Consider the following 57,671-nt stretch of genomic DNA (forward strand, 5'->3'; position numbering starts at 1 on the left):
TAGAATCGCCCTGGAAAAGGATGATGTCATTTTTATCAATACTGATCTTTTTAATGCCGTTTTCGGCAACTGCAGCAGAAACAATTTGCGGCAATGATAATGCCATAGAAGCAAGGGTGCCAACTGATGCTGTTTTTATAAAATTACGACGTGAATTGGACGATTTCATAGATGATGATTCATAAGAAGTTCATAGTTGATGGTTCATAGTTCATGGCCGGAAACATCATTGTTAGTGGTTGCTAATATAAATAATCATTTAATATTCACAGAAATATGTGCGATATGTTACATGGGAAGTCCGAAAGAGGGAGTTTTGTTCCACCTGTTCCGCTTGTTCCACCTGTTCCACTTTGTTCCATCGGCCAATTTTTGTTCCGGATGTTTCCCGCGTTCACACCGTTCCGCGGAACAGCACGCAGCTATATTCCGGACTTTACTGACTTTGCTGACTTTCGGACTTCCCGACTTCCCCCAAAAATCTTACCTTCGCACTCATGTATTTTCTACTCAAACCCATCCTTTTTAAGTTCGATCCGGAGAAGATCCATTACTTTGTAACGGCTAATTTAAAGCGCTTAAACCGTTTTCCGGGTGGCGCGGCATTGAGCCGTGCTATATGGAATGTTAAAAGCCCTAAGCTGGAGCGGGAAGTGTTTGGCCTTAAATTTACAAACCCGGTTGGCCTTGCCGCCGGTTTTGATAAGAATGGCGAACTGATGGGCGAAATGGCTAACCTTGGCTTCGGCTTTGTTGAAGTAGGTACGGTAACGCCCTTACCGCAACCCGGTAACCCCAAACCAAGGATGTTTCGCTTGCCGAAAGATGGCGGTCTGATAAACCGCATGGGCTTTAATAACCTTGGAGTTGATGTGGTTGCCGAGCGGTTAGCTGCTTTCCGTAAAACTAAAGCAGGGCAAAAAGGACTGATCATTGGTGGGAACATCGGCAAAAATAAAGTTACGCCCAACGAAGATGCTGTAAGTGATTATATTAAATGTTTCGACCGTCTGTTTGACGTGGTTGATTATTTTGTGGTGAATGTAAGTTCGCCTAATACGCCCGGCTTACGCGCCCTGCAGGAAAAAGAGCCCTTAATGGAATTGCTAAACACCCTGCAAAAACGAAATTTTAAAAATGACATTAGCAGGCCAATCCTGTTAAAAATAGCTCCCGATCTTACCAATGAGCAATTGGACGATATTGTTGAAATAGTGCAGCATACTGGTATTGCAGGCATTATAGCCACCAATACCACCATCAGCAGGGAAGGGTTGATATCAAAAGATGAATTGAAAAGTGAAACCGGCGGATTAAGCGGTGTGCCATTAACCAAACGTTCAACGGTGGTGATCAGTTATCTGCATAAAAAATCGAATGGAACATTCCCGATAATAGGGGTGGGGGGCATTCATTCGGCAGATGATGCTATTGAAAAATTGAATGCCGGTGCTGCATTAGTGCAATTGTATACCGGCTTTATTTACGAAGGGCCAGGATTGATTGGGCGGATAAATAAGAGGATCTTATCTGTTTGATTTTTTGAACTATGATTTTTCACAGGTTGTTTGTTTTTAAAGGTGTTCAAGAGGGCTTCGCCGTTTGCTTGATTAAAGGATTTCTTGATCCTTTACGGCGGAAGGTCTGCAATATGGCTGTTTTGAACCATGCTTTACTTGATTAAGGGGTTTTCTGATTCTTTTCTTTCGCCCTACCTGCATCATGGTCATTCTTAAATCCTAAAAATCATGGTTCAAAAAAATTTCCCCACAAAAAAATCCCATCGGTATATACCAACAGGATCTTAAATATCATTCAAAGTAAATCTATTCTCCCTTAAGAAGAGAAATTATTTACCTGCTGCAATTAATAAAGCTGCATTGTTTTTTGCTATCTGGCTGTCTTTTTTCTCAGCGCTGCGGCTTCCTGGTTCAAGGTTTGTAGCCAGCTTTAAAAATTGTACTTCTAAACGTGAAGTAGTTTTGTTTTTTCTATCTTTTCTTTTTAAACGAGTAACGCCCATGATGGTATTATTTTAATGTTTTTAAATCCTTCGAGGTCGGGAGCGGATTCGAACCGCTGTAAAAGGTTTTGCAGACCTCTGCCTAGCCACTCGGCCACCCGACCAAAATTTCAAGGTTGCAAAAATAGTAATTATTTATTGGCTGCCAAGTTTATTTCTGCTTATTTCTGCACAAAATAACGCGGTAGCTATCCCAACGTTCAATGATTCTGCTTTTCCAAGCCTCGGTATGGTTATCGCTTTGTTAATTAAACGCTCAACTTCGGGTCGTAAGCCATTGCCTTCGTTGCCCATAACTATCAATCCCTCAACGCCAAATTGGGTATTGTAAATGTTTTCTCCATTAAGCATCGCTCCAAAAACAGGTAAGCCTATCTGTGGTAAAACTTCGTTTATATTTACGTAATGCACATTTACACGGGATAGCGAACCCATGCTGGCCTGCACCACTTTTGGGTTATAAGCATCCACTGTGTCGTCTGAACAGATAATATTATCAATGCCAAACCAGTCTGCCGTGCGGATAATGGTGCCCATATTTCCCGGATCCTGGATGCCGTCTAAAACTAATGAGAACTTTTGTTTAAGCTTTTGGTTATTAAGCGTTGGGTGTACAGGTATTTTAACAAGAGCAATAACCAGTTGCGGGGTTTTTAAACTGCTTATTTTTTCAATGTCTGTAACAGAAATATTATATAAGTTTATTTTTTGGGATAAATTGAGCACTTTTGGGTCGAACGAAGCTGTATGGTAAATTGCTTCAATTTTGTAGGGAGAATTAATGAATTCAACAACCGATTTGTATCCTTCAACTAAAAACAGGCCGTGCTCTTTACGCTCTTTTTTGTTTTGTAAGGACTTTAATAAACTGATTTGAGACTTTGAAAGCATATATTAAACCTAATGGTTACCGCTTTGCAATATTAAGTATTTTGCTGCTCTTTATCGGGAGTGGATGCAGTTTAACGCGCAGGCTTAAAGGCAATGAGTCGCTTGTGCGCAAAATTACAATAAAGGGTGTTGACAACAAGGAGTTTGCAGAGGCCGCCGTTTTGTATGTTGATAAAGAGCAGCAGCCCAATAACGTTATAAACCTGCAATTTTATTACCTGTTCAGTAAAAATGGCAAGCGCGATATTGGCGAGCCGCCCGCTATACTTGATAGCAACCTGGTTGAATTCTCCCGCGTACAGATCGAGCGTTTTTTACAGAATAAAGGGTATTTAAAGGCCAAAGTCACTGATACCATCAAGATAAAAAAGAAAAAGGCCGAGCTGATATTTTCGGCAGTTGAGGGCCCTCTGTTCCGGATCAGGAAGCTTCAGGACAGCATAGCCGATAAAAGAGTGCAGGACCTCTACCGTGTTAACCGTCCCCGTTTTTCGCATGTACAGCCAGGCGGCAGGTTTGATACCGATAGCCTTGCGTTTGACAGAGATGAGTTTTACCTGATAATGAAACGCAATGGCTATTACGATTTTTACCGCCAATACATTAATTTTCAATACGATTCTACTTTCCGCAGTAGCGTGGTTGATATTAAAATGACAATTGATAACCCTGCCGGAAGGGCTTCGCACCCAATTTATACTATTAATAATACCCTGGTTACGGTTTCAAAAAGTAATGGACGCACAACTGGCAAGGCTGACACCATCCAGGTAGATTCTCAATTCAGGTATGTTGATTTTTCGGGTAAGTTTAAGCCGCATTCGGTTACTGATTACGTATATCAGAAAAAAGGACGTATCTTCAATATTGATGAGCAAACATTAACCACTTCACGCTTATCCGAGCTTAACGTGTTCCGCAATGTGCCCAACCCAACTTATACCAAGCTACCGGATAGTACCAACAGGCTTAACACCCAAATTGATATCACGCCGCTTAAACAGTTTAGCGACAGGGTAGAGGGTGAGTTCCTGTTTGCAGGCGGACGCTTCGGCTATAACCTGGGCAATACCTTTACCGACCGTAACCTGTTTAAAAATGCAGCCATATTGCAAATAAAAACCAACTGGAGCATATTATTTGATAATAACAGCAGTACAACTAACCAGGCGGCTATTCAAAATCAAGACCTGCGGATTGGGGCAAGCCTTATCTATCCGCGCATAATATCACCATTTAATCTTCCAATATTAGGCAAATACGGTGTGCCGCATACCACGTTTTCAACCAACTACCAGCTGTTTTATCAAAAAGGACTGGTTTCGCGCGAGAGTTTTATCAACTCCATTACCTACGATTTTTTTGAGACCGGCCGCAAGCTGCATACCTTTACACCTATTGATATAGAGTTTTCAAAGGGTACTATTGACCCTGTTGCACTGGTGCTGCTGCAAAAGAATAATTTATATGCTTATAGCAAGCTTATAGGGCGCACCATATTTTCGGCGGGGAGCCAATACACGTATCAGTATAACGCCATTGAATTAAATTCCTATAAAAACTTCGTTTACTTTAGGGGGAGTCTTGATGTTGGCGGCAATACCTTAAGCTTACTTAGCAATGTGCTTAATACCAAAAGAGACGCGGATAATAGAAGAACGATACTGGGTTACCCGTTTGCCCAATATGCAAAAACTGAGGTTGACCTTCGAATTTATAAAAGTCTTGGCGGCGAGCGACAGTTCATATTTCGCCTAAACCCGGGTATAGGGGTGCCTTATGGTAACAGCAACGATATAAACTGGGTGTTTGAAAAAGAGTTTTATGCTGGTGGCGCTAATGATATGCGTGCCTGGCTACCGCGTACGCTTGGTCCGGGACAATTTAACCGTGCAACGGTTTATGGTACTCCAACCCCGGGTAATGATAGTTTGCGCACACGTTTAAAATACCTTGATCAATACGGAGAAATAAAGATAATTGCTAACGCTGAATACCGCTACAAGCTTGCTGATGATTTTTTTGGCGCTAAGTTAAAAGGTGCCGTATTTATGGATGCCGGCAATGTTTGGCGCCTGCACAAACAACCCGATCAACCTAATTCTGAATTCAGGCTTGATAATATTTTGCAATCAACAGCTATCGGGATTGGCACCGGTTTACGGTTTGACCTGGCCTTCTTTGTGTTCAGGCTTGATGCTGCATTCAAATTTAAAGATCCCCAATTCTCAGGGTCTAACTCATGGGTATTGATTAATCACTTTGACGAACTCTTTAAATCCGGCGCGTTTAAAGCCAACTATAAAGCAACCAACAGCGGTGATACTTATAACTTTATGCAGCTTAACTTTGGCGTTGGGATGCCGTTTTAATCATTAGGCCGTTCACTAATTTATTTAAAGGACGATTCTATGCTTCTTTTAGTTCTTCGCCTTCATCCTGTACCCTTTTAAACTCATCAACCAGTACTTCCCGTTCTTTTTTCATGTTCTCAATTTTAATTGAAAGTTCTTTTATTGCTATAACTATTTCATGCAGGCGGGCTAGCTTGGGTGTATCCTCTTTCATTGTACGTATCAGCTAAAAACTAAATATAACATTTTTGTTACACTAATTATCATGTCTGACCAAATACTTGAACATCAGTTGGTTAATTTTGTTTGAAGGTATATGGCGATAAGGTAGATTCTGACATAAGACAGGTGGTACGGACTATGTGTACAGAGTCAGATATTTGTTAGAATGATTTCCCTAAAATATACGATCCTTATATCGGATTCAAAAAAAAGATCTGTCTTGTTCTCTTCGCAGTACTCTTATCTTAAACCACCCAATAAAAATTATTCCCGGGTTAGCCGGGCGACAAACAAATAATCACCAAATCACTAATTAATTTCTACATTTATAACAATGAAAAACAAATACCCCAATCTGCTTTTTAAAGTTATTTGTATAATGCTGGTAGCCTTATTTATGGCTGCCTGTAAGCGTGAGCTTATACCTAACCAGGTAACACGCGATACTACTACAACTATTATTGATACTACAGGCCATGGCGGCACAACTGTTAAGGATACTTTACCATCGTTTTACAGCCCAGTTGGTTTAGCTGTTGATGCTGCGGGGAATATTTATGTGGCCGATTACGGCAATAACCTGATCCGCAAGATAAGCCCTACGGGGTTGGTAAGCACTCTTGCCGGCAACGGATCGCAGGGATTAATAAATGCCACGGGGCTTTTAGCATCATTTAACCAGCCAACGGGTATAGCTGTTGATGCAGCCGGCAATGTTTATGTTGGCGATGCGGGTAATAACCGGATTCGTAAAATCACCTCCGCAGGTGCAGTAAGTACCCTGGCCGGCAGCGATAGTACAGGCTATGCCGATGGAGCAGATACTACAGCATCGTTTTTTCACCCTGAGGGCATTACGCTTGATGCAGCCGGCAATGTGTATGTAGCTGATGCCGGTAATAACCTGATCCGCAAAGTTGCACCTAACGGGACGGTTAGTACGCTTGCCGGCAACGGTACCAATGTTGGGGAGACAAATATATTCAGCAATCCTACAGGTGTGGCGGCAGATGCAGCCGGAAATATTTATGTAGCCAATTATATCAATAACAACATATTAAAAGTAAGTGCAGCCGGGGTAATAAGCATCGTGGCAGGTAGTGGCGCCGCAGGTGCCTCAAATGGTTCGGGCGGCTCAGCTACTTTTTATTTCCCCAATAGCGTAGCCGTTGATGCAGCTAATAATGTTTATGTAGCTGATGGCATAAATAACCTGATCCGCAAAATTACACCTGATGGAACGGTGAGCACCCTTGCGGGAAGTGGTATTGCCGGAGCTGCCGACAATACCGGAACAGCCGCCTCATTTGATGGCCCGGCAGGGTTAGCAGTTGATGCAGCAGGTAATGTATATGTTGCCGATTCAAACAATAACCGTATCCGTAAAATAACCCCGGTGGGTGTGGTAACCACTGTGGCGGGTAATGGCCTGGCAGGTGCTAAGAACGGACAGGCAGTGGCAAGGCGGAATACGAAGAGTATAAAAGCCGCTACAAATAAAAAGTTGCCTGTTTTTTACAGGAAGAAGTAGATGGATGTGCAAATGTGCGGATATGCAGATGTGCGAATGTTTTGATTTTTTTCAAGACAATTCAATAGCAAATATGAAGGCTGTTCTGTTTTTTGTCTGAACCATGATTCTCATGATTAAAGGATTTCCTGATATCTTAGAAATCTTTTAAATCCTTTGATCCTGGTTCCGGTTCACCCCTAAAATATCCCCTTCAGTCCGTCAATTATACTTTGGAAAAATGTTGGGATACTAAGGTTATTGTGATAATTAAAGTACATAAAAATGCAGAAGATGATAATGGCTATAATGATGAACCTTTTAAACATGTAGGCCAGCAAAACAAGTCCGCAGGGAATAGCCAGTAATAGGATCCAGCTAATGTGTAGCGGGCTTAGCTTATCATCTTGCTTATAAATGTAATAAAGTATGCTATGCGTGCCTTTATCGTTCTGGTGCCTGGCATATAAAAAGGTAGACTTATCAATTTTGTGCCTGTAAAATGCGGTGCCTTTATCAAAGGTAAGCTGTTCTTCAAAACCATTCATAGTAAAGGTAAACACGCCATTTATATTTTCCTGTATAACGTTTGCCGTATCTGTTGCTACAACTGCCACCTCGCTTTTAGCAAAAGGATTTTCTTTAATTACAAAATGATTAATAGCAATTGTATCGGCAAAAGTAAAGCTTGCCGAAATTGTTAACAGGCAAAAGACAAGTAATAGCTTCTTCATTATCATATAGCAATTGTGTGCTATAAAAATAGCATTTTTTTAAGCTGCCGGTTTAATAAATGCATACTTAAATTGACGGGAGCTGGATATAAACGCTGTTCGCCTTACTCTGCCTACTCCAAAGGTTACAGTGTGTACACATCTTTTGTCTTAGTTATTAATGTGTTCATGCTCCTTTAGGAGCAAAATATTGGTAGAAAAATAAAATGACTTTTTGCGCTCCATAGGTGCGAAACTTATTGGACTATTTAACGAAGATTCCTTAGCAGCGGGGTTGTGTACCTGTGGCACACGAATTATTGGGTTGTTGTTTTTCTACCAATATTGAACCCCGATGGGGGTTAGGAAAAGATATGTACACAGCTTAGTCCCTTTGGGAGGGCTAGTCCCGTAATGATTCCGTTTATAAGGCATTTATGAATGCTACGCAGTTTAGGTGAGGCCAAATCGCGGAGCATGAAGCCGATAATATACCAACACCAGTCTGTTTTTATTAAATAATATATGATTAAACTATTTCATAATTATATATCTAAATATAGCAAACAATGTTTAGCATTGAATGTAATTAGCTTAGCCAAATAAGCCGCCGGTATTTAGTTATATATGAACAATTTGAGTATTATTTTGGGTGATAATCGCCCGGACCTTATAAAAGAAGAAACACTACCATCATTATTTAGTAAAGCGGCAAGTGAATTTGCAGATAAAACCGCACTTATCTTTCATGATGAAACTTTAACCTATGCCGGCCTAAACCGCTGGAGTGATGAAGTTGCCCTGCAGCTTTCAAAAAAAGGAATAAAACGCGGCGATAAGGTCGGCGTTTGGTGGCAGCGGGGTCTGCCGCTGCATGTAATTATAGTAGGAATAGTTAAAGCTGGTGCAGCCTATGTGCCCGTCGACAGGGAAATTCCGGCCGAGCGGGTTGAAGTGATCATGCAGGAGGTAGGTGCTGCAGCATGTTATAGCTCGCAGCAGCTTAATGTTAATTGTTTAATGTTGACCCCGCCCGAAAACCCGGGAACCAGCAAGGCTTTAACTTCAGCTGAAATTAATTTGCTGCCCACCGATCTAAGCGGATCTGATTGTGCTTATGTGCTTTATACGTCTGGCAGTACCGGTAAGCCAAAAGGGATCCCCATTAGTCATGGCCAGATCTGTCATTTAATAAGATCGGAGCAAAGCGTTATTCAAATTAAATCCGCCGATAAGGTGTACCAGGGCTTTTCGGTATCTTTTGACATGTGGTGCGAGGAAACCTGGATAAGTTATTTTGCCGGGGCTACTTTGTGGGTTGCCGATAATACAACATCAAAAGCTATTGATGAATTAAGCGACATTTTAAGAAAAGAAAATATAACCATACTGCACGCGGTACCCAGCCTGCTGGCAGTTATGGAAGATAGTTTGCCAAGCTTGCGATTGGTAAATGCAGGCGGTGAAGCGTGTACCCCGCAGGTACTGGCCAAATGGTCAAAAGAAGGGATGAAGTTTTTTAACAGCTATGGCCCAACTGAAACTACGGTAACGGCAACCATTGCACAGCTTGGCCCCAATGATCATATTGTAATAGGACAGCCCCTGCCTAACTATAACCTTGCTGTTGTTGATGATGCTTTAAACCTGTTGCCATTTGGCGAAGCAGGGGAGTTGGTGATAACCGGCCCCGGAGTTGCTACCGGGTATGTTAAATTGCCCCAGCTTACAAAAGAAAAATTTGTTGCAAAACCCGCATCATTAAGCGCTTTGCCAGGTAATACGGTATACCGCACCGGGGATATTGCCATAATCAATAAAAATGGAAGCGTTGATATGCAAGGCCGTATTGACGACCAGATAAAATTGCGTGGTTACCGGATAGAGTTGGGCGAGATTGAAACCAAATTGAACGAAATTGCAGGAGTAAGATCGGCTGCTGTGGCTGTAAAAAAAGATTTCAGCGATCAGGAACATTTGGTGGGTTATGTAGTGACGGAAGGGCTGACCTGTATTGATGAAGGTGCTTTTAGGATGGAGCTTTCAAAGGGATTGCCATCCTACATGATCCCGTCAACTATAATGGTGCTGCCAGAAATGCCACGCATGCCAAGTGGAAAAATAAACCGCAAGGCACTGCCTGTTCCGCCAGTTTTATCGGCTGATACAGAAGCCAGCGGAACACTGGATCTTAATGCCCCGATAGAAGACAGGATATTAGCTGTGCTGCATAAAATATTCCCGAATAGGGCTATTGATCCGTCAATGGATTTCTTTACTGACCTTGGCGGTCATTCCTTGCTGGCTGCCGGTTTTGTATCCCAGCTAAGGCGCGATGCTGGTTTGCCTAATTCATCACTAAAAGATGTTTACATAAACAGGCCTATCAGTAATTTAATACAGGAGTGGAGCACACGCGCAGAAACTGTGGCAAAGCCTAAACGGGTGTTTAACAAAATACCGTTGATGAGGCATATTACCTGCTGGACTGCACAAACTGTTGCCCTGCTTATAATATATGGCTTGTTTGCCTTCCAGATCTTTATCCCTTACCTGGGGTATTATTATGTTGACCAGGAAACCAACAATGTGCTTTATGCTATCATAACATCGCTACTTTTATTTTCTTTGATCCCACCCATATTTACGGTTGTGTGTATTACAACCAAATGGCTTGTTATAGGCAAAATGAAAGCCGGCGATTACCCGCTTTGGGGCACCTATTATTTTAGATGGTGGTTTGTAAAAACCATGCAGCGCCTGTTACCTGCGCAGTTTTTAAACGGCACTCCCTTATATCCTGTATACCTGCGCTTGCTGGGCGTAAAAATAGCTCCTGATGCACAGGTAAGCGATTTTGCCTTTGGCGCCGAAGACCTGATAACTATAGGCAGCGATGTAAGCATAAGCTCGCAAACTAATTTAAATAATGCTTTTGTTGAAGACGGTTGGCTAAAGTTACGCACCATAACCCTTGGCGATCATGCCTATATTGGCAGCAGCGCTATTATATCGGGCGGTAGCACTATGGAGGCATGGAGCGAGTTGCAGGACCTTAGCTTTCTGCAGCCCGGAAAAACAATTGGCCAGGGCGAAGTATGGCGGGGTAGCCCGGCGCAGCTTAAAGAAAAAAAGAACATTGAAGATCTTCCGCAACCGCTGGTTGTTTCGGCATTTACAAGGCGTAAGTATAAGCTGATATTTATGCTGTTTATTATGATCTTCCCATTCATTATCCTGTTACCGCTGCTGCCAACAATAATTACCATAAATAAACTGGATAATGCAGCCGGTGATTATGATTTTACCTACCTGATAGGTGCACCTTTATTGGCCCTGTTATATATTTTGTTGTTTGCCGCCGAAACCATTATACTTACCCGTTTGCTACAACACGATGTTAAACCCGGCAAATATTCCATTTACAGTATGTTTTATGTGCGCAAATGGTTTGTTGATCAGCTAATGTCATTAAGTCTTATTGTTTTACACCCTATTTATGCCACGGTTTATGTTGCAGGCTTTTTCAGAGCATTGGGTGCAAAAATAGGTAAGGATACGGAGATCTCTACCGCAAGCAGTGTAACACACCCGTTGCTGGAGATTGGGGATGGCGCCTTTGTTGCAGATGCAGTAACACTTGGCGAAGCTGATATCCGCGCCCAGCAGCTGATTCTTGAAAAAACTACTATCGAAAGCAATAGTTTTGTTGGCAACAGCGCGCTAATTCCGCAGGGGTATCACCTTAATGGCAATATGCTGATAGGGGTATTGTCTACCCCGCCTGATAAACAGCAAATGGCTGATAACGATGCACGGGATTGGTTTGGTTCGCCGGCAATTCCGTTGCCACGCAGGCAGGAAAGTAATCCTTTTCCAGCTGAGTTAACTATCCATCCTAAAACCAGCAGGAAAATTGCAAGGGGACTGGTTGAGTTTATAAGGATCATCCTTCCTGAAAGCGCTATTATTTGTTGCTCAATTTTATTTATTGCCTACGGTCATGACCTGGTAGTTGATGAGCCTTTGTGGAAGATAATCCTATACTTTCCCTTTTATTATTTGTTTTATATGGGCATTCCTGCATTCCTGATCACTGTTTTACTAAAATGGGTGTTTATTGGAAAATATAAGCCTAAACAAAGGCCAATGTGGAGCTGGAATGTATGGAGAAGTGAAGCTATCACATCAACCTACGAAGCATTATCTATCCCTTTTTTGTTAGAATATTTGCAGGGTACACCCTGGTTGCCTATTATGATGCGGCTGCTGGGCGTGAAAACAGGAAAAAGGATCTTCATGAACACCACTGATATTACCGAGTTTGATATGGTTACCATTTGTGATGATGCAGCCCTCAATGCCGATTGCGGTCCGCAGACGCATTTATTCGAAGACAGGGTAATGAAGGTAGGATCGGTAAAAATAGGGGCAAGGAGCAGTATTGGCTCAGGCACCATTATTTTGTATGATAGCGAGCTGGGAGATGATACCAATATTGAGGCCTTATCATTAGTAATGAAAGGTGAGCGCCTTTCTCCGGGTACAGACTGGACGGGAAGCCCGGTTAAACCGGCTTAAGTAATTTTAATTTTGCCCGGCTTTAATGATCTTATTTTAGCCGGGTAAAATTCTCAATCTTTCCGTCCTGGTAAATAAAGTTTAATGCGGTAATTTTTCCGTTATCCGCTTTCTTAAATTCTAATTGACGATCATTATTTGTGAAAGTAAAAGCAGTTGCTGATATCGGGATTAAACCAATACTGTAACCATTTGTATCTGTGAAATATAATTGCTCTTTTTTTAAAGTGATCAGTCGCCCGTCATAATTCCCTGCGTACGCTTTTAATGTAGCTGTGTTGGTTTTAAAGGGGTGAAGCTTTGAATTGAGAATAACCCTGAACCATTTTATTGATTTAATTATGGCCGAATCTTTTGATGTGCTGATCTGGCAATCATAAGCAATGGCCAATGCAGTGTCCAATGCATTTTTTTTATCGCTGTTAACGTTTGGCCTCACACCTGTTTTTTCCCAATTCTTACCTGTAACCGGATTAATTGCTTTTCTGAACGGGATGTTACCAATAAAGCCGTTACTGATACTGCTTGATGACACCCAATGTGCGGCACCTCCTGTGGTTTGACCGATAATTGTTGCACGGTGCAAGCTTTGTAAATCATAAGCAAATTCTTCTGCAGCCGAATAAGTGTGGTTGTTAACTAAAATATATACAGGCATTAAAGCAAATGTAGCCGAAGGTGCTATTGGATTTGTCCAATATTGGTTGGTGCTGGTATGGCGGTCATAATAATCATTAAGATGCGTTTTTTCCTTAAAGAAATAGTTGCAAATATATTTCACCATATCCGGTTCGCCGCCAGGGTTTTCACGAATATCAATGATCAGGGCGTTAGCGTTTTTTAAAAAATTAAATGCATTTTTTACCACTTCTATTGATTGTTCATTAGGATCATAAAATTGAGTTATTGAAATATATCCAATATTCCCATCCAGGATCCTGACATTTGGAAAACCATAGTTTTTTTGTTTTGCTAATTGTAAAAAACTCATCCGCCGGGTAACAGATTCCATGTACGATTTTGTCTGTAAAGCTTTTTCAAAACCGGCATCGTAATAGATGCGCATATGCAGGTCATTGTAAACGGTTTGCAAATCCGCATTAAGTATCCCTGCAAAATCATTTGGATTGGCAATGGTACCATATCCCCCGCTTTTTAGCCGCCCCTTAATGCGGGTGCTCATTTTAACGGCAGTATCTAAATAAATATATTTCTTAATTAAAATTGATGAAAGGCTGTCAACAACTTCAGCCTTAATAGCCGGTGTTAATTCCATAACATGTTTTTGAGCAATTGCAGTTCTGTATCCTATGAAATAGAGCATAAATGTAAAAAGCCATTTTATATGTTTCATAATTTAATTTATTAGTAGGATACAGCGAACGGGTTAATTTTTAATCCTGGTAAACAGGTCATTTCCGTTTAGCAGCATTTGGATTATATTTTTGTTTTGATCTCTTTTAAACTTTAACGGCATGTTTAAAGCTCTGATCATAAAATCATCGCCTGACCTATAGTCAAGTACACTGCGTGCTCCATCCCATAATTGAGTAGCCCATAGTTGGCCGTCCTTTAAAGAGATCTCAATAATTGCAGTTTGCCCATTCATAATTATCTGGTACTTGCCTAAATAATCTGCAGGAACGGCAGGTTTAACATTGCCCGTATTTTGAGCTGCCGGATTACTTTTTATTCATTCAATATTTCCATTCACAGCAATTTTTACAACTTTATCTGTGGGATCCCTTATAAATTTAATGGCTAAATTTTGTTCGGGAACAACAAAGTTGTCTCCGGATAGCTGTTTAAGTATTAATGTTTGCTCGTTGGACAGCCGGGCCGTCAGCTTCCCATTCTCTATAATTAATTCGGCATAGGTGATTGGGGTTCCCTGTATGGTTTGAAATTTGCCGGTGTAAGCGGACAGTGAATCCTGCTGTTTTTGAGTTAAGCTGAAGGGGGCGGCATTGCAAAATACTATTTGCACCAGCATAAATAATGTGAGTAAAATTAAATTCCTTTTCATTTTTTGAATCATAATTATTTACCAAAGCAGCGTTGATTTGTGGTTTGGTTAAGCAAAGAAGCCGCTAGTTGCAGGTTACTGCTACTCAAATCGGGATTTGAGTAATATTTTGTTTGGAGCGGCATTGATACTCAGTAAATAATTTGAAGCCAAATATTAATAAGATTAAAGTTTTATGTTCCTATTGGTGATTTTATTTTACTGATTTACAGATAATTGTATTTTTTATTAATTAATTCTATTAAATCTATAGTATTTATAGAATTAATGCGTATGTTTGCATCAACAAATCGTTCTTTATTTTCGCTTATCCAGAAAGACTGAGGGAAAAGGCCCTGTGAAGTCTTAGCAACCTGTACTATAGTTAAGTCTAAAGTCATGAGTCCGGAGTCAAAAAAGATTAAAGCCGCAACTTTATTTACGACTTACGATTACATACTCAAGACTATAGACTCAATACAAGGTGCTAACTCCTGCTCCGTTTACGGAGAAAGATAGGTTATCCCGCCCCTCCGGTCCTCTGATAAGTGATTAAGTAGTTTTTATTATAAAGTCGCGTGACCGAGAGGATAGGCTGGAGTCTGCAAAACCCCACACGGCAGTTCGAATCTGCCCGCGACGTCTATTTTAGTCATTTGTCAATAGTCCATTGACCTGGTCGTTAAATAAGTTTAATTTATAGATATGACACACCCTTTAGCTGCGATGGCTCGTAGTAAAAAGGAGTGAAGTTATCTTCGGCAAGCTCGCAGCTTACCAGCATGGATGTGAAGGTAACATTGCCAAAAATGTTTGCTATTGCTGTATCAGCCGCATCACGGCCTGATGCTATTTTGATCAGGCCATTAAGTGGCACAAGTCCGGTAGCATCAAACAAGATCCATTCATTACCAAGATAAGCTTCGAAACAGGCATGAAAGTCGGCAGGCTTTAACTTATAGGCATAACCTGTAAAATACCTGGCAGGTATAGTAAGTGCCCGGCATAAGGCAATACCTAAATGGGCAAAATCACGACATACCCCCTGTTGTTGCGTAACCGTATCATAGGCTGATGTTTGCGTATTAGTAAAGCCACTTATATATTGTACGTTTTTATTGATCCACCCGGTAAGGGTTAAAACCTTTTCAAATGGGTTTTCAATATAACCAAATAAGTTATTTGCCAATCGGTAAAGCTTATCGCTCTGACAATACCTGCTGGGGTACAGGTAAGGTAAAACAGCATTATCCATTTCCGCAATCGGGATCTCAACCAGGCTGGTGTAATTTTTTACCTCGCAATAATTATCAATAGTGGCTTTATAGGTAAGCTTAATAGCGCTTGCTTCTTCCATTTCAAACCGCACCACCCGGTTCTCATTTTGGGCAGATACCAGCTCTTCAACCTTTATATATGGATCAATAACAAACGATTCACTGATAATTGTTTGACGCGGCGTACGCAACGCATGGATATTCAATATCAAAGTACCCGCTGATGCAGCTGTATATTCCATTTCAGTGAGTACGTTGAATTTCATTTGTTTTGGTTGTAAAGGGTTGTAGTTGTTGTAAGGGTTAGAAAAGTTGTAAGGGTTGTAAATGTTGTAAGAGTTGTAAAATTCATGAAGATTTATTGGCTTAACATTTTTAACCTCTACAACGTTTACAACAACTACAACCTTTCCTCAATCTAACTTATTAAAAGCATCATCCATCCAGCCTTCAGATATATTTTCGAGGGCTGTTTTTAGTTCTTCGGCCCATTGCGTTGAAATATATTCAAGGTCCTTTTTTTCATATCGTTTTTCAATAATATGAAAACTGTCTTTTTTGTAAAGTGCAACGTCAATTGGGAAATCAACATTATTTGAACTTACCCTTGTTGAATCAAATGAAAGGAAGCCGGTTTTAAGCGACAGTTTCAAACTTGAGTTTTCGTCTAGGATGCGGTTCAGTATGGCTTTTCCGTGCCCTGAATTGCCAATAATTACATAAGGCGCACCCTGGCCCAACTCCACCCAATTACCTTCGGGGTATAAAAGGAACAGCTTATGCTCGTCATCGCCTGAAAGCTGACCGCCAATTATGGTATTCAAATCAAACTTGAAACCTGCTTTTTCGAGTGCAGCTTTATCTTCATCGGCCACCCTTTTTACCTGTTCTCCAAAAGCGTTAACGGCTTTGTATAATTTATTGTATTCAGTAGTTTCAAGCAATTCGTTAAAATACACAAGCGCTTTATCCCGTACTGACCGTAAGCCGCTGGTCATGATAAAGAGCGAGAATTTATCTTTTTGTTCTATCGTTATCTTCTTTTTTATAGTAGTGTCAGTTCCTGAAGTTATGCGGGTATCAGCAATAGCAAGCAGGCCTTCTTTAACTTTAATTCCTAAGCAATAAGTCATTTTATTATAATGTGGATGAATAGCAAATTTTAAAGCGGCAAATTAATTAAATAAGAAGGATATGGGCACAAGGCTATTTAAAATAATTAACAGCAGTGCCAATTACTTCTTTCGTATAAAATTCCCAGCGGTATAACGGCTCGGTACTTGGGATAAATTCAGTTAGTGAAAAATCACCAGGTGACACCAGGTAATTACACGGGTAAGGAATAACTTCGGTTTTTTGTTTTTTAAAAATGCCCAGCGATCTGCGCATATGAAAAGCAGATGTAACCAATAAATAAGGCGGGGCTAAATGCTTTTGAGTTAGCAGCACCTTCGAAAAAGCGGCGTTTTCAATGGTATTGCGGCTATGTTCTTCAACTATTATACAGCTATCAGGAACTTGTAATTGTTGTAGTTGAGTTTTTACCCATGCGCTTTCTCTAAAAACGCCTGGCATTAAAAGACCATTACCACCCGAAATAAGGAGGTGTGATACTTTGCCCGTTTTAAGTAATTTGAGCCCCTGGATAAACCTATCGGCCGAACCATTAAAAAAGCCATTTCCTTTTGAATCTCCGCCAGAAAATCCTCCTAAAACTATGGCGCAGCTATATACAGGTTTTGTTAGTGGTACAGGTTTTATATCCCAACTGTTGGCAAACCGGTTAAATAAAAACGGGTCCGAAAACAGGAGTAATACTACACCTGATATAATAAAAAAGCGGCGTTTAAGATGTGGTTTCTTTACTATTAAAGCCGCAAGGAAAAAAGCGATGACCCATGAAAATGGTAAAATAAAGATCAACAGCACCTTTGAGAGGATAAAAAACATATCACGATTAATTTGTGATAAAAATAGAGTTTTTAATGAGTTATAATAGGTGTCATGATCCCTAAATAAAAAAGCAAACCAGGAAAACCCAATTTGCTTTAGATGTATAATTGATTTGAAATTATTAAAAACCAGTATCCTTTAATTTTATGTAATCATCAAGCGTTTTTATATCACCTAAATTTTTGCTTTTAACCTTTTGCATGTAAGCAACTGTAACGCCATGATCTCTCAACTCCTGGGCTTTGTCAAGCGTGAGATCTTTAAATCCTAATTTTTGAACCCCGCTGATAAATTCAGAGTTAACACCATGGTCTTTCAGCTCTTGTGCTTTATCAAGGGTTATATTTTTATACCCCATATCCTGGATGCTACTGATGAATTTTGGGCTTACGCCATGGTCCCTCAGTTCCTGTGCTTTATCAAGGGTTAAGGTTCCATAGCCCATTTTTTGAATGCTGTTGATAAAGTCGGGGCTTACGCCATGATCTCTTAGATCAAGTGCCTTATCAAGTGTTATATCCTTATATCCCATTTTTGTAAATTCGGTAATATATTTAGCACTCACGCCATGGTCACGCAGCTCAAGCGCTTTATCAAGCGGAAAGTTTTTAAAGCCAATCTGGTGAAAATCGCTTACAAAACGGGCGCTTACCCCATGCTCACGCAGCTCCACTATTTTATCTATTGATTGATGGCCATACCCTTCAGTTTTAAACAAGTCGAAATATTCGGCTAATTTTTTACGGTTAAGGTTCTGCTCAGCAAGGTCTTTAAACTGATCATTTGTGATGTTTGCATAACCATTAGCTTTCATGTAATCAAAATAGGCTTTGTTAATGTCAGTGAAAAATACATCAAGCATTAATTGATCATCAAGGTTCTTATAGCCACGTTGTTCCAGGTATGCCTTAAATTGGGTATTTTCAACAAATTGGTAAGAGCCATGGCCAAATTGGCTTTCAAAAACACCCTTAAAAGTCATTTTCCCTGCCTCGCGGTTAAGGTTGAATTCACCTATTTTTCCATTAGGCAAAGTTCCAAATTCCGGTAGCGGGAAATCTCTGCCCGAGCTCCAGTGTGCACCGTAAAATTGAATATTTATCTGGTCGTCTTTTACAACCGCATCCCATGTGCCGGGTGCACGATTGTTATTAAAGTTCCAATTGTCCTCATCGTCATTTTTCTCCTTCTTTTCGGTCTTAGCTTTTTGCTGCGCAAACAAATTGTTTGAAAATGCTGTCACTAAAACCATGACAGATAAACAGGTTATAATAATTTTTTTCATGATAGTTTAAGTTTTAGTTGCTGAAGGATGTTTTCAACTGCATGTATTTTCTCAGGTTGTCTGATTTAAACCCTTTTTCCTGCATTGATGCTACATATTCAGGTGTAACCCCTGTTGATTTTAAAGCTGGCAACTCATTTAAAGGAATATCAGTAAATCCAAGTTTTTTAAAGCCGTTGATATATTCGGGAGTAATATGTAATGATTTTAAGGGAACAAGGCTATGTGCAGGAATATCTTTATAACCTGCGTCCTCAAAGCCCTTTACAAACTCAGGGGTAATACCTACCGATTTAAAAGTAATCAAATCATTAACCGGGATATTTTTATAGCCAATATCATTGAAACCTTTTAGGTAATCACCATCAATTCTTAATGATTTGAGTGCAATTAACCTGTTTACCGGGATATCCTTATAACCTAATTGCTCAAAGCCTTTTACAAATTCAGGCGTAAGGTGCATTGATTTCATGGCGATGAGCTGATGGCAAGGTAAGTCGGTATAGCCAATAGCTTTGAATGAGTTGATAAATGCCTCATCAACCTTAAGGGCCGACATGGCTATCAGGTTGCCTGCTGAAATATCGCTGTATCCAGTTTTCTGAAGCATTTCAATATAGCTCTTTTTCAGATCAACCATATAGAATGAAAACGAATTGCTTTCCTTAACATTAGTAAAACCATGGCTTTTTACATACGCATTAAACGTATCATCAGGCGTAAATTTATAACGGCCCGAACCCATATCGCCATCAAACGTGCCGGTAAATACAACATTTCCGGCTTCTCTTCTTAAGCTAAATTCACCCTTTTGGCCTTTTGGCAGGTTAGGGAAATCGCTTAGATTAAAATCTGAATCGCTCGACCAGTTGTTTTCATCATCGCCGCTTCTGAATTCAATTCTTATTTTATCACCCTTGATGGTAGCAAACCAGCTGCCTTCATTCCGGTCGGGGCCAACTACATCAACATTTACGTCGGGGTTAACGTCAACATCCACATCAGGGTTAACATTTTCAACTACAACAGGATTAACGTTTACTACCGGATTAACCACTGGGTTAACATTTGTGTTTACCAATGGATTAACATTCGTATTTACAACGGGGTTAGCAGTAACAACAGGGTTAACCTTTATAACAGGGGTAACAACCGGAGTTGTGGTTGTTACCACAACTGTTTGCGCCATAGCCGCATGATTGTAAATAAAGCACGCCATGCAGCCAAGTAAAGGCAACATGCGGATAATATTTAATTTTTTTGAGTGGTTCATAATTATATGGTCATTAGTCATTGTGTCATTAGTCATTTGTTGATAATCATGTTTAAATACTCCGGGTAAATGGAAAGGTTACAGAGATTCAGCGTTTTTTAACTAACCTCTGACCTCTATTCACTAATTGAAAGCATTCTTCAATTGAATGTACTTATGCAGCTCCTTTGAATTAAAGCCTTTGCCTCTCATCTCAGTTATATAAGCGGGCGTTACCCCGGTTGCTTTTAATGACGACAATTCATTTACTGATACATCCTCAAAGCCCAGGTCTTTAAATCCTTTTATAAAATCAGGGGTTATGCCAAGCGCTTTTAATGAGCTCAGGTTATTAACCGGGATGTTTTTGTAGCCAACGGCTTCAAAGCTTTTTATATACTCCTCAGTTATGCCTAATGCTTTTAATGAGCTCAGGTTATTAACGGTGAGGCTTTTATAACCCAACGATTGAAAACCCCTGATATATTCAGGCGTTATATCCAATGATTTTAGGGTAGATAAATTATTAACTGATAATGGTCCAAAACCAAATGGTTCATAGCTTTTTATAAACTCGGGCGTTATGCCTAGTGATTTTAATGTCGACAGGTTGCTGATGCTTAAGTTTTTATAACCAACAGCTTCAAAAGTTTTTATATACCCGGCGTCTATCCCAAGCGCTTTTAAATTGGTAAGGTTATTAACGGACAGATCCTTAAATCCCAATGCCTGGTAACCCCTTATAAACTCGGGTGTAATATTCAATGATTTTAACGATGATAGATTATTTACCGTAAGGTTATTGTATCCCATAGCCTTAAAGCTTTTTACATATTCGGGGGTAATATTTAATGCCTTTAAGGTAGTTAACTGGTTGTAGGGTATGTTTTTGTAGCCAATAGCTGCAAAAGATCGAACAAAACTGGAGTCGATGTTCATTGCTTTATAGCTGGAGATCTCGTTGGCAGTAGGTAAGCTATCCTCACCGGTTTTACCTTCTTTCAGCTTTGCTTTCTTTAGGCCATTTATATAATCACCGGTAATATGCTGAGCTTTAAAGCTAATGAGCTGGTTAAAAGTAAGGTCGTTATACCCGGCTTTACGGATCTCACTTACATAGGCATTATCAATATGCATTGCCTTGCCGGATACCAGCTGGTTAGGGCTTAGATCGTCAAAGCCGTTCTCTTTCCACATTTTGATGTAAGGCTCATCAACCTTGAGCGCCGCCATGGAGATCAGGTTGTTTTTCGACAAATCTTTAAATCCATTTCTTTTCAGCATGGCCACATAATCCTTTTTTACATTCACAATAAAATAAGCAAATGAATCATCGTCTTCTACTTCTGTAATGCCCTGTGAACTTAAGTAATCATTAAAGCTTTTATCGGCAGTAAATTTATAATGCCCGTAACCTTCGTTTCCTTCAAACTTTCCATTAAACAAAACCGAACCAGCCTCTCGCTTTAAAGTAAAATCACCTTTTTGATCTTTTGGCAGCGATGGAAATTCGCTCAATAAAAAGCTGGAACTGTTTGACCAGTTATGATCGTCATCATCGCTTTTAAACTCAATATGCACCTTATCGTTCTTAATGGTTGCAAACCATACGCCAACAGAACGATCACCCTCATAATGGTGCTGATGGGACTCATTTTTTGTTTTGATTTTGGTAGCCTGGCTGTAAGCCATTGGATCATTAAGCGCACATGCCAGCACGCCCAGCAGCGGCACCAGGAAAAAGTATTTCCACATAATGTGGAGGTTTGATTTCTTTGAGTTCATCATAACTATGCGTTTTTTAAGTAATGATTGATTGTAATTTGTAGTGATGCCCAATGATAAATGCGGGGCCGAAACCTTTAAAAGGCTCATTTGATAACTTTCTCTTTCAACCTCTTTATGACCAAGCACGGCATCGTCGGTTAAAAACTCCAGGTTATTTTCAAGCTCGGTGCGGTAAAGCCAGGCAAAAGGGTTAAACCATTGCAGCACCAAAACAAGCTCGGCCATTAAAATATCAAAGCTATGGCCCTGCTGAATGTGGACTTTTTCGTGCAGTAAGATCTGGCTGTAAGTTTCCCAATCATACTTTTCAGGATTGATAAAAATATTGTTCCCGAACGAGCAGGGTGCTTTATCACCCGTTAGCTCAATAATGCGGAATTTGCCATCGCGGATAACCGGTTTTGTATAGGCCTGGTAAAGCAGTACAACCAATTGTAATAAGAGGTTGAGCCCGAAAGCGGCAACACCTATCCAATATAAATAGAACAGCCATTTAATAGCTTTTTGCATAAAAGGCATTTCCAACCCGGCAGGAGAGGAGGATACAGTTTTAACCAGGGACTGCGGCACAGGCACTGTTTTTACTACCGGTGTAGCAACTGTTTTAATAGGTTCCTGCTTTTGTACGGTTGCTGTTTGAGGCTTTGTAAATGTTGGCTCAGTTGTTTTAGCCGGCTCGATATTTATTGCGACAGGTTTTTCAGTATTTCTTAACGACCATTGCTGAGGGATAGATATAAACGGCAACCCAAATGATAAGGCCAAACAAAAAACCAGCACAATGCGGTTTAAGCGGTAAAAGGTTTCCCTTTGTAATAACACTTTATAAAACAACAGGCAAACCGATATGAGCAATGCTACGTGCAGTATATATGGTATCATTTTTTTTGTGATTTTATGAGGTTTACAATTTCATTTAATTCTTCTTCCGAGATCTTTTGTTCTTTAGCAAAAAACGCAAGCATGCTGGGGTATGAATTATCGAAATACTGGCTAACTATATCCTTCATAGCGTGCTTTTGATAAGTGTCTTTTGATATGACTGGGTAATAGCGGAAAATGTTGCCAATTATTTCATGCCCTAAAAAACCTTTATCCTCCAAAATCTTCACCATAGTGGCAATTGTATTATAATGCGGCTTCGGATCAGGCATTTCCTGGATGATCTCTTTTATGAAAGCATTTTCCAATTGCCATACGGCCTGCATTATTTGTTCTTCTCTTTTAGCCAGTTTTTGCATAACGATATTAATTTTTTATAAAGGTGATACTAATTTATTAGTATTGCAACTAATTAATTAGTATAAGTCCTAATTTTGTAGGAGTTATCATTTAAGTTGTTGATTTACAGTGAGAAAATATAAACCGGGATTAAATGATTTGAATGATTAGCAGGGATTGAGGGTTTCTGATTAAAATCAGCAGAATTTGAGCAACCTTTTTATTTGGGTGGAGTCTTATACAATATTGATGGTATTTAACCTGGTAATCACGTAAAATTGGCATATCCGACTAAATCTATCAAATCTATTAATCCTGGTCTGCTGTACGCCTCCGAACAATAACTATATTATAATCGAACGTACGTTACAAATGAATATGCAATAACTAATTGATAATTAACTATTTATAAAACAGGCATAATTTTAGCTGAAAACCTTCCAATAAAACCCTGATCATGATCAAAAACTATTTACTCATCGCATTCAGAAACCTTAAAAAGAACAAGGCTTTCTCATTCATCAACATTGTGGGGCTTGCCATTGGGATGGCCGCCGGACTGCTGATAATTCAATATGTAGTATTTGAATTAAGTTATGATAACTTTCATGTTAAAAAAGAACGGGTGTTCCGTGTTGCGCAAGACAGGTTTAACAATGGCAAACTAAGCACCCAATGGGCAGCCGGTGCTTTTGCAGCAGGCAGCAAGTTTAAAACAAACTTCCCCGAGATTGATGATTTTGTAAAAATAGTGGGTGCCGGGCCGGTTTTGGCTATTTACCAGGATCAGCGGCTTAGCCTGCAAAAGGTTTATTTTTGCGGAAATTCGTTTTTCAATATTTTCAGCTATCCGCTTATCAGCGGCGACCCAAAGACGGCTTTGCAGGAACCATTCTCGATCGTAATAACCGAAACCAATGCCAAAAAGCTTTTTGGCAACACCAATCCGATAGGCAAACTATTAAACTTTGGGTACGACCAGCCGGTAAAAGTAACTGGCGTTATAAAGGATTTTCCGGTTAATACACACTTTAAAACGGATATATTATTATCGTACGCCACGCTTCTAAAATTTGCAGGCCCTAAAAGCGACCTGGATAATCGATGGCGTAATGATGGTTGTTTAACTTATCTGTTATTAAAACCGGGTACAGATCCTAAAGCCCTGGAAGCAAAATTCGTACCCTTTGTAAACAAAGAATACAGTCAGTTCAAAGGATCAGGCGATGGGGCTAAATACTATCTTCAGCCATTGGAAAGCATTCACCTTAAATCGCATTTGATGATTGAAGCTGAGCCAAACGGCGATGGCACATCGGTATATTTGCTGGCTGGCATAGCTATATTTGTGATAATTATTGCATGGATAAACTACATAAACCTTGCCACCGCGCGTGGTATTGGCCGTGCAAAGGAAGTTGGCGTTCGCAAAACACTTGGATCTAACAAAGGACAGCTAATTGCGCAGTTTATGATGGAGGCAATGCTGCTTAACGGCCTGGCAATTGTACTGGCTATAGCTTTGATCATCGTTTTTTTACCGATTTTTTCATCCATATCCGGCCAGTATATCAGCCTTACCTTGCTGGTTAAACCTGCCTTTTGGGCCGGGGTAATCGGGCTGTTTTTGCTGGGTTCATTCTTTTCGGGCTTTTACCCGGCCATGGTGCTGTCAAACTTTAAACCAGTTGAGGTAATGAAGGGCAAGCTCTCTGCATCGCCCCGCGGTATATTATTGCGTAAAGTGATGGTGGTATTCCAGTTTGCAGCATCCATATTTTTGTTGATTGGCTCGCTCACAGTATTTAAGCAGATCCAGTTTATGGAGAAACAGAGCCTTGGCATTAACATTAACCAAACGCTGGTTATAAAACCGCCCCTGGGTAAGGTTGATTCATTTTACCGCAGTATGAGCGCATTTAAAAACGAGAGTTTGCGCAATTCGGTAGTTAAGAGTATAACTGTATCAACATCCATACCCGGAGAACCGGTGCAATGGAACGCAGGGGGCATTAAGCTGGTGGGTACTCCTGAAAGCGAGGGTAAGCAATACCGTATAATAGGCGGCGATTTTGATTACCTTAGTGCATATGGCGCAAAGCTCGTAGGCGGCAGGCTGTTTTCAAAAGAGTTTACTACAACCGACCCGCACACCGTAGTGCTTAATGTAAAAGCAGCGGCACAAATGGGTTTTGATAAGCCCCTGCAGTCCCTTGGTAAGCGAATTGATTTTTGGGGTGAGGTTTATACTATTATTGGGGTTGTTGATAATTACCACCAGCAATCATTGCATGATGCTTACGATGCGCTTATTTTCCGTTGTATCCCCGATGTAAGGGGACAGGTTTCAGTAAAAATAAGCACCACCAACCTGCCGCTAACAATAGATGCTTTAAAAGCCAATTGGAAACAATTTTTCCCCGGCGAACAGTTTGATTATTTCTTCCTCGATCAGCATTTTAATGAGCAGTATCACGCCGACAGGCAATTCGGGCAGGTGTTTGCTGCCTTTACCGGTATTGGCATTTTTGTAGCCTGTTTAGGTTTATTCGGCCTGGTATCATATACTATTGTGCAGCGTACCAAGGAGATAGGGATCCGGAAGGTGCTTGGTTCGTCTGTAAATGGCATTTTGCAATTGCTTTATAAAGATTTTGCCAAGCTGGTTTTAGTGGCATTCGTAGTATCAGCACCGCTTGGCTGGTATGCCAGCCACAAATGGTTACAAACCTATGCGTTCAGGATAGATATCAGCTGGACCCTTTTTGCAATCCCTTTTATTATAGTATTGGTGGTTGCTTTTGCAACAGTATCGTATCTCAGCTTTAAGGCAGCTTTAATGAACCCTGTTAAGAGTTTGAAAACGGAGTAGGGGTTAGTGATTAGAGGCTGGAGGTTAGAGATTTGGGAAGTTCGAAAGTCGGAAAAGTCAGTAAAGTCCGGAAGATAAACATAGGTTTTTACAGGTTTCCTGCAAGGGAATTGCTTTTTGTTTTAGTAAAAAACTTGTAACCTTTTACCTCTCCCGAAGTATTTAAAGCATAACATCCTATCCATCATTCACCAATGAACTAATGAGCAATTGAACTAATAAACTAAAGAATATGCTAAAAAACTATATCAAAACCGCCTGGCGCAATTTGCTAAAGAATAAATTTTACTCCGTTATAAACATTGCCGGTTTAACTGCTGGCTTAGCTATCGGCATCCTTATATTGTTATGGGTTCAGGACGAATTGAGCTTTGACAGTTTTCATAAACAAACTTCCAATATTTACAGGCTTGAACTTTTCGGAGGTACCGGCGCCAGCAAGCAGATCTGGAGCATTGACGTTGCCCCGATAGGGCCGCTGGTAAAGCAACAGCTTCCTGAAGTGAAAGATGCGGTACGCCTTACAGGGAATTATAATTTTTCGCTCTATAAGTTTAAAGATAAGGTTTTTGGCGATGAAAATGCAACTTTTGCCGACCCTTCGTTTTTCTCTGTTTTTGATTTTCCCGTTGTTCAGGGCGATGTATCAAAGCCATTTACAAATGATAATTCGGTTGTAATTACCAGGAAAACGGCTGAGAGATTCTTCGGAAACGAGAATCCGATAGGGAAGGTTATAGTTGCTGATGAAAAGGAGAACTTTACGGTAAGTGCTGTAATTAATGATTTTCCTAAAAACTCCAGGTTTAACTTTGATATGATAATGCCAATGAGCTATCATGTAAAAAGTATGCTGACTAATAAAATTGATATAAATACTAATTTTTCAAACTTTGGTTATGAAACCTATTTGCTGCTTAAGCCAGGTGTTTCATTAAGCAGCCTTGCCGTAAGGATCAGGCAGATCCATCTTAACCATAAGCCTGATGATACAGATGCAGAATATTTACTGCTGCCCTTATCAAAAATGCATTTATACAATGCAGACCTTACCGACAAAGGTATGAGCACTGTCAGGATCTTTATAGTGGTTGCTTTATTGATATTGGTTATTGCGTGTATCAATTACGTAAACCTGTCAACCGCCCGTTCCATGCTGCGTTCAAAAGAGATCAGTATGCGTAAAATTGTAGGGGCTGCAAAAATTCAGCTTTTTATGCAGTTTATAGTCGAAACAGCATTGCTGTATTCACTGGCGGTTGTTTTGGCGCTGTTCCTTATATCAGCGCTAATACCTGCTTTTAACCAATTAGCCGGTAAACAGCTGTCGCTTAATTTGTCTGATTACCATGTGTGGACAATTATACTTTTAGCCATTGCAGGTACTTTAGTAGCCTCAAGTATTTATCCGGCATTGTTACTATCTTCATTTGAGCCATTGAAAGCATTAAAGGGCAAAATATCTGCAGGAATAGGGGATGTTATGTTCCGGAAAATTTTAGTGGTTACGCAGTTCGTGTTCTCTGTGGTGTTGATAATAGGCACGATAGTTATCACCAGTCAGTTAAATTACATCCGCTCAAAAAAACTAGGATATGATAAAACCAACGTCTTTTCGTTCTGGATGCGTGATGCAGCCAAACATTACGATGCGATAAAAGGTGAATTATTAAAACATCCGGGCGTACTGGCCGTAACCCGGTCAAATCAAAATATAGTAAGGTTTGGGGGGATGTCCGGTGATAACGACTGGGATGGTAAGGCACCAAACTCAACCTTTATACTGCACCCTATAGTGATTGATAAGGACTTTATTTCATTCTTTAAAATGCAGTTAATAGAGGGCGCATCTTTTACGGGAGCAGCAAGCGATACGGCGAATTATATTTTAAATGAAGCCGCAATTAAAGAGATGGGGCTAAAAAATCCCATCGGTAAACGTTTCCGGATGAATACTATTACGGGTAAGATAATTGGAGTGGTGAAAGACTTTCATTACGCATCAATGAAAGAAAAAATTGCACCCGCACTTTTCTGGTACGCACCTAAAAATTTCAGCACTATTTATGTGAAAACCACAACCAATAATGCAAAACAGGCACTAGCAGCGGCACAGGCACAGTTTAAACAATACAACGGTGAATATCCTTTTGGGTATGTTTTTTTGGATGATGTGTTTAACGGTCTGTATCAATCGGAACAACGCGAAGGAACATTGTTTAACTGTTTTGCAGCAATAGCCATCATGATCTCGTGCTTAGGCTTGTTGGGGCTTGCGGCATTCACCGCACAGGTGCGCACCCGCGAAATTGGTGTGCGTAAAGTATTAGGCGCAAGTGTAGGCCGCATTGTAGGTTTGCTTGCGCATGATTTTATAAAACTGGTATTCATTGCCATAATAATTGCAACGCCGGTAGCCTGGTTTGCCATGAACAACTGGCTGCAAGGTTTTGCGTACCGCGTAAATTTAAGCTGGTGGGTATTTGTAGCAGCCGGTGCTATAGCGGTGGTTATTGCGTTTGCCACCATAAGCTTTCAATCTGTTAAAGCAGCGCTGGCCAACCCGGTTAAAAGTTTACGAAGCGAATAAGTTATCAAAAGAAAAGCCTTATTAAAATCCCTTCTCCAAAAGAGGATTCTAATAAGGTTTTTTTTCGTCTCTCACCTGGAAAGAACAATTGTTAACAATCAGTATTTCCTTTGGTTAATTTTTCTTTCCTTCAATATTTGGCAAAAAGCCGGTAATGATGCCTATCAACGGGAGAAAAGCACATACTTTAAAAACGTAGAAGATGCTGGTGCTGTCTGCCAGTTTACCTAACAGTGCCGAACCCAGGCCGCCCATGCCAAATGCAAGTCCAAAAAACAGGCCCGACACCATGCCAACTTTTCCGGGTACAAGCTCATGCGCGTATACAACGATTGCTGAAAATGCAGATGAAAGGATAATACCTATAATAACAGCTAAAGTTATGGTCCAGAATAGGTCGGTATAGGGGAGCAGCAATGTGAATGGCGCAACCCCCAGTATAGAGAACCAGATAACATATTTACGGCCAAAACGATCGCCCATAAAGCCCCCTATGAGTGTGCCTGCCGCTATCGCAGCTAAAAATATAAACAGGTAAAATTGCGATTGCTGTATGGAAATGTGAAACTTGCCGATGAGGAAAAATGTAAAATAATTGGTCATGCTGGCCAGGTAAAAGAACTTGGAGAAGATCAGCAATAACAATACGATCAGTGAAGTAATAACCTTTTTTCTCGACAAGTTATTACTGACATCTGCTTTAACTGTGGGCTTGCCGGCACGTAAACTTAAATGTGCTTTGTACCATTGTCCGACTTTTGATAGTATTACAATCCCCAAAAGGGCCGCTGCGGTAAACCATATAATATAATGCTGCCCGTATGGTGCTACAATCAAAGCAACCAGTAGTGGACCGATAGCGCTGCCTGCGTTACCGCCTAACTGGAAAATTGATTGAGCTACACCTTTTTTTCCTCCAGACGCCACATGGGCAAGTCTTGATGATTCGGGATGAAAAATGGAAGAGCCTATCCCCATCATTGCAACTGCGCCCAAAATTGCTATAAAGTTAGGCGCCCGGGATAACATGAGTACACCTGCCAGTGTTATACTCATCCCTATAGCCAATGAATAGGGCCGGGGTTTACGGTCGGTAAAAAAGCCAACTATGGGCTGCAGCAATGATGCGGTTACCTGGAAAGTGAAGGTTATTAAGCCTATCTGAGTAAAATTCAGGGAAAAATGCTGCTTTAATAAAGGATAAACTGAAGTGATGATGGATTGGATCATATCATTCAGTAAATGACTAAAGCTGATGGCAAAAAGAATACCGAAAACGGTTTTTTGAACTACTAGTTTTTGATCCTGGGTTATGGCTTGTTCCATTTAATGGTTTGTGAAAATATTCTTCTCTAAGTGTTTCAGGGGTATTGCAAAAATGCAAATTCTAAGCTATCAACAAATGTTTATTTGTCATTTACGCGTTAGATTTTATCAATAATGAGATTTACCTGTGTAAGCGGCAGGCTTTTTTAAAAATGTTGGTTTTGTTTTGTAATGGAATGATTACTTTCGACCCAAATTATAAACCGGTTGATTAGTACGTCAAAGCAGGACCTTGAATTTCAATCAGCACGGTTATCTTACAGGGTTGCATGAAGTTTTTTTTCTCGCTAAGTACTTTTATAGTTTCGATATTGTTTGCAGCACAGCTTTTTGCTCAGCAAACCAATCCGGTACCCCTAAAAACTATCCCCGTTAAACGTAAGGGCGTTGTTATTGTAAAGGATACCATCTCTGAAGATAGTGTAGCCAGGAATGGCAGTAGGCAGGAGGATATTTCAGATTTTATTGCCCATTTGCGCCATCGTAAACCCAGCATTACGGTTGATTCAATTACTACTAAGCCGGAAATTTCAATTGCCCCGGCAATAGGATATACGCTGCTGTCGAAGTTTGCATTGGTGCTATCGGGTAATGCGGTTTTTAAAACCGGGCCGCAATCCCGTATCTCAACCATAATTGCCAGCACTTCATACACCCAAAATAAGCAGTTTACATTGCCTGTTCAAACCAGCATCTGGAGTAAGGACAATACCTATAATTTTGTAGGTGAATACCAGTATTATAAATACCCGCAAAGTTCATACGGACTTGGCAGCAATTCAAATATTAAGAATAAAGACCCGATGGATTATTCTTATTTCAAATTTTACCAAACTGCTTTAAGACATATTACAGGTAATTTATATGCAGGCCTGGGTTTTATTTTTGATACGCACTGGAATATATCTGATGAAGGCAATATAGACGGAACGCTGCCAGACTATGCCTTGTATGGAAAAGCATCCCGCACAATAGCCTCGGGTTTAACATTTAATATCCTGCTCGATTCGAGGGATAATGCAATTAATCCGCTAAAGGGAGGCTATGCAGCTTTGCAATACCGCGATAACTATGAATTTTTGGGGAGCAGCACTCCATGGCGTTCGCTGATCATTGACCTGCGTAAATACTTTAGGTTTCCGGAAAATTCCGATAATGTACTTGCATTTTGGAGCTATAACTGGTTAATTTTAAGCGGAAAGCCCGGTTATCTTGATCTGCCGAGTACACAATGGGACAGTAACTCAGCCACCGGCAGGGGATATATTCAGGGCAGGTTTCGTGGGGCACAAATGGTGTATCTTGAGGGAGAGTACAGGTTTAAAATTAGCAGGAATGGCTTGCTTGGCGGCGTAGTATTTTTAAACGGCGAATCATTTTCGGCAGCCCCCGGCACAGGCCTGCAACGCATTCAACCAGGTTACGGCCCGGGTTTGCGTTTAAAGCTTAATAAAACATCAAACACCAACATAACCATTGATTATGGCTTTGGGCGACAAGGTTCAAACGGGTTGTTTATTGATGTTGGGGAGGCATTTTAGCCTCACCCAAAACTTACGAAGTTTCAAAAACTTCGTAAGTTTGACTCTCACTAATCACCAACTGTTAATTCCTGTTAAAAGGTGTTAAATAACTGTTAACCAGGTTTTAGATTGATCTATTGGTAGAATGTATCAAGTACATTTGTTTACCAACAATCTAATCTCATGATAAAAAGCTATTTGAAAATCGCCTGGCGTAACCAGCTCCGTCATAAAAGTTTTTCCTTCATCAACATCGGCGGATTATCAATCGGTATTTCGGCATGCCTGCTCATTTCCTTGTATGTGCATTACCAGTTAAGCTATGATGCTTATCATACCAAAAAAGACAGGATATTCCGTATCACGAATTTGATGCATACGCCCGAGAACGATAATGTTAACATGGCATTAACCCCCGTGCTTTTGGCAACTACTTTAAACCGTAACTATCCTGAAGTAGAAGCTGCTGTTCGCTTTGAACCTAACGGAGGTATAATGAAAGTTAACAACCAATTGTTCAGGGAAGACAATGTTTACAAAGCCCAGTCTGATATATTCAATGTATTCACTTATAAATTTGCAGAAGGTAATCCTTCGCAGGCGCTTAGCGATCCGCATAGCATTGTTATAACTCAAACATTGGCTAAAAAATATTTTGGCAGCGGCAGCGCTATGGGTAAAAACATCATTTGTAATAGCCAGACTTATCGTGTATCCGCCGTATTGGAGGATTTGCCTGAAAACTCAGACATGAAAATCAGCGCACTGCTGCCGGGAGATTATTCAAAAACAACAACCTGGTTGGCTGATAATTTTTCTGTTTACACCTTCGTGCTTTTTAAACAACGGCCCGATATAACGGCTTTTGAAAATAAGCTTGCGAAGATCTCAAAAGAAGATATCCAGCCCGAGTTAAATAAAATGGGTGCTGTAAAATATTCTATGAAATTTAATACTGAACCTTTAGCCAGTGTGCATTTTAGTACCGGTAAGTTAGGCGACCTGGTTAAAGGGGACAAACAACTGGTTTATATTTTCTCCATATTATCTATAGTAATATTAATTATTGCCCTGTTAAATTATATCAACCTTTCAACCGCCCGGGCTACCGAAAGAGCTAAAGAAGTAGGGGTACGTAAAGTAAACGGAGCTATTCAATCCAGCCTTGTAGGCCAATTTTTGTTCGAATCGTTTTTTGTCACCTTTATAGCGCTGGTTATTTCAATTGCATTAACGGTGATCATGCTGCCGTTTTTAAACAGCTTACTGCAAATAAGGATCTCTTTTTGGAGTTCATCGCTTAGCTTTTTAATTATTTGCGGATTGGTTTTAGCGTCTTCATTACTAACCGGCTTATATCCTTCGTTTGTATTGTCGGCGTTTTCACCAATTACTGCTTTAAAAGGAAACTTTAAACATGCTGCAAAAGGTTTAACCCTGCGCAAGGTTATCACCGTTACCCAGTTTGTAATTGCAACAGTAATGATAGCCGGGGCATTTATTATGAACAGGCAAATCAATTTTGTACAGCACCGCTCTTTAGGTTATGATAAAAGCCAGGTATTAAGTGTATCGCTGCCGGATGATTCAGTAGCCCTGCTGCGGGTTGCCCCATTTAACAATACGCTTAAACAAATGAGCCAGGTGAAAGGAACATCCGTTCAAAACGGACTTTCCATAATTAATAGCGTGCAGGCCAAAGCAACTACTTTGGTAAAGTCGAACGGGGTGAAAAGGGAATTAATGTCGAATTACTTTTCTATTGACGACAAATTTATCCCGCTGTTGAACGTGAACCTTGCTGCCGGCAGGAATTTCTCTGAGAAGATGGCAACTGATAAAAAAGAGGGTTTTATAGTGAACGAAGCCTTTGTAAGCCAGGTAGGATGGAAGAACCCTATTGGCCAGGCCATTGAAGGGTTTGATCATAAAGGCCACGTGGTAGGTGTAGTTAAAAATTTTCATTACGAATCAATGCATAGCCCTGTTGCACCATTAGTAATGGTTTATACTACATTCAGGCCATCATCTATTTTGGTAAAGATCAGTCCCAACAATCTGCAGCTTATAAAAAATGCATGGCAAACCTATTTTCCTGATGTCCCTTTTAATTTTGAATTTATGGACAGCGCTTTTAATACCCTGTATCAAAAGGATGTTACCAGCATTAAGCTGTTTAATTATTTTACCCTGCTATCAATTCTCTTAGCCAGCCTTGGTTTGTATGGCCTGGCACACCTTATTGCTACCCAGCGCACCAAAGAGATAGGTATCCGCAAAGTGCTGGGCGCCGCTTTAAGCCAATTATTGGTACTGTTAGCAAAAGATTTTGTTAAGCTGATAGCCCTTGCAGCAGTGCTGGCAATTCCGATAACCTGGTTGATTATGAATAAATGGCTTTCATCCTATGCTTATCACATCAATATTAACTGGTGGCTGCTGGTGTCGCCAGTATTTGTTATCCTGCTTATTTCAATCCTGGTTATTAGTTATCAAACCATAAAAGTGGCGGTAACTAATCCGGTTAAAAGTTTGAAGAGTGAGTAAAATTACCAGCCGCTTTTAATCTCAGTGTCCACTGTGCCTTCTCTGCTTTCTCTGTGGCTAATTTTAACGCGGAGTTCACAGAGATATGCACAAAGTTCGCAGAGATTTAAAAGTAAGATGAGCCTTACACCAAAGCAAACTTGAGCCTTACAGCAAACCTTGCCCTTTATTTTAACTCCATCTTTGTTTTGTAATTAAAACATAGAGAAAAAATGAAAAAGGTAATATTAGTAACAGGCGCTTCGGCAGGAATAGGTAAAGATTTTGCTAAACACCTGTTACAGGATGGACACATAGTTTATGGCGCTGCCCGCAGGGTTGATAAAATGGAAGACATCCGCAAGCTTGGCGTAAAAGTTTTGGAGATGGATGTAACTGATGATGCAGCAATGGTTAACGGTGTTGATACCATTATTAAAGCAGAGGGCAGGATAGATGTGCTGATAAACAACGCAGGTTTTGGCTCATATGGCGCTATTGAAGAAGTATCCATCAGTGATGCAAAATACCAGCTTGATGTAAACTTGTTTGGCGCTGCACGCTTAGCACAGCTTGTGATCCCCCATATGCGGAAAGAGCATTTCGGGCGTATTATAAATATATCATCCATTGGTGGTAAATTGGCAAGCATGCTTGGCGGCTGGTACCACGCAAGTAAATTTGCGCTGGAAGGTTTAAGCGATAGCTTGCGTAATGAAGTTGAACAATTTGGGATTGATGTGGTGGTAATTGAGCCGGGCGGTGTAAAATCTGAATGGAGCGGGATTGCGGCTGATAATTTGTATAAAGTTTCTGGTAATACCAATTACAAACCATTAGTTGATAGTTTTGCCGTGATCATGCGAAAAACCGAAACTAAAAATGCTGACCCTATTGTAATTGTAGACCTGGTACGCAAGGCTATTGAGGCAAAAAAACCAAAAACGCGTTATTCAGGTGGTTACATGGCAAAATTAGGACTGTTTATGAGATGGCTGTTACCCGACCGCTTATTTGATAAAATGCTGATGAGTCAATTAAAATAGTTGATTAAGTTTATACCGAATTATTATAATAAAGATCATTAAAATGGAAGACAAAAGTCACATCCAGCTTAATAATATGCTTTATTCATGCGTTGATGAGAAACAGCGCGGGAATGAGCAGTTTGTACCCGAACATGCTTTAGGGTACATTATATCAGGTGAGGCCCACCTACAAACAAACCATGGATTAATGGTTTTGAAAGCAGGAACAATTGGGCTTATCCGGCGGAATCAACTCGTTAAATCTGTTAAAGTACCATCTCCGGGCGGTGAGTTTAAATCTATTAATATCTTTCTCGACCAGGATTTTTTACGGCGTTATAGCGCAGAAAATAAGCTGCCAAAGGCCGAAAAATATACCGGGGACCCAATGCGGCTATTACCGGATGATCCATTTATAGAAGGATATTTTAATTCACTGATACCTTATTTTGACCAGGCGCGGCTGCTTCAAAGTACAATGGCCGAATTAAAAACCAGGGAAGCTGTTGAACTAATCCTTAAGCTTGATCCTGATTTTCATGATTTTTTGTTTGACTTTAGCGAGCCTTACAAAATTGATCTGGAGGCTTACATGAACCAAAATTACATGTATAATGTGCCGGTTATTCAATTTGCCAAACTTACCGGCAGAAGCCTGGCGAGCTTTAAACGAGATTTTGAAAAAGTGTTCCAGGCGCCTCCTGGTCAGTGGCTGCAGCAAAAACGGCTTTCTGAAGCCTATTACCTGATCAGGGAGAAAGGCCGTAAACCTTCAGACGTTTATCTTGACGTTGGTTTTGAGAACCTTTCTCATTTTTCATACACCTTTAAAAAGTCATTTGGGGTGGCGCCATCTATGTTGTAGCCATTACCTTGCTATTAATTTCTCTGTATCGGCGTTATCCTAAACTCCTTTTTCAGGTTACTTCTAATAATTCCGATAAAATGAAACTGACCGATTTTGTCGGCTGTAAGCTGTTTAAAAAGGTTGTCGGAGGTTTCAATCATCATATTATTAAAGGAATGTATGATGTCGCCGCTAAGAATACCGGCTTTTTCTGCAGGACTGCCGGCAGATACTTCCGAAATAAACAAAGCCTGCTTATTTGGAAGCTCGTGCATAGCCCTCAGCTTAGGTACCAATTCTATCTGTTGCATCACAATACCAAGGTAGGCTCTTTTTACCTTCCCAAATCGGATGAGCTGGCTTGCAATTTCTTTTGCAGTGTTGATGCTAATTGCAAAACAGAGGCCCTGTGCTCCGCGAATGGTAGCAGTGTTTACTCCAATTACTTCTCCGTCTGAATTAATAAGCGGTCCCCCTGAATTACCGGGATTTAAGGCAGCATCAGTTTGAATCATGCTATCCATCATTCTTCCATTCTGATTTTCAAGCGTTCTTCCCAAAGCACTTACAACACCGGCTGTTACCGTGTGATGAAAGCCCAAAGGATTACCAATGGCTATTACCAGTTGTCCGATTCTAAGCAGGTCTGCATCCCCGAGCTTTGCCGGGGTAAAATCTGCGTCGGATATTTTTAGAATGGCCAGATCTGTGTCCGGGTCTTCACCAATTAATGTAGCCTGCCTTGAAGTGCCGTCATGTAATTTAACTTTGATGTTTGTGGAATTATGTACCACATGGCTGTTAGTGAATAAATAGCCATCTGAGGAAAACAGGAAGCCTGAACCCGTACCTGACAGTTGTTCTTTTTTATTGGTGTTATTGAATATTTCGATTTTAACTACTGCCGTTTTAACCTTTTCGACAGCATCGATAATTGTAGCTGAATAGCTATCCATAAAAATCCTTTCAACATAGGTTCACAAATCACGTTCCCATTAACTAATCATACCATTTTACACCACAAAGCAGGATAAAATGGCTGATTATGCAAGTAAATGATGTTAAAGTGTCAGGTTAAGGCTTGATATACAGGTTTACCTGTTCATCATTATGCACAGAAATATCCCATTCCTATTCGTATCGCAATTGTCAAAACAATAAACTGAATGTTCATGCCGCGTTAAAATATTTTCAATGTGGTAAACTTGAACTTATATTAATCAAGAAATAAATTATCTTTGCCGATATTGCTCCCGTAGTTCAACGGATAGAATTATGGTTTCCGGTACCATCGATATGAGTTCGAATCTCGTCGGGAGCACTTTTTTACCACTGTTTCATTATAGTGTGAAAATATTCAAGAAGTTTTTGTAGAAACCTTCGGACTAATTTCCAAGGTTTTTTCTGGAGCCATCACGCCCACCGTCATTTTAGACCAATCTAACGACCCTCTGCCTGTGCTGTACATATTACCATTGATCAAGCGGGAGCGGGACTAAAATCAAACTAATTTGAAGGAGATTTGCGGTGTTAGTAATCAATAATTGACTTGTAAATAATTTGTTGTGTTTTTTTAAAGGATGGATTTTAATTTTTTTACATTTTTTGGGGACAGCTGACTAAATAATAATCATGAGCAATAATAGGGTAGTGAAAGTATTTCATCGCAAATTGAGTCAGGGAAAATCGCAAGTCGTTTTTTAGCAGGGATAAAGGTCAAGATGAATTCTTAGCTATACTTAAACGTTGTTTATCGTCTGTAAATAGTTCGTATCTAAAATATGCTATGGTATTGTGCCAATTCAAAGCTTTTCTGCACGGTATAGAGCCCTTTCAAGCTTTTCGTCCCGGTGGTCAATGTCTTTATAGCTAATTAGCACGCCATCCTGCATTTCGCAGGTATAATATGTTACATAAACGGCCAACGGCTTTGTCAATTGAAAATGCCTCGCTCCTCTGTTGCCAACCTGGCGGCCGTATAATAGCGAAGCTAATTTACCGGCATTTTGCACGGTGATAAAATTATTAGCTATCAATTGCTTCCCTTCAGCCGGGATTGTCAGCGGATTTTTTTTCTGGCCTAACACCATTGTGCCGTTATCGGCAACGAATTCATTGAACGAGGAAGGTAAATTGCCAAAGACTCCACTTTTTATTTTAAACCTGTAAACAGTGTCGTTGATATAATAGCTTAATATTTTCGACGGTACATTGATTGCTATGAAATTATTAACGTTACCATCCACCCAGCGCATCCTTTCAAGGTTAACCGCCATCAGCCTTATTTCGCTTTCAGGCGTTTCATAACAGTCGCCGGTATAGAGCCCGGTAACCAGGTGCATTTTATACTGCAGAGATTTGTAAGATGCCGATGTTGGCTGGGCGCTGATAATTGCGCTGTAAAAATCCTTTTGAGCAAGGGCATTTGCCAGGATAACTTCAGCCCGGAAACCAGTTCCTGTTTTCTTGTCTATTTTAGCTGGCGGCCACTCCAGGTTCAGCCGGCCATAGTGCAGGTTGTTTGCAAAAGCAATTACCGCATCTGTTAACATAATATCATAAAGCGCTGTTTGCCGGTTATTTGATTTGCCGGAATTTTCAATAAGCTCATGAAGCTTGGGGTAGAGCAATTGAGAGGGATGATAATCAGAATGATTCAATCCATATTGTATTACGCAGTCCAGCAAAAGCATAGCATCCCAGGCATGGGTTTTTACTGTATCCGGCGCTATCCAGGCAAGCCGGAATCCAGCCGCTTTATAAAACCTTTCTACAGAATTAGGATAATATAATTCATTTCGGTGTGCTGCTAATTGTGCACGGATAGCGGTTGTATCTGCTGCCTTCAAATTTGAGGCTGCGAGTAGCAGCAATAGTGAAACATAACATCTGGTTAACCGCTTGACTTTTCGCATCGTTTTATAATTTATGCTGTAAAGTTCATTAATAGTTATTGGCTGTTCGATGATCTGGATCATTCTAAAACCTGATGTTCAGCACTATTTGAAAAATTACCGGCTTAATTTCCTATAAAAAAGCAATTAAGATGGGAAGATAAGCAAAGGAATAGTGATGTGCGCAGGAAGCGTCGCAGCTAAATACCTCCCTATAATTTCCTCGAAATGAAACCTGTGGTTAACCAGTACCAGCAGGTCATTATGCATACCATTGATAATCACGTCTACAGCAGTTAACAGATTATCCTCCTTGATATTGTTAAAAAATAACTGCTCATACTTAACATTGCAAGCAACCTGGTCATTAAACAATTGCAAGGCATATTTTTGTTCGATGCCCGGCAATCCCTTTGCTGATAAATGTGCAATTAAAAGATCTGCCTGGTATGGTTTTGCGAAAAGAGCCAGGTATTGAACTATTTTAATCCTACAGTAACGCAAGTCGGCGATATAAACCAGGCGCTCAACTTGTTTTATCGGCCAACCGACTGGGACCAACATCAGCGGGCAAAGTACCTTATTGAGTATGGTATGAACGTTCAACCTGCTGCCGGTAGCAGGAAGGTGACCGCCCATCCCTTTAATCATCATCCATACCTGGTTGTTGTTTACAACACAGGCCATTTGATTTTCATCCATAGCCGAAACATCGAGTTCCTCTGTGCCCGGATGTAATGTTTCTGCCTGTTGTCCGGTATGTTTATCACTTTGAATAGTATCGGCCATTGTCTTTTCAGTAACCCTGGTGCTTATTTTACAAGTGCTTGCCAGTAAAATATTTGCCCCTATATGTTCAGCAATATTCAATGCGAATTCCAAAGCGTGTTTGGCTTCGGGCGAGTTATCATTAAAAACAAGAATGGTTTTCATTTTACCGGGATTAAAGGACTATCAGCCCGGTTGTAAAGCTCAGCAATAGTGTATAAACATTATATGACGCCCATCATAAAACCAACTGTTTGTTGTCAAATTTTCGCGGAATATCATACTCTATTTTTATAACATTGAACTTTGCATAACTGAAGTCGCCTTTTGGTAATTTCCATATGGCTTCAATGCTTGTTGGTACCATTATGCCGTTCATTTCTTTGTAATTACCCAATTTACCTACCCATGTTTCCAGGCTTTCTTCGCCCATGTACCGTTTAGTTTCAAATTGAGTTATCTCCCCTTTGTTGTTAAAAGTTACGATATAACAGCAGGACAGTTCGTTGTGGTTAAAGGTTAGTTTTGCTGTATGGGTATCAATTGCAGTCCAACCTAAGTTTTTGCCGGGCAATAAATTTGTAGGGAACCAAACATTTTCGGCGAGCCATCTCAACAGTTCTCCCTGGCTAATTTTTTCGCCTTCTGCGTTTACAATATTGTAAAGAGAAAACAGTGAAACTATCAGCCTTCCCTTACCCCTTATATACATATCACGTGCAGTAAACATCCAGGTTTTGCCTTTCCATATAAAACCGGGCTTTTCCATAGTGAAATATTGTTCCCCTTTTATGCTTGCCCATTTTTTATCCGGGCCAGCTTTAAATTGCCCTGTATGTATTAGCCTGGCGTAATTAATATACGGCTGACCTTCGGTTAATATGTGCTTAAAATACCGCTGAACAGGCTCAGGCAAACCGACTAGTTGCCGGTAAGAAAATTTTTTATGTGAAACCGAATTCGATAGGGCGAACAGTTCTTTTACCTCGTTATTAAATTGATGAGATAGCCTTACTCTCTTCAAAAAAATGATGACGAGTATTCCGGTTATTATAAATAATATTACCATAGGTTTTATATATTGCAAGTACATGGCCGCTAATCAATAATTTTAATGCTGCGTTCGTCATTTGCGTTTCCTTTAAAATGTAAATGGCTGGCTCGCTTTTGCATCGCCAATCCGTTTATCAGCAAAACTACCTGTAGCTGCTTCCGTTAAAAATGACTGCTATGCTTGCAAAAAGTGACGGGCATCACTTTTTTACTTGAAACTAATCACCTATTATTCCGTTTGCTATATTAATCTTTGCAACTACATATCTTTTGCCATACCAATACCCTCCAATGGAAAATGCCGCACTTTTAATTGCTATTATTCAAAATGCCATAGATGGGATTATTACCATTGATGAGCGCGGGCTTGTTGAGCTTATTAATCCATCTGCCTGTAAATTATTTGGTTACCAGCCTGATGAAGTTATCGGCAAAAATATATCCATCCTGATGCCGTCGCCGGATAAGGACCAGCACGATGAATACCTGGCGCGTTACCAGCGCACGGGGCAAGCGCGTATGATAGGCATAGGTCGCGAGGTACAAGGCTGCCGTAAAGACGGGACCATTTTCCCGTTTCGTTTAGGATTGAGCGAAGTACAATATTCAGGGCGAAAGATCTATACCGGCTTTATTCATGACCTCAGCAAGGAAAAAGAGGCCGAGGACTTGCTTAAAGATTATGCCCTTCACCTGGAAGAACTGGTGGAAGAGCGTACTCATTCCCTGAACGATACCGTACAGGCGTTGCAACTGGCTAAAGAAGAGATTGGTGTATCGCTTGAAAAAGAAAAAGAGCTGAACCTGCTTAAAAGCCGGTTTGTTTCTATAGCCTCGCACGAGTTTCGTACGCCATTAACCTCGATACAATTATCAGCTTCTTTAATAGAAAAGTATGCGGAGTCATTTCATACTGTAAACATCGCGAAGCATGTGGCTAAAATAAAAAGTGCAGTATTTAATCTTACCGCTATCCTAAACGATTTTCTTTCTATTGAGAAGATCGAAGCCGGGAAAGAAGAGGCTGTTTACAGCGTTTTCAACCTCGTGAAGCTTTCGGAGGAAATAACCCAGGAAATGCAGGTAATAGCCAAACAAAACCAGAATATTGTTTACCATCATACAGGGTCACAAAACTCCGTCAAACTCGACAAAAACCTGCTAAAAAACTGTATCAGTAATTTAATTACCAACGCGATCAAGTATTCCGGAGAAAATACACTGATAGCCTTTAATACGGAGATTAATGCAAATAGCAGCATAATAACCGTAAAAGATAACGGCATAGGCATTCCGGAGGCTGATCAGAAACATTTATTTGAAGCATTTTTCCGCGCACATAACACCGGGACAATTCCCGGAACAGGGCTTGGGCTCAATATAGTTGCCCGTTATACTGAGCTGATGAATGGGACGATAGATTTTAAAAGCACGGTTAACAAAGGCACATTATTCACCATTACATTTCCAGGAACATGAGTAAAAAAGTACTGATCATTGAAGATAATAATGATATCCGGGATAACATTATTGAAATATTGGAATTGGCAAACTACGAAGTACAAGGCGCCAAAAACGGAAAAGAAGGAGTTGAATTTGCGACGAAGAATATTCCCGATATTATTTTGTGCGATATAATGATGCCCGAAATGGATGGCTATGGTGTGCTGTATATGCTGAACAAAAAGCCGGAAACCAGCGCAATTCCCTTCATCTTTTTAACTGCAAAGGCAGAACGCGTGGATCTGCGAAAAGGAATGGAAATGGGTGCCGACGATTACCTAACCAAGCCTTTTGATGACATGGAGCTTTTAAATGCCATTGAAAGCAGGTTAAAGAAAAAAGAGAACGATGTGGCATTTTACAGCAAGTCCCTCGACAAATTGAATACCCTGGTATCAAAAAACGACGGACTGGCTGAACTACGAAAAATAATACAGGAACGCCGGACCAGGCAATTTAAAAAGAACCAGGTGATCTATTACGACGGCGATACCGGCAACGGCCTTTACCTCGTTATAAGCGGAAGGGTAAAAACTATTAAGCTATCAGAAGATGGCCGGGAATTAATGACCGGCATGTATGCAGCTGATGATTATTTGGGAGTGAACGTTATACTTGCTAATAACCCTTATTCGGATACCGCTACAGCTTTAGAAGACAGCGTGTTATGCCTGATCCCAAAAGATCAGATAGAACAGCTTTTAAATCTTTATCCTGTAGTAGCTAAAGAGTTTATTAAACTTTTATCAAACAATATCCGCGACAAGGAAGATCAATTATTACAATTGGCCTATCAGTCTGTCCGGAAAAAAATGGCGATAGCATTGCTGCGCCTGCACACGCAACAAAACGACAAGGACCTTCATATCCGGATCAGCCGGGAAGATCTCGCAGCCATGGCCGGCATGGCTACAGAAACGGTGAGCCGTACTTTATCTGATTTTAAGGAAGAGGGATTAATAGATAAAAAAGGGGGTACAATAACCTTGCTGAATATTGTAAACCTGGGCAAAATGAAAAATTAACAGGCTAAAATATGTTAGGGGAATTAAACGAAAACCAGGTAGAAGAGTTGCTGAAAAGCCAGCTTATCGGCCGAATCGGCTGCCATTCAAACGACACCACTTATGTGGTGCCCGTGAATTATTTATATGATGGAACCTATATTTATGCCCATTCCGCCAAAGGGATGAAAATAGATATGATGCGGAATAACCCGCAGGTTTGTTTTGAAGTGGATGATATTAAAAGTATCGTCAACTGGCAGAGTGTGATCCTTTGGGGAAAGTTTGAAGAAATAACAGCGTTGCCCGAAAAAGAGAAAATTATGCAAAAGCTTATTGACAGGATGGTCCCATTTATGACACATGGTGACGACCACCCCTCACATGGAATTACCTCCAATGCAAGTGATGTGGGTAACGATGTAGAATTAATTCTCTATAAAATTATAATTACTAAGAAAACGGGACGCTTCGAAAAGCATTAACAAGTGAAGAGAGGGCGTACCCTTTTAGTTTTCAAGATCGATGGACTGTTAAAAGTATGCCGGCACTGCAGCCGTAACGACAACATTATTAGTTAATACTTTTATTCCAGCCACGTTACCTGCCGATTTCATCGCTGCATCTTTTTGAAAATCCCGGTGTACTTCCCCCGATAGCGTAACATGACCATCTTCCACCATTACTTTTATCTGATCAGCCGGAACGAAGAAATTTAGTTTTAACGCCTTCAACACTTTAAGGGCAAGATTCGCATCGCTTTTATCAGTCGCGTTCCCAAAATTCACTTCAATTGCTTCCACCAATGCCTTTACGCCGGTTACATTTTTCGCTGCATCTTCGGCCTTCCATTTCCTGGCGTAGCTGTTAACTGTGCCGGTAAGCGTTACAATGCCACCCTTTGCCGAAACTCCAATAGCCGCGGCGTTTAATAAGGACTTGAACCCTATTGCATGCTCCACTTCTGTTTGTAATTGCTGATCATTTTTCATTTTTTCAATATTTTTGCGGGAAAACAAGTAAGGGAACAGGAATGTGCCCGGCCATTTTCTGTGTCTGGCTTCCCCTAAAAAGACTGTCTATAAAATTATGTGTACGGTGCACCATAGCCAGGATATCGATGTCCCCATGCTCACATAACCAATCCAAACCAGTTCCTGTATTGCCGCTTTTTACAACGCGGTAATAAATATGAGGATAGTCTGCTTTGTTAGACAGGTCTGTAACAAACGCCTTAATCCATTTCTGAAAATCCGGGGTTTGCGCCTTTTCGTTGTGAATATGGGTAAGCAATATTTCAGCGTTTAGCGGGCGCGCCAATGCTATTAAACGGTAGATGCATTTCAAATCCTCTTCAGGATTAGTAAAATCTGTAGCAAACGCTATTTTTTTTACTTGTTTTATTGGCGCTGCAGGGGGAACAAGTAGTAAGGGACTTGCAACAACATCAATCATCTGGCGGCTGTGGTTACCCAGCAATAAAGTGGATAGGCCGCTGCTTCCGTGGGTCCCGATGATAACCAGGTCAATCTCCTGGCTGTCTACCATGTGGTTTACAATATCTATAACCCTGCCTGATCCATTGAGATAACTGATGGATGGTTTGTAACCATCTCCCTGGGGAGCGCTTTCCAGGTGTAATTTAATGCGTTTAAGTTCAGCATTACTGTCCTGTAACAGGATATCCGATTCCTCCATTGGCCATGCAATCATTCCGGATTGCGGCATCTCTGCAGGAATGATGACTGCGTTACAAAGAATTACGCGCGCTTTTACCTGTTTTGCCAGGTTGTACCCGTATGCAGCGGCATGCATAGCGTTAGCCGAAAAATCGGTCGGGAAAAGAAATTTTTTCATTTGTATTGATTTAACCTGATGTAAAGGTGAGTATTTAGCAGCAGCTTAATAATGATGCAAATCATATTATAAGATGATTTGCAGATTGTTTTATCAAAATATTGAAGAATAAAAAGCATCAAATGCTGCTGATAAGCCTTGTTTATAAGACCTATCAGCAGCTATTCAATTATTAAGTTTTGCTATTGATTAAAACCCGATGGATGCTTCCAGCATCACGCCATGAAATTTACCTCCGTTGAGAATATTAGTGTTCGGATAATTCAGGTATTCCTGGTTTACATATTCTGCTTTCATCATGATGTTTTTTGTCAGAAACCAACCCAGTGAACCTGCTTCACGATTAATTTTCACATCGCCAATACCTGCAAGGTCAGCTGTTACTGTATTGTAGCGGAAGCCTACCCAAAAGTTTTCCTTATTTTCAGGAAACCTGTAAACCACGTCGCCAGCATATTGGGTAGCCCAGCGGTTGCCGGTTTCTGTAATCCCACGGCCGGTTGCGTTTTCAGCGGTACCGAAGAACTCCAGTCCTTTATATTTCAAAAACAGGTTCCCCATATAAGTATGTACCTCTTCGCTAAAACCAGGATTTAGCCTGCCAGAAAATGCGCTGTAGTCAACCGCGTTACTTAGCGTTGTGGCATTTGCTACCGCCTGGTTCTCCATTATATTAAAGTAATGTGAACCGGTGCGGTCACCGCCAAAAAGGGTATTACTATTACAACTGTTAACGGTATAAAATGATCCGGAGATCCTAATCCTGAAATCTTTATTAAGCTGCTTATCGAAACCCAACTTACCAAGAAAGGCGGCATCATACCTGTTGGGCTGCCCGGTTTTTGCGTCAATCTTTGAGCCTGCAATAACAGTTTCATTGAGCTCTCCGTCAGTTATTCCCGCCATGGCGAATACACCAGACTTGTCGTGATAGTAAAATTGGGCGCCAAGCTCGGTAGAGAATTCGTCCATGATATAGTTTTCTACAAATGGATTGAAAATGGTGTTGCCGCCGTCACTTCTCCTATAGTGCTGATCGCCATAATCCACATCGTTCTGGCCAATTCTTACAGTAACACTTTTCATTATCTGGTCGATAAAATCACTGTGGAGGAAAAGTAATTTATCAAATTGGATATAGCCTCCTTTTACCCAGGTATCCTCGTGGTGGCGCGATGCCAGGTATTGGGTTAGGTTCATCCGAATTCCGTCGGCCAGCTGTACATCAACATTCAGATTAGCCATTGGTAACTGGAAAGCGTGAGTTAGCGGGATAAGGCTGTTTACATTGCCTGTAAAACCTGGTTTTGTTAGTGGCATGGCAGTATTTGATTGCCCCAGCGCCTGGAAGGTAAGCTCAAAATTACCACCAATTTTCACTTTCAGGCCGGTAAACTTAACCGTATCCAGTTTTGATGTCTCAAAAACATTGATGCCCTGCTGGCTGTTCGGACGAAAATATTGTATCGTTTCCTGCGCTTTAACAGCTGTCGTTATAAGGCTAAGTCCTGCAATAATAAGTAAGCCTATTATGGTAAATATTTTATTTTTCATGATGTTGTAATTAATTTGTTTTAGTTAAAAGCTGGTTATTTTTATATACCAGGTTGAATTGAATAGTAAGATCATTTTTTACTTTCATTGCACCCAGCATAAAGCTTGGCGGATCAATTTTGTAATCGGTCAATTGAATTTTTTGCGATCCGGTGCAGCTGATGGTATTGTCTGCGTTAACAACCGCGCTTACATTTAATACAATGGTTTGGGTGTTTCCGGCTATTGTAAGGTCTCCGGTTGCTTTAATGGCGTATTTGTTTTTTTGAACCAGCGTAACCACTGCCGAACTCAGCTTATATGTCACTGTGGGAAATTTGTCCGCCTTAATGGTTTTATAAGTCCGGTTGTCCATTGATTCATGATCGCTTTTTAAACTCTTAACGTCTACAGCAAAGCTGAATGAGCGAAGTGACCGGAGCTGGTCGCCTTCAAATTTAAAATCGCCCTGGCTTTCAAGCCCTGTTGCAGTTTCTGTCCAGTCATGAACATTTGATGAGCCCAGCACTTTAATGGCTACATCCTTGCCTGGCAATAATTTATAAATGGCCTGAGCCCGCAGGAATTGCGGCATTACTAAAAAAATAATTACAGCCATTATAGTAGTGGTAGCTGCAATCTGCTTGTTTAAATCTTTCATTTTTGTGGTTTTAGTGTATGCTCAAATGTGAGGTATATACACCGGGTAGAAAATGATGATGGTGAGGGTTATGGGTGATGCTTAACGGCATTTTAAATGATGGGCATCATTTAAAACGGGGGTTGTATTGGGTTTATTAATAGGTTAGGCGTGAGTTCGATATAAAGGCTGGTAGCATAGTATCTGATTATCAGATACTTGCATTTTGCTAAAAAGCAAACATGCTGATAATGAGCGTGTTTCACAGCGTTCCGGGTGTTCCATGTGCAAAAATGGAACGCTTTGCCGGGCGTGGATACACTGTTAAAAAAAGTATTTTCAAGCATTTCCCGGTGGTTGGGCTTTACACATTTTAAGGCTTCATCGGCGGTTGTGTAAGTTGGATCGCTCATAGCTGACTTACAAACACATTACATTCTGTCTTCATTAAATCTTCTGCAAAAACGAACAACAACTTTTTAACCTCTTTAATAGCTTCAAACAGCGTTTTTATCTCTGTTTCCAATGCGGCGAATTGTTCAATCAGATCCATGCCGATCTCCTTTTTTGTTTCGTTGATAAGAATTCCAAGCTGTTTTAAAAGTTCCGTAATTTTATTTTTCATGCGGGGTATGTTTGCATCATGCCGGGCCAATGCTTTGTTAAAACCCTCAATTTTATTGAGCTGTTCATTTTTAAGCGCCGGGACTAAATAATTATTGATCATCTTTCTTAAAAACCTGATCTCATGCTCTGCAAAATGGAGATCAGATAACCAGTGTTTGCTTTCCAGGTAGAGCTCTTGTAATTCATCATCAAGCTGCGGGTCTTTTATTATTATTTTCATGATTACTGTTACTAATAGTGTAAATTGATTTAATTGATAGTTTTTATATTTAAATGAAATTCGACGCTTAGTTTGTCTCTTGTTTTGATCATCCCGCCTAACTTCCTGGGGGGTATGAGGTTAAAATCAGAAAAGTTGATATCCCGTGAACCTCCTAAATGAATGATTTTTTGGGCATCCTCCGTGATCTGGTAGCTCACCTCGAAACGCTTGCTGATGCCTGCAATTTCTATATTCACCATACCAGTTATAAATGCGGGTTGCGCATTTAGTCCAGGGAGCTCGCTTAATGAAAGGAAAGTGATATGAAGTTGCGGAAACTGTTTTTCCTTCAGTGTTTTCCTTAGGTCGGCAGTCATCATCGAGTTATGGCAATCAAAGCCCTTAACATTCAGGCTAATGGTTCCGGATAGCACAATTTCCTTTTCGCCTTTGCTTACCGTAAGCGTATCAATGTGATCATAGGCCGCAATCTGGCACGAAAATTTATTGATGTTGGTAGTTCCGTTAACACAAAGGTTGCTATTTTCACAAATCAGCCACTTTTTTGTTCCGGTTGGTTTATTAAAATTAACAGGCATAAAAAAGCTTGTGATTAAAAGAAATACCGGGCATCCCCATAAAAAAAATCTGTGGCGCATCTTCTTCAGGGATTAACTTTTGCGAACACGATCCCTGCTACAACAGCTTGTAACAATCCATATACTAACCAGCTGAGCACCATTATTACGGTAATGTCCAACGCGCTGAACGAGATCCACATTACTGGTACCAGGGCAATAACCGAATACACTAAGCCGAATTCTATCCCTCTCAGGAGTGGCAAACCTTTGAACATTCCTTTAAACCTGTCCCAAAACCAGGCAAGTGCGAAACTGAAGATAAAAGCATGCAGGTAAAAAAGCAGGTCCCTGCTGCCGTCTGAATTAAATAGCGGGTTATTATATTCGGTAAACAGCGATGGGAAGAACTTTACCGCTAAGTAAAGCCCCCCGTAACTGAGTACAAACAAAATACAGCCCGCTATTAATCCTGAAAAAAGGATCTTCTTCATCTTAGCTTTCCAATAATACTTTCAACGCTTTTTCCCTTGAGGCATGCTCAAATGTGTCATAAGCCTCTATCATCTGGTCAAGCTTAAAACGGTGAGTGATCAGTTTTTTTGGCTGGATCTTTTTGGATTGTACCGTTTTAAATAACATTGGCGTGGTAACCGTATCAACCAGCCGCGTAGTGATAGAAATGTTCCGGTCCCAAAGCTTTTCAAGATGAAGGCTTACACTTTTGCCATGTACACCTATGTTGGCAATATGACCGCCAGCCGCAATAATTTCTTCGCATAACTCAAAAGTTGCCGGCACGCCAACGGCTTCAATTGCCGTGTCAACGCCTTTGCCGCCGGTAAGCCCCATCACCTTTATAATTGCATTTTCAGTGGCGCTGTTAATGGTTTGCGTAGCGCCAAAAGTTTTGGCGACTTCCAGCCGGTTATCGTCCTGGTCTATCACAATGATTTCCGCCGGGGTATAAAACTGGGCGGTTAACAAAGCAGCCATACCCACAGGGCCAGCTCCTACAATGGCTATGGTATCACCTGGTTTCACCTGCCCGTTTAATACGCCGCATTCAAAACCTGTGGGTAAAATATCGCTTAACATAACCAGCGCCTCTTCGTCAGAACCTGCCGGGATTGGATAAAGGCTGTTATCAGCATAAGGGATTCTCACATATTCAGCCTGGGTGCCATTAATCATGTAGCCTAGTATCCAGCCCCCTTTTTCGCAATGCGAATACATGCCTTTTTTGCAATATTCACATTTACCGCAGGAGGTAACACAGGATATGATCACATGGTCCCCTTTTTTGAAATTGCTTACGGCGCTTCCCGTTTCTTCAATAACACCCACACCTTCGTGGCCTAAGATGCGGCCGGCTGCAACCTCGGGCATGTCACCCTTCATAATATGCAGGTCGGTACCGCAAATGGTTGTTTTAAGAACTTTTACAATAACATCCGTTGGTTCTATGATTACCGGTTTTGGTTGTTCTTCCCATGATTTTTCCCCCGGGGCGTAATAAACTAATGCTTTCATGTTTTTTATTTAATAAATGGTATGGAACAAATGTATCCGGTGAAACCACCGCAAGGAATGATCAGTATCACGGTAATAAATGATTGAGATCAAAATACAGGCAAGGCCTTAAGCGCGGTTGCACAGGGAAAGATCAGCAATGGCTTGGTAGCGCAAAGCGCAAGTTTCTGAACTACGCTCCGTTTTAATAATTTACTAAAGAAGCCGGCTTTGTGATGAACAAGCACCAGCAGGTCTATATCTACTTTCTTCATCAGCAATTTCAGGCTATCTATCACACTGCTATTTTGGATGTTGCGGTAAAGGATTTTGGGGTAATTTATTTTAAATGACACCTGGTTAAAGAATTGTTCGACGGTATGCTCATTCTCAGTCTTGCCGGGATCTACGTGGGCTATTAAAATGTCAGATCCGGAATATCCGGCCAATCCTGATAAAGATTGCAATACGCCGATGTCGCTATTGTTCATCGCGGTGGCGAAGGCAATGGTTTTATATGATTGAAAACGCACCTGGTAAGGGACCAGCAGAATAGGAAATTTCGCGTTATCGATAATTTTGCCGGCATGATTGCCTGATAGCAGCGTACTCAATAAACCGGCAGTGTGCGTGCTGATAACCGCCATCAGGATTTCCCTGTCAGCGGCAATATCGTTGAGTTTGTCAGCAATCAGGCCTTCCTTACTGCATTGTTCAATATCGGGCCGGAACTTGTTCCTGTTAACATCTTTATCCAGTGCATTTTTTAGTTCGCTCAATAATACGCCCAAATCGTCTATACTATTTGCTTCGGTATTTCCCATGGCCCACTGTTTAGTGTCTGCTATTTGTTCATCAGACGGACGCTCATATATATTAGATAATAATAAATTAGCCTCGGCTTGTTGTGCGAGCTCCAGGGCGTATTGAGCCGTGTAGGATGCGTTGATGGAAAAGTCAGTCAGTACCAATATAGTCTTCATAGCAATTTGATTTGATGTAAAGCTGAAGGTTAAAACCCGGAGAAATAATGATATATATCAGTAGTTTACATGAATGTGATCACTTTTTGAGGCTTGCTTTTAGAAATATTTACCCCCACAACAGCGCGATTAAACAAGGAACAATTTTCGCAGTGTGCTTCCCGATAAATGACGACCATCATTTTCCCTGCTGATCCCCATCAACTATTCAACACCTGTTAAGGCGTAGCTTTACACATAAAATTACCCAATGACAGATCTCACTGAAAAATATAACATAGCTGCTCCGCGTTACACCAGCTACCCAACCATGCCTTATTGGGACACTGCTGCTTTCAATTTGTCTGGTTGGACGGAGGCTGTAAGCCAGACATTTGAAATGACCAATCACAGGGATGGGATCAGCCTGTATATTCACTTGCCTTTTTGCGAAAATCTTTGTACCTATTGCGGCTGCAATACCCGGATAACAAAAAATCACCGGGTTGAGATTCCATACATTCAGGCAGTGTTAAAAGAATGGAAAATGTACAGGGAGTTAATGGAAGAAACGCCTGTTATCCGCGAAATTCATTTAGGTGGGGGCACACCAACTTTTTTTAGTGCAGAAAACCTTCAACTATTAATTAATGGCATATTGAATGATACAATTATTCACCCGGATGCCGAATTTAGTTTTGAGGCACATCCGGATAATACAACGATTGACCATCTGGAGACCCTGTATGATCTTGGATTTAAGAGGCTAAGCCTGGGCATCCAGGATTTTGACCCGAAAGTGCAGTTCATTATTAACCGCCGGCAAAGTTTTGAACAGGTACAGGTGATAACACAGCAAGCCCGTCGCATTGGTTATACTTCTGTTAACTATGACCTTATCTATGGCCTGCCCCTGCAAACTTTGGAGGGGCTCACCAATACGCTCAACCTGGTTTCGGAGCTTATGCCGGAACGGATAGCGTTTTACAGTTATGCGCATGTTCCCTGGTTAAAACCGGGGCAACGCCGTTTCACTGAACAGGATCTGCCGGATGCCGTTGCTAAATCTTTACTGTATGAAACAGGCAGGAAATTGTTAAAAAGCTATGGATACCTGGAAATAGGAATGGACCATTTTGCATTACCTGATGATACGCTTTTTTATGCGGAACGGTCAGGCAATCTGCACCGTAACTTTATGGGTTACACACATCACCACACCAAATTGCTGATCGGCCTTGGTGTATCTTCCATTAGTGACGCAGAAACAGCATTTTCTCAAAACGTTAAAGTTGTGGAAGACTACCTGCGCCTGGTAGATGAAGGCGTTCTGCCTGTTTTAAAGGGTCATTTATTAACAGGTGAAGACCTGATTATTCGCCTGCACATTTTGAATATCATGTGCAGAGGCAATACTAATTGGGATCCGGCTATAGAAACCTTTATTTCAGCCGCAGTTGTAAGGTTACAACCCCTCGCTGCAGACGGCCTGATCCGGCTTCATTCATCCGGATTTGAAGTAACTGAGCATGGCAGGCATTTTCTTAGAAATATTTGCATGGCGCTGGATGACCGGTTATGGAAAGCCCAGCCAGAAAGTCAGCAATTCAGCATGAGCCTGTGAAAAAATGCGCTTAACCTTTGATCCTAACGGCATTTTATATTAAAAAATTCTTTTTAAACTACCTGGGCTAATGTTTCTAGGCCTCAGTTTTGGGGAGCATTTAATTTTATTGCTGCCACATTAGTTAATGGCAAACGCTAATGCCCGATGCTTGCTTTTGAGGACTAAGGTAGGGAATATTTAAGCCCATACCCCTTATCATAAACCATAAGCCAAGGCAAACCATCAGGTAGGGCATTGCTTTATTGATGTGTCTGCGGATCACCGGACTGATAAAGCCACTGCCTACCATCGCCAGCAGCATCAAAGGAAATGTGCCAATGCCAAACCAAAACATATAGGCTGAAGCTGCTATTGGAGAAGAAGTATTGATAGCGCCGACAAGGGCAAGGTAAACAAATCCGCAGGGCAGGAACCCATTAAGTAAACCTACAACCAGGTGACCGGCTTTATGTCGAAGTGCATAATTTAACAGGCGGTTAACAGGTAACAATAACTTACTGCCGGGTAAATGAATTTTAAAGATCCTTGAAAAACCGGCCAATATAATAAGCAGGCCGCTCACAATGCTTACCCCCTGCTGCAGCCCGGATAGCCAGAGCTGCTTACCTATAAAACCGATAAGCAGGCCCAAAAATGAATAAGTAATTACACGACCAATATTATAAAGTAGTTTATCAGATACGATGAGCCACCAACGGGTTTGAAAGGATGGTACTGCCAGCGCAAGCGGCCCGCACATTCCTACACAATGAACGCTTCCAAACAAACCAATAAAAAAAGCGATCTCATTATTGCTCATTTTACAAATATTTCCGTGTTATACAGGTATGCCTTATTGTTGCTTTTCCATTCAAATACCAACTTCCATTTGCCTTTAATTAATTGCGATAAGGGAATCGTAACAACCTTGCCTTCTAATAGATAGCTTTTATCGGCAGCATCACTTGACGGCCTCATCAGCTTTACCTTTCCTTCAACAATTTGCGAAAATGTAACCAGGATAGAATCGGCATTGATTTTGATTACCGGCTCGGCGTGATCCTTTGTCACTTGTGCTTCGCGGTTATAATCATGATCGAAGTTTATCCCGTCCTCATAATATTGATGATCGTAATCATCCTTAGGAGACCTGAACATATACACACTCATGCCGCCTATAAACAGCACGAATGCTATTAAGATCAATACAGTTGCTTTTCCCCAGTTCATCGTTTTAATTATTTAACGGACCTACAAATGTGGTCGTAACGGTTTGTATAATTTTATTGCCTGATATCAGCTCTAATCGGACATCGGTTTTCAGTGAACGAATTTTATTTGCTGGGATAAGTATAAAAAACACTGCTTTTACCTCACCACCTTTACCTGCAATACCAGGAGCCTGGATGTATTTTAATTTGATACCGGGGTCTTCGGGCCTCAATATAATTGAACGGTTTGTATTGGCTTTATTGGTTATATCAGCATTATAAATATTACTGATATAACCATTGGGCTGTTCCTGGTAAAGCATGCCCGCGCCCCGCATAACTGTTATATCCATATCGGTACGGCTAAAAATAAAATAACCTAATACAACCATTAAAGCAGTTATTACTACACTATATCCCTTCATCCTGTTATTAAATGATGGCTTTTGCTGAGTACGGATCATTGTTTCGGAATAGTAGCCAACCAGGTTGCGCGGTTTATGGATTTTGTCCATCACCTCATCGCATGCATCTATACAAGCCGTACAGTTGATACATTCCATTTGCGTTCCGTTGCGGATATCTATCCCGGTTGGGCAAACCGCAACGCACAAACCACAATCAACACAGTCACCCTTTGTTGAAAATTCAGTGCGGTCTAATTTTCCGCGCGGTTCGCCCCTTACTTCGTTATAGGCAACCACCAATGTGTTTTCATCCATCAGTACACCCTGCAGCCTTCCGTAAGGACAAATCACTGTACAAACCAGCTCCCTCACCTGGCTGTAAACCAGGTAAAAAACGATGGTAAATACCCAAATGCTGAAAAAGCCTACCCAATGCAGATTGATGGGCTGCGTTATGATTTTAACCAGGTTTTCGCTTCCGATAATATAAGCCAAAAAGGTATTGGCAATTAAAAAAGACAGGACCAAGAACAGGAAATGTTTCAATGTCTTTTTCTGTACTTTATCCTTATCCCAGGGGCCGGCATCCAGTTTTTTTCTTTTGTTGGCATCGCCCTCAATCCAGATCTCCACTTTCCGGAAAACCATTTCCATAAATATAGTTTGCGGGCAGATCCATCCACAAAAGATGCGCCCAAAGGCAATGGTGAACAACACCACACAAACCACAAATACCAGCGATGCCAGCATGAACAGGAAGATATCCTGTGGCCAAAAAACCTGCCCAAGCAACACAAATTGCCTGTCGATTACATTAAGCATTAAAAATGGCTGCCCGTTGATTCGCAGGAACGGACCTGTAAAAAATAGAATGAGGTAGGCATAGCTCAGCCAGCTTCGCCATTTATAATACCGCCCCTTCCTTATCCATGGATACATCCATTTCCGTTCCCCGCTGTCACTTGCCTCCAGTAATGCATCCATTGTTTTTTAGTTTAAAGCCAGTTTAGCATCATTCTCTGCTTCCTTTACACCCTGAGGTGCTTTAGGGTTTGGCGGATTGCTGCCATGAATAGATTTTATATAGTTCACCACATCCGAGATCTGTTTAGGCGATAACACCTTTTCCCACGTTGGCATCCCTTTTGTTAAAACCCCGTATTTGACAGTCTTAAACAGATCGTTTATTTTACTGCCATGCAGCCAGTAATCATCGGTTAAATTCGGTCCTACATTGCCAGCTGCATTAGGCCCATGGCAGGCAACACAATTTTGCTGAAATATAGACTGGCCTGCAGTAATTACTGCAGGATCATGAACTAGTTTTACTGTATTTTCGTCCACCTGGTTTGCGGCTTTGCTTAAGTATATTTTTTTAGCAATGTCTGCCTGGGCCATTTCTGTTTTATATTCCTGGTATTGAAGCTGGCCGGTATGAAAAACATGATAATTAAGCAGATAGCCCACAGCGAAAATGATGGTACCGTAAAATAACCACATGAACCAGGCAGGGATAGGGTTATCCAGTTCCTGGATCCCGTCATAATCATGGGCGATCAGTATTTCCTTTTCTTCTGATAGCGGCCTTAGCGAAAGTAATTTGTTCCAAACTTCTGCTTTGACTTTTTTATCTTTCTTAGGTTTTACCGGGTTCATTTCTGCTTCTATCTGTTCTTTGGTATAGCCTTGTGATCTTAAAACTATCCTGGTGAGCACCTTAAATGTCCGCAGTAGTACAAGCATTACTATAAGGAACAATAAAAGCATCCCAATAATAGCGCCGTAACCTATATAGTTTTCTAAATCATCAGAAAGCATACTGTGATCGTCAATTACTGCAATGGTCAATAAATATTTCATAATGGTAATGATTGAGGTAATTCTTCCGTTCCGTCTTCCAATGGCAGATCACTCATGTAAGTTATGTGCTGTTTTTTGGTGATAAAAAGCAGGATGCTGACCACAACAAAAAACACAAGGAATATCCATAGGGAGAAGATCAGGTACATTTCCTTTCCTGAAATATCTTTTACAAATTGATCAAACATGATAGTAATTATTTGGTGGTTGTTTTATTTACTTTGATATCCATTCCCAGCCTTTGCAGGTAAGCGGTAATGGCTATTATCTCTTTCCTGCTCGAAACCTTTATATGGTCTGTAGCAAGATTGGCAGCAATGCCCTTTGCCTGTTTATCCAGTTCACTATTGGCGATTTTTTCATAGCCCAATGGATAGGGTACACCTAACTTCCGCATCGCATTAATTTTTGCAATAGTTGTGGTGGTGTCCAGGTCCTGGTTTATCAACCAATCATAATCCGGCATAATACTTCCGGGCGACATTAAACGCGGATCCAACAGGTGGTTGTAATGCCATGCATTCGGGTATTTGCTGCCCACCCTCGCTAAATCGGGACCTTTTCGTTCAGATCCCCATAAGAACGGGTGGTCATATACAAACTCCCCGGCCTTGCTATACTCGCCATACCGCTCAGTTTCTGACCTGAAAGGTCTCACTGTTTGTGAGTGGCAGTTAACACAGCCTTCACGGATATACAGATCCCTTCCTTGCAATTCCAATGGAGTATAGGGCTTAACACTTGATATAGTTGGAATATTAGATGCGATGGTTAAAGTAGGCATGATCTCGATAAACGACCCAATCAGTATAACAATCAGCGCAGCGATCATAAACTGGATCGGTCTGCGTTCCAGCCTGCGGTGCCAGCTTTTTTCCTGAACCATTGTACTTACGGATTGCAAAGGCATAGCCTGTGCAGGCTCATTTGCCAGCAGTTTACCTTGTAATGCAGTACGGGTTAAATTATAAGCCATCACAATTACACCGGTAAGGTACATGCTGCCGCCTAACGAGCGGGTAACCCACATCGGCACAATTCGCAGCACTGTTTCTAAAAAATTGTATTTGAGGAGGCCTTCGGGGGTAAACTCTTTCAGCATTAGGCCCTGGGTGAAACCAGCCCAATAAAGCGGGATCACATAAAACAGGATCCCTAATGTGCCTATCCAGAAGTGGAATGAGGCCAGTTTTTTAGAGTAAAGTTCAGTCTTATAAATCCTTGGGATCAGCCAGTATAAGATAGCGAAGGTTAAAAATCCGTTCCATCCTAAAGCGCCAACATGAACGTGTGCAATGATCCAGTCGGAAAAGTGTGCAATGGCATTTATTTGTTTCAGCGCCAGCATAGGGCCTTCAAAGGTGGCCATGCCATAAGCAGTTAAGCCAACCACCATAAATTTCAGGATCACGTCATCACGCACCTTATCCCAGGCGCCGCGTAATGTTAACAGTCCGTTAATCATACCACCCCAGCTTGGAGCTATCAGCATAATGGAAAACGCAACACCCAATGATTGGGCCCAGCCCGGTAAAGTGGTATATAATAAATGATGCGGCCCTGCCCAGATGTAAATGAAAATGAGCGCCCAAAAATGCAGGATACTTAATTTATAAGAATAGATAGGGCGGTTTGCCATTTTAGGCAGGAAGTAATACATCATCCCC

General features: G+C 40.9%; 49 protein-coding genes, 2 tRNA genes and 1 riboswitch (2 of these 52 running past the window's edge). Of the genes, 15 read left to right on the plus strand and 36 right to left on the minus strand.

Annotated elements, in window-relative coordinates:
- Nucleotides 1-169: the 5' portion of an SGNH/GDSL hydrolase family protein gene (locus BUE31_RS19455; protein ID WP_073405481.1), read on the minus strand. It extends 602 nt beyond the left edge of the window; the window shows 169 of its 771 coding nt (coding positions 1-169); it begins with the start codon at nt 167-169; the stop codon falls past the left edge of the window.
- 328 nt (nt 170-497) lie between these two features.
- Between BUE31_RS19455 and BUE31_RS19460 the strand changes: the two genes are divergently transcribed.
- Nucleotides 498-1,538, plus strand: a complete 1,041-nt coding sequence (locus BUE31_RS19460) for a quinone-dependent dihydroorotate dehydrogenase (RefSeq protein WP_073405482.1) — start codon at nt 498-500, stop codon at nt 1,536-1,538.
- Nucleotides 1,539-1,849: 311 nt separating this feature from the next.
- Here the strand turns inward: BUE31_RS19460 and BUE31_RS19465 are convergent, their stop codons facing one another.
- The 3 genes from BUE31_RS19465 to BUE31_RS19475 all read right to left on the minus strand — a co-directional run bounded on the left by BUE31_RS19465 (nt 1,850) and on the right by BUE31_RS19475 (nt 2,914).
- Nucleotides 1,850-2,023 (minus strand): spore protein, encoded by a 174-nt coding sequence (locus tag BUE31_RS19465; RefSeq protein WP_073405483.1) that lies wholly within the window; start codon nt 2,021-2,023, stop codon nt 1,850-1,852.
- A gap of 33 nt (nt 2,024-2,056) precedes the next feature.
- Nucleotides 2,057-2,127 (minus strand) — tRNA-Cys (locus BUE31_RS19470).
- 31 nt (nt 2,128-2,158) lie between these two features.
- Nucleotides 2,159-2,914: a TrmH family RNA methyltransferase gene (locus tag BUE31_RS19475; RefSeq protein WP_073405484.1), complete on the minus strand. Its 756-nt coding sequence runs from the start codon at nt 2,912-2,914 to the stop codon at nt 2,159-2,161.
- Between BUE31_RS19475 and BUE31_RS19480 the strand changes: the two genes are divergently transcribed.
- On the plus strand, nt 2,905-5,286 hold the full coding sequence (locus tag BUE31_RS19480; protein WP_083620117.1) for a translocation and assembly module lipoprotein TamL: 2,382 nt from the start codon (nt 2,905-2,907) through the stop codon (nt 5,284-5,286). The two genes, BUE31_RS19475 and BUE31_RS19480, sit on opposite strands and share 10 nt — an antisense overlap.
- A 37-nt stretch (nt 5,287-5,323) precedes the next feature.
- On the opposite strand, the gene BUE31_RS31125 is transcribed toward BUE31_RS19480, so the two are convergent.
- The gene (locus BUE31_RS31125; RefSeq protein ID WP_159440712.1) at nt 5,324-5,482 is read right to left on the minus strand and encodes a hypothetical protein; all 159 of its coding nucleotides are present in this window, start codon (nt 5,480-5,482) and stop codon (nt 5,324-5,326) included.
- Between the two features lie 342 nt (nt 5,483-5,824).
- Here BUE31_RS31125 and BUE31_RS19485 point away from each other — a divergent pair, with 342 nt between their 5' ends.
- The gene (locus BUE31_RS19485; protein WP_073405485.1) at nt 5,825-7,021 is read left to right on the plus strand and encodes an NHL repeat-containing protein; all 1,197 of its coding nucleotides are present in this window, start codon (nt 5,825-5,827) and stop codon (nt 7,019-7,021) included.
- A gap of 179 nt (nt 7,022-7,200) precedes the next feature.
- Here BUE31_RS19485 and BUE31_RS19490 read toward each other — a convergent pair whose 3' ends face one another.
- Nucleotides 7,201-7,734 carry a hypothetical protein gene (locus tag BUE31_RS19490; RefSeq protein WP_073405486.1) on the minus strand — a complete coding sequence of 178 codons (534 nt, stop codon included), beginning with the start codon at nt 7,732-7,734 and terminating at the stop codon, nt 7,201-7,203.
- 606 nt (nt 7,735-8,340) lie between these two features.
- On the opposite strand from BUE31_RS19490, the gene BUE31_RS19495 reads away from it, so the two are divergent.
- Nucleotides 8,341-12,294, plus strand: a complete 3,954-nt coding sequence (locus BUE31_RS19495) for a Pls/PosA family non-ribosomal peptide synthetase (protein WP_073405487.1) — start codon at nt 8,341-8,343, stop codon at nt 12,292-12,294.
- Between the two features lie 31 nt (nt 12,295-12,325).
- Here BUE31_RS19495 and BUE31_RS19500 read toward each other — a convergent pair whose 3' ends face one another.
- The 10 genes from BUE31_RS19500 to BUE31_RS19545 form a co-directional block, all read right to left on the minus strand.
- Nucleotides 12,326-13,648 (minus strand): S41 family peptidase, encoded by a 1,323-nt coding sequence (locus tag BUE31_RS19500; RefSeq protein WP_073405488.1) that lies wholly within the window; start codon nt 13,646-13,648, stop codon nt 12,326-12,328.
- A gap of 33 nt (nt 13,649-13,681) precedes the next feature.
- On the minus strand, nt 13,682-13,903 hold the full coding sequence (locus BUE31_RS19505) for a hypothetical protein (RefSeq protein ID WP_073405489.1): 222 nt from the start codon (nt 13,901-13,903) through the stop codon (nt 13,682-13,684).
- A gap of 84 nt (nt 13,904-13,987) precedes the next feature.
- Nucleotides 13,988-14,320 (minus strand): hypothetical protein, encoded by a 333-nt coding sequence (locus tag BUE31_RS19510; protein WP_143167184.1) that lies wholly within the window; start codon nt 14,318-14,320, stop codon nt 13,988-13,990.
- A gap of 304 nt (nt 14,321-14,624) precedes the next feature.
- Nucleotides 14,625-14,821: riboswitch (SAM riboswitch) on the plus strand.
- A gap of 175 nt (nt 14,822-14,996) precedes the next feature.
- The gene (locus BUE31_RS19515; protein ID WP_073405491.1) at nt 14,997-15,842 is read right to left on the minus strand and encodes a transglutaminase-like domain-containing protein; all 846 of its coding nucleotides are present in this window, start codon (nt 15,840-15,842) and stop codon (nt 14,997-14,999) included.
- A 147-nt stretch (nt 15,843-15,989) separates the two neighbouring features.
- Nucleotides 15,990-16,709: a proteasome-type protease gene (locus BUE31_RS19520; RefSeq protein ID WP_073405492.1), complete on the minus strand. Its 720-nt coding sequence runs from the start codon at nt 16,707-16,709 to the stop codon at nt 15,990-15,992.
- A gap of 73 nt (nt 16,710-16,782) precedes the next feature.
- Nucleotides 16,783-17,526 (minus strand): YdcF family protein, encoded by a 744-nt coding sequence (locus BUE31_RS19525; protein ID WP_073405493.1) that lies wholly within the window; start codon nt 17,524-17,526, stop codon nt 16,783-16,785.
- 124 nt (nt 17,527-17,650) lie between these two features.
- Nucleotides 17,651-18,814: a hypothetical protein gene (locus BUE31_RS19530; RefSeq protein WP_143167185.1), complete on the minus strand. Its 1,164-nt coding sequence runs from the start codon at nt 18,812-18,814 to the stop codon at nt 17,651-17,653.
- A gap of 13 nt (nt 18,815-18,827) precedes the next feature.
- Entirely contained in the window at nt 18,828-20,123 is a 1,296-nt protein-coding gene (locus BUE31_RS19535; protein WP_234997868.1) for a hypothetical protein, read from the minus strand.
- An 87-nt stretch (nt 20,124-20,210) separates the two neighbouring features.
- Nucleotides 20,211-22,736 (minus strand): M56 family metallopeptidase, encoded by a 2,526-nt coding sequence (locus BUE31_RS19540; RefSeq protein WP_073405496.1) that lies wholly within the window; start codon nt 22,734-22,736, stop codon nt 20,211-20,213.
- A complete protein-coding gene (locus BUE31_RS19545; protein WP_073405497.1) occupies nt 22,733-23,095 on the minus strand; it encodes a BlaI/MecI/CopY family transcriptional regulator in 363 nt (120 codons plus the stop codon). Before BUE31_RS19545 ends, BUE31_RS19540 begins: the two co-directional genes overlap by 4 nt.
- 437 nt (nt 23,096-23,532) lie before the next feature.
- Here BUE31_RS19545 and BUE31_RS19550 point away from each other — a divergent pair, with 437 nt between their 5' ends.
- Nucleotides 23,533-25,947, plus strand: a complete 2,415-nt coding sequence (locus BUE31_RS19550) for an ABC transporter permease (protein WP_073405498.1) — start codon at nt 23,533-23,535, stop codon at nt 25,945-25,947.
- 232 nt (nt 25,948-26,179) lie between these two features.
- On the plus strand, nt 26,180-28,537 hold the full coding sequence (locus BUE31_RS19555; protein WP_073405499.1) for an ABC transporter permease: 2,358 nt from the start codon (nt 26,180-26,182) through the stop codon (nt 28,535-28,537).
- A 114-nt stretch (nt 28,538-28,651) separates the two neighbouring features.
- On the opposite strand, the gene BUE31_RS19560 is transcribed toward BUE31_RS19555, so the two are convergent.
- Nucleotides 28,652-29,863 (minus strand): MFS transporter, encoded by a 1,212-nt coding sequence (locus BUE31_RS19560; protein WP_073405500.1) that lies wholly within the window; start codon nt 29,861-29,863, stop codon nt 28,652-28,654.
- 269 nt (nt 29,864-30,132) lie between these two features.
- On the opposite strand from BUE31_RS19560, the gene BUE31_RS19565 reads away from it, so the two are divergent.
- From BUE31_RS19565 to BUE31_RS19580, 4 genes are all read left to right on the plus strand, one after another.
- Entirely contained in the window at nt 30,133-31,404 is a 1,272-nt protein-coding gene (locus BUE31_RS19565; RefSeq protein ID WP_073405501.1) for a BamA/TamA family outer membrane protein, read from the plus strand.
- 165 nt (nt 31,405-31,569) lie between these two features.
- Complete coding sequence (locus BUE31_RS19570; protein WP_073405502.1) at nt 31,570-33,933, plus strand: ABC transporter permease; 2,364 nt, start codon at nt 31,570-31,572, stop codon at nt 33,931-33,933.
- Nucleotides 33,934-34,145: 212 nt separating this feature from the next.
- Complete coding sequence (locus BUE31_RS19575; protein WP_073405503.1) at nt 34,146-34,958, plus strand: oxidoreductase; 813 nt, start codon at nt 34,146-34,148, stop codon at nt 34,956-34,958.
- A 43-nt stretch (nt 34,959-35,001) separates the two neighbouring features.
- Entirely contained in the window at nt 35,002-35,805 is an 804-nt protein-coding gene (locus tag BUE31_RS19580; protein WP_073405504.1) for a helix-turn-helix domain-containing protein, read from the plus strand.
- Between the two features lie 14 nt (nt 35,806-35,819).
- Here the strand turns inward: BUE31_RS19580 and BUE31_RS19585 are convergent, their stop codons facing one another.
- Nucleotides 35,820-36,743, minus strand: coding sequence for a S1C family serine protease (locus BUE31_RS19585; RefSeq protein ID WP_073405505.1), 924 nt, complete (start codon nt 36,741-36,743; stop codon nt 35,820-35,822).
- A 293-nt stretch (nt 36,744-37,036) separates the two neighbouring features.
- Here BUE31_RS19585 and BUE31_RS19590 point away from each other — a divergent pair.
- A tRNA-Arg gene (locus BUE31_RS19590) sits at nt 37,037-37,108 on the plus strand.
- A 481-nt stretch (nt 37,109-37,589) separates the two neighbouring features.
- Here the strand turns inward: BUE31_RS19590 and BUE31_RS19595 are convergent.
- From BUE31_RS19595 to BUE31_RS19605, 3 genes are all read right to left on the minus strand, one after another.
- The gene (locus tag BUE31_RS19595) at nt 37,590-38,765 is read right to left on the minus strand and encodes a L,D-transpeptidase scaffold domain-containing protein (protein ID WP_073405506.1); all 1,176 of its coding nucleotides are present in this window, start codon (nt 38,763-38,765) and stop codon (nt 37,590-37,592) included.
- A gap of 63 nt (nt 38,766-38,828) precedes the next feature.
- Nucleotides 38,829-39,614, minus strand: a complete 786-nt coding sequence (locus tag BUE31_RS19600) for a universal stress protein (protein WP_073405507.1) — start codon at nt 39,612-39,614, stop codon at nt 38,829-38,831.
- Nucleotides 39,615-39,687: 73 nt separating this feature from the next.
- Nucleotides 39,688-40,518, minus strand: coding sequence for a DUF6544 family protein (locus BUE31_RS19605; RefSeq protein ID WP_073405573.1), 831 nt, complete (start codon nt 40,516-40,518; stop codon nt 39,688-39,690).
- 275 nt (nt 40,519-40,793) lie between these two features.
- Between BUE31_RS19605 and BUE31_RS19610 the strand changes: the two genes are divergently transcribed.
- From BUE31_RS19610 to BUE31_RS19620, 3 genes are read left to right on the plus strand one after another with little or no spacing between them, the layout of a single operon-like run.
- Nucleotides 40,794-41,981: a PAS domain-containing sensor histidine kinase gene (locus BUE31_RS19610; RefSeq protein ID WP_073405508.1), complete on the plus strand. Its 1,188-nt coding sequence runs from the start codon at nt 40,794-40,796 to the stop codon at nt 41,979-41,981.
- Nucleotides 41,978-43,030 (plus strand): response regulator, encoded by a 1,053-nt coding sequence (locus tag BUE31_RS19615; RefSeq protein WP_073405509.1) that lies wholly within the window; start codon nt 41,978-41,980, stop codon nt 43,028-43,030. The genes BUE31_RS19610 and BUE31_RS19615 overlap by 4 nt, the downstream gene beginning before the upstream one ends.
- A gap of 11 nt (nt 43,031-43,041) precedes the next feature.
- The gene (locus BUE31_RS19620; RefSeq protein WP_073405510.1) at nt 43,042-43,494 is read left to right on the plus strand and encodes a pyridoxamine 5'-phosphate oxidase family protein; all 453 of its coding nucleotides are present in this window, start codon (nt 43,042-43,044) and stop codon (nt 43,492-43,494) included.
- A gap of 48 nt (nt 43,495-43,542) precedes the next feature.
- Here BUE31_RS19620 and BUE31_RS19625 read toward each other — a convergent pair whose 3' ends face one another.
- The 9 genes from BUE31_RS19625 to BUE31_RS19670 form a co-directional block, all read right to left on the minus strand.
- Complete coding sequence (locus BUE31_RS19625; protein WP_073405511.1) at nt 43,543-44,001, minus strand: BON domain-containing protein; 459 nt, start codon at nt 43,999-44,001, stop codon at nt 43,543-43,545.
- Nucleotides 44,002-44,005: 4 nt separating this feature from the next.
- Nucleotides 44,006-44,866, minus strand: coding sequence for a universal stress protein (locus BUE31_RS19630; protein WP_073405512.1), 861 nt, complete (start codon nt 44,864-44,866; stop codon nt 44,006-44,008).
- Nucleotides 44,867-45,055: 189 nt separating this feature from the next.
- Nucleotides 45,056-46,420, minus strand: coding sequence for a hypothetical protein (locus BUE31_RS19635; RefSeq protein ID WP_073405513.1), 1,365 nt, complete (start codon nt 46,418-46,420; stop codon nt 45,056-45,058).
- A gap of 10 nt (nt 46,421-46,430) precedes the next feature.
- Complete coding sequence (locus BUE31_RS19640) at nt 46,431-47,060, minus strand: YceI family protein (RefSeq protein ID WP_073405514.1); 630 nt, start codon at nt 47,058-47,060, stop codon at nt 46,431-46,433.
- A gap of 388 nt (nt 47,061-47,448) precedes the next feature.
- Nucleotides 47,449-47,886 carry a hypothetical protein gene (locus BUE31_RS19650; protein WP_073405516.1) on the minus strand — a complete coding sequence of 146 codons (438 nt, stop codon included), beginning with the start codon at nt 47,884-47,886 and terminating at the stop codon, nt 47,449-47,451.
- A gap of 29 nt (nt 47,887-47,915) precedes the next feature.
- Nucleotides 47,916-48,467 (minus strand): YceI family protein, encoded by a 552-nt coding sequence (locus tag BUE31_RS19655; protein ID WP_234997869.1) that lies wholly within the window; start codon nt 48,465-48,467, stop codon nt 47,916-47,918.
- Nucleotides 48,468-48,532: 65 nt separating this feature from the next.
- Nucleotides 48,533-48,940 (minus strand): hypothetical protein, encoded by a 408-nt coding sequence (locus BUE31_RS19660; RefSeq protein ID WP_073405518.1) that lies wholly within the window; start codon nt 48,938-48,940, stop codon nt 48,533-48,535.
- Nucleotide 48,941: 1 nt separating this feature from the next.
- Nucleotides 48,942-49,979 (minus strand): zinc-dependent alcohol dehydrogenase family protein, encoded by a 1,038-nt coding sequence (locus tag BUE31_RS19665; RefSeq protein ID WP_073405519.1) that lies wholly within the window; start codon nt 49,977-49,979, stop codon nt 48,942-48,944.
- 89 nt (nt 49,980-50,068) lie between these two features.
- On the minus strand, nt 50,069-50,941 hold the full coding sequence (locus tag BUE31_RS19670; protein ID WP_073405520.1) for a universal stress protein: 873 nt from the start codon (nt 50,939-50,941) through the stop codon (nt 50,069-50,071).
- A gap of 250 nt (nt 50,942-51,191) precedes the next feature.
- Here BUE31_RS19670 and hemN point away from each other — a divergent pair, with 250 nt between their 5' ends.
- Nucleotides 51,192-52,544, plus strand: coding sequence for an oxygen-independent coproporphyrinogen III oxidase (gene hemN / locus BUE31_RS19675; protein WP_073405521.1), 1,353 nt, complete (start codon nt 51,192-51,194; stop codon nt 52,542-52,544).
- Nucleotides 52,545-52,668: 124 nt separating this feature from the next.
- Here hemN and BUE31_RS19680 read toward each other — a convergent pair whose 3' ends face one another.
- The 6 genes in view from BUE31_RS19680 to ccoN are tightly spaced (at most 8 nt apart) and all read right to left on the minus strand, a layout consistent with a single transcriptional unit that may run on beyond the window.
- Complete coding sequence (locus BUE31_RS19680) at nt 52,669-53,346, minus strand: sulfite exporter TauE/SafE family protein (RefSeq protein ID WP_073405522.1); 678 nt, start codon at nt 53,344-53,346, stop codon at nt 52,669-52,671.
- Nucleotides 53,343-53,756: a FixH family protein gene (locus BUE31_RS19685; RefSeq protein ID WP_073405523.1), complete on the minus strand. Its 414-nt coding sequence runs from the start codon at nt 53,754-53,756 to the stop codon at nt 53,343-53,345. The genes BUE31_RS19680 and BUE31_RS19685 overlap by 4 nt, the downstream gene beginning before the upstream one ends.
- A gap of 4 nt (nt 53,757-53,760) precedes the next feature.
- Entirely contained in the window at nt 53,761-55,128 is a 1,368-nt protein-coding gene (gene ccoG / locus BUE31_RS19690) for a cytochrome c oxidase accessory protein CcoG (RefSeq protein WP_073405524.1), read from the minus strand.
- Between the two features lie 6 nt (nt 55,129-55,134).
- Entirely contained in the window at nt 55,135-56,004 is an 870-nt protein-coding gene (locus BUE31_RS19695) for a cbb3-type cytochrome c oxidase N-terminal domain-containing protein (protein WP_073405525.1), read from the minus strand.
- Nucleotides 56,001-56,192: a hypothetical protein gene (locus tag BUE31_RS19700; protein ID WP_073405526.1), complete on the minus strand. Its 192-nt coding sequence runs from the start codon at nt 56,190-56,192 to the stop codon at nt 56,001-56,003. Before BUE31_RS19700 ends, BUE31_RS19695 begins: the two co-directional genes overlap by 4 nt.
- A gap of 8 nt (nt 56,193-56,200) precedes the next feature.
- Nucleotides 56,201-57,671, minus strand: partial view of a cytochrome-c oxidase, cbb3-type subunit I gene (ccoN, locus tag BUE31_RS19705; RefSeq protein WP_073405527.1) — the 3' portion only. Its footprint extends 653 nt past the window's final position; the window shows 1,471 of its 2,124 coding nt (coding positions 654-2,124); the start codon falls outside the window, past its right edge; the stop codon is at nt 56,201-56,203.

The organism is Mucilaginibacter sp. OK098 (assembly GCF_900142915.1).
In the GTDB taxonomy this organism is placed as follows: domain Bacteria; phylum Bacteroidota; class Bacteroidia; order Sphingobacteriales; family Sphingobacteriaceae; genus Mucilaginibacter.

Coding starts and splice junctions, on each gene's coding strand:
- BUE31_RS19460 (WP_073405482.1), top strand. CDS start 498: ATGTATTTTCTACTCAAACCCATCCTTTTTAAGTTCGATCCGGAGAAG.
- BUE31_RS19465 (WP_073405483.1), bottom strand. CDS start 2,023: ATGGGCGTTACTCGTTTAAAAAGAAAAGATAGAAAAAACAAAACTACT.
- BUE31_RS19475 (WP_073405484.1), bottom strand. CDS start 2,914: ATGCTTTCAAAGTCTCAAATCAGTTTATTAAAGTCCTTACAAAACAAA.
- BUE31_RS31125 (WP_159440712.1), bottom strand. CDS start 5,482: ATGAAAGAGGATACACCCAAGCTAGCCCGCCTGCATGAAATAGTTATA.
- BUE31_RS19485 (WP_073405485.1), top strand. CDS start 5,825: ATGAAAAACAAATACCCCAATCTGCTTTTTAAAGTTATTTGTATAATG.
- BUE31_RS19490 (WP_073405486.1), bottom strand. CDS start 7,734: ATGAAGAAGCTATTACTTGTCTTTTGCCTGTTAACAATTTCGGCAAGC.
- BUE31_RS19495 (WP_073405487.1), top strand. CDS start 8,341: ATGAACAATTTGAGTATTATTTTGGGTGATAATCGCCCGGACCTTATA.
- BUE31_RS19500 (WP_073405488.1), bottom strand. CDS start 13,648: ATGAAACATATAAAATGGCTTTTTACATTTATGCTCTATTTCATAGGA.
- BUE31_RS19505 (WP_073405489.1), bottom strand. CDS start 13,903: ATGAATGGGCAAACTGCAATTATTGAGATCTCTTTAAAGGACGGCCAA.
- BUE31_RS19510 (WP_143167184.1), bottom strand. CDS start 14,320: ATGAAAAGGAATTTAATTTTACTCACATTATTTATGCTGGTGCAAATA.
- BUE31_RS19515 (WP_073405491.1), bottom strand. CDS start 15,842: ATGAAATTCAACGTACTCACTGAAATGGAATATACAGCTGCATCAGCG.
- BUE31_RS19520 (WP_073405492.1), bottom strand. CDS start 16,709: ATGACTTATTGCTTAGGAATTAAAGTTAAAGAAGGCCTGCTTGCTATT.
- BUE31_RS19525 (WP_073405493.1), bottom strand. CDS start 17,526: ATGTTTTTTATCCTCTCAAAGGTGCTGTTGATCTTTATTTTACCATTT.
- BUE31_RS19530 (WP_143167185.1), bottom strand. CDS start 18,814: ATGAAAAAAATTATTATAACCTGTTTATCTGTCATGGTTTTAGTGACA.
- BUE31_RS19535 (WP_234997868.1), bottom strand. CDS start 20,123: ATGACTAATGACACAATGACTAATGACCATATAATTATGAACCACTCA.
- BUE31_RS19540 (WP_073405496.1), bottom strand. CDS start 22,736: ATGATACCATATATACTGCACGTAGCATTGCTCATATCGGTTTGCCTG.
- BUE31_RS19545 (WP_073405497.1), bottom strand. CDS start 23,095: ATGCAAAAACTGGCTAAAAGAGAAGAACAAATAATGCAGGCCGTATGG.
- BUE31_RS19550 (WP_073405498.1), top strand. CDS start 23,533: ATGATCAAAAACTATTTACTCATCGCATTCAGAAACCTTAAAAAGAAC.
- BUE31_RS19555 (WP_073405499.1), top strand. CDS start 26,180: ATGCTAAAAAACTATATCAAAACCGCCTGGCGCAATTTGCTAAAGAAT.
- BUE31_RS19560 (WP_073405500.1), bottom strand. CDS start 29,863: ATGGAACAAGCCATAACCCAGGATCAAAAACTAGTAGTTCAAAAAACC.
- BUE31_RS19565 (WP_073405501.1), top strand. CDS start 30,133: ATGAAGTTTTTTTTCTCGCTAAGTACTTTTATAGTTTCGATATTGTTT.
- BUE31_RS19570 (WP_073405502.1), top strand. CDS start 31,570: ATGATAAAAAGCTATTTGAAAATCGCCTGGCGTAACCAGCTCCGTCAT.
- BUE31_RS19575 (WP_073405503.1), top strand. CDS start 34,146: ATGAAAAAGGTAATATTAGTAACAGGCGCTTCGGCAGGAATAGGTAAA.
- BUE31_RS19580 (WP_073405504.1), top strand. CDS start 35,002: ATGGAAGACAAAAGTCACATCCAGCTTAATAATATGCTTTATTCATGC.
- BUE31_RS19585 (WP_073405505.1), bottom strand. CDS start 36,743: ATGGATAGCTATTCAGCTACAATTATCGATGCTGTCGAAAAGGTTAAA.
- BUE31_RS19595 (WP_073405506.1), bottom strand. CDS start 38,765: ATGATCCAGATCATCGAACAGCCAATAACTATTAATGAACTTTACAGC.
- BUE31_RS19600 (WP_073405507.1), bottom strand. CDS start 39,614: ATGAAAACCATTCTTGTTTTTAATGATAACTCGCCCGAAGCCAAACAC.
- BUE31_RS19605 (WP_073405573.1), bottom strand. CDS start 40,518: ATGGTAATATTATTTATAATAACCGGAATACTCGTCATCATTTTTTTG.
- BUE31_RS19610 (WP_073405508.1), top strand. CDS start 40,794: ATGGAAAATGCCGCACTTTTAATTGCTATTATTCAAAATGCCATAGAT.
- BUE31_RS19615 (WP_073405509.1), top strand. CDS start 41,978: ATGAGTAAAAAAGTACTGATCATTGAAGATAATAATGATATCCGGGAT.
- BUE31_RS19620 (WP_073405510.1), top strand. CDS start 43,042: ATGTTAGGGGAATTAAACGAAAACCAGGTAGAAGAGTTGCTGAAAAGC.
- BUE31_RS19625 (WP_073405511.1), bottom strand. CDS start 44,001: ATGAAAAATGATCAGCAATTACAAACAGAAGTGGAGCATGCAATAGGG.
- BUE31_RS19630 (WP_073405512.1), bottom strand. CDS start 44,866: ATGAAAAAATTTCTTTTCCCGACCGATTTTTCGGCTAACGCTATGCAT.
- BUE31_RS19635 (WP_073405513.1), bottom strand. CDS start 46,420: ATGAAAAATAAAATATTTACCATAATAGGCTTACTTATTATTGCAGGA.
- BUE31_RS19640 (WP_073405514.1), bottom strand. CDS start 47,060: ATGAAAGATTTAAACAAGCAGATTGCAGCTACCACTACTATAATGGCT.
- BUE31_RS19650 (WP_073405516.1), bottom strand. CDS start 47,886: ATGAAAATAATAATAAAAGACCCGCAGCTTGATGATGAATTACAAGAG.
- BUE31_RS19655 (WP_234997869.1), bottom strand. CDS start 48,467: ATGCCTGTTAATTTTAATAAACCAACCGGAACAAAAAAGTGGCTGATT.
- BUE31_RS19660 (WP_073405518.1), bottom strand. CDS start 48,940: ATGAAGAAGATCCTTTTTTCAGGATTAATAGCGGGCTGTATTTTGTTT.
- BUE31_RS19665 (WP_073405519.1), bottom strand. CDS start 49,979: ATGAAAGCATTAGTTTATTACGCCCCGGGGGAAAAATCATGGGAAGAA.
- BUE31_RS19670 (WP_073405520.1), bottom strand. CDS start 50,941: ATGAAGACTATATTGGTACTGACTGACTTTTCCATCAACGCATCCTAC.
- hemN (WP_073405521.1), top strand. CDS start 51,192: ATGACAGATCTCACTGAAAAATATAACATAGCTGCTCCGCGTTACACC.
- BUE31_RS19680 (WP_073405522.1), bottom strand. CDS start 53,346: ATGAGCAATAATGAGATCGCTTTTTTTATTGGTTTGTTTGGAAGCGTT.
- BUE31_RS19685 (WP_073405523.1), bottom strand. CDS start 53,756: ATGAACTGGGGAAAAGCAACTGTATTGATCTTAATAGCATTCGTGCTG.
- ccoG (WP_073405524.1), bottom strand. CDS start 55,128: ATGGATGCATTACTGGAGGCAAGTGACAGCGGGGAACGGAAATGGATG.
- BUE31_RS19695 (WP_073405525.1), bottom strand. CDS start 56,004: ATGAAATATTTATTGACCATTGCAGTAATTGACGATCACAGTATGCTT.
- BUE31_RS19700 (WP_073405526.1), bottom strand. CDS start 56,192: ATGTTTGATCAATTTGTAAAAGATATTTCAGGAAAGGAAATGTACCTG.